Annotated in this window: 46 protein-coding genes (1 of these 46 cut by a window edge); 26 read left to right on the top strand and 20 right to left on the bottom strand. The window is 71.7% G+C overall.

Annotated elements, in window-relative coordinates; translation table 11 throughout:
- Positions 1-1,831, top strand: partial view of an efflux RND transporter permease subunit gene (locus F6X51_RS21885; protein WP_246696946.1) — the 3' portion only. The gene continues 1,163 nt to the left of window position 1, outside the view; the window shows 1,831 of its 2,994 coding nt (coding positions 1,164-2,994); its start codon lies beyond the left edge, outside the window; its stop codon occupies positions 1,829-1,831.
- Here F6X51_RS21885 and F6X51_RS21880 read toward each other — a convergent pair.
- From F6X51_RS21880 to tsaA, 3 genes are all read right to left on the bottom strand, one after another.
- Entirely contained in the window at positions 1,800-2,396 is a 597-nt protein-coding gene (locus F6X51_RS21880) for a MarR family winged helix-turn-helix transcriptional regulator (RefSeq protein WP_150965799.1), read from the bottom strand. The genes F6X51_RS21885 and F6X51_RS21880 overlap by 32 nt on opposite strands.
- A gap of 146 nt (positions 2,397-2,542) precedes the next feature.
- Positions 2,543-3,271: an SGNH/GDSL hydrolase family protein gene (locus tag F6X51_RS21875; RefSeq protein WP_246696942.1), complete on the bottom strand. Its 729-nt coding sequence runs from the start codon at positions 3,269-3,271 to the stop codon at positions 2,543-2,545.
- Positions 3,268-3,786 carry a tRNA (N6-threonylcarbamoyladenosine(37)-N6)-methyltransferase TrmO gene (gene tsaA / locus F6X51_RS21870; protein WP_150965798.1) on the bottom strand — a complete coding sequence of 173 codons (519 nt, stop codon included), beginning with the start codon at positions 3,784-3,786 and terminating at the stop codon, positions 3,268-3,270. The genes F6X51_RS21875 and tsaA overlap by 4 nt, the downstream gene beginning before the upstream one ends.
- A 170-nt stretch (positions 3,787-3,956) precedes the next feature.
- On the opposite strand from tsaA, the gene F6X51_RS21865 reads away from it, so the two are divergent.
- Positions 3,957-5,450: an AMP nucleosidase gene (locus tag F6X51_RS21865; RefSeq protein WP_150965797.1), complete on the top strand. Its 1,494-nt coding sequence runs from the start codon at positions 3,957-3,959 to the stop codon at positions 5,448-5,450.
- 210 nt (positions 5,451-5,660) lie between these two features.
- The gene (locus F6X51_RS21860; RefSeq protein ID WP_407658664.1) at positions 5,661-7,349 is read left to right on the top strand and encodes a methyl-accepting chemotaxis protein; all 1,689 of its coding nucleotides are present in this window, start codon (positions 5,661-5,663) and stop codon (positions 7,347-7,349) included.
- Here F6X51_RS21860 and F6X51_RS21855 read toward each other — a convergent pair whose 3' ends face one another.
- Both F6X51_RS21855 and F6X51_RS21850 read right to left on the bottom strand, forming a co-directional pair.
- The gene (locus F6X51_RS21855) at positions 7,350-9,824 is read right to left on the bottom strand and encodes a PBP1A family penicillin-binding protein (RefSeq protein WP_150965795.1); all 2,475 of its coding nucleotides are present in this window, start codon (positions 9,822-9,824) and stop codon (positions 7,350-7,352) included.
- 137 nt (positions 9,825-9,961) lie between these two features.
- Complete coding sequence (locus F6X51_RS21850) at positions 9,962-10,621, bottom strand: HdeD family acid-resistance protein (RefSeq protein ID WP_150965794.1); 660 nt, start codon at positions 10,619-10,621, stop codon at positions 9,962-9,964.
- Positions 10,622-10,834: 213 nt separating this feature from the next.
- On the opposite strand from F6X51_RS21850, the gene F6X51_RS21845 reads away from it, so the two are divergent.
- Positions 10,835-12,115, top strand: a complete 1,281-nt coding sequence (locus F6X51_RS21845) for an HlyD family secretion protein (RefSeq protein WP_246696941.1) — start codon at positions 10,835-10,837, stop codon at positions 12,113-12,115.
- Complete coding sequence (locus F6X51_RS21840) at positions 12,112-13,731, top strand: DHA2 family efflux MFS transporter permease subunit (RefSeq protein WP_150965793.1); 1,620 nt, start codon at positions 12,112-12,114, stop codon at positions 13,729-13,731. The genes F6X51_RS21845 and F6X51_RS21840 overlap by 4 nt, the downstream gene beginning before the upstream one ends.
- A gap of 96 nt (positions 13,732-13,827) precedes the next feature.
- Here the strand turns inward: F6X51_RS21840 and F6X51_RS21835 are convergent, their stop codons facing one another.
- The gene (locus tag F6X51_RS21835; RefSeq protein WP_150965792.1) at positions 13,828-14,979 is read right to left on the bottom strand and encodes a transglycosylase SLT domain-containing protein; all 1,152 of its coding nucleotides are present in this window, start codon (positions 14,977-14,979) and stop codon (positions 13,828-13,830) included.
- A gap of 315 nt (positions 14,980-15,294) precedes the next feature.
- On the opposite strand from F6X51_RS21835, the gene F6X51_RS21830 reads away from it, so the two are divergent.
- The 14 genes from F6X51_RS21830 to F6X51_RS21765 all read left to right on the top strand — a co-directional run bounded on the left by F6X51_RS21830 (position 15,295) and on the right by F6X51_RS21765 (position 32,585).
- Positions 15,295-16,485 carry an inositol-3-phosphate synthase gene (locus F6X51_RS21830; protein WP_150965791.1) on the top strand — a complete coding sequence of 397 codons (1,191 nt, stop codon included), beginning with the start codon at positions 15,295-15,297 and terminating at the stop codon, positions 16,483-16,485.
- Positions 16,485-17,417: an HD domain-containing protein gene (locus F6X51_RS21825; protein ID WP_150965790.1), complete on the top strand. Its 933-nt coding sequence runs from the start codon at positions 16,485-16,487 to the stop codon at positions 17,415-17,417. Before F6X51_RS21830 ends, F6X51_RS21825 begins: the two co-directional genes overlap by 1 nt.
- Positions 17,418-17,448: 31 nt before the next feature.
- Entirely contained in the window at positions 17,449-18,633 is a 1,185-nt protein-coding gene (locus tag F6X51_RS21820) for a class I SAM-dependent methyltransferase (protein WP_150965789.1), read from the top strand.
- Entirely contained in the window at positions 18,633-19,649 is a 1,017-nt protein-coding gene (locus tag F6X51_RS21815) for a Gfo/Idh/MocA family protein (RefSeq protein ID WP_150965788.1), read from the top strand. Before F6X51_RS21820 ends, F6X51_RS21815 begins: the two co-directional genes overlap by 1 nt.
- Entirely contained in the window at positions 19,627-21,264 is a 1,638-nt protein-coding gene (locus tag F6X51_RS21810; protein WP_150965787.1) for a YcaO-like family protein, read from the top strand. Before F6X51_RS21815 ends, F6X51_RS21810 begins: the two co-directional genes overlap by 23 nt.
- Positions 21,261-22,139, top strand: a complete 879-nt coding sequence (locus tag F6X51_RS21805; protein WP_150965786.1) for a sugar phosphate isomerase/epimerase family protein — start codon at positions 21,261-21,263, stop codon at positions 22,137-22,139. The genes F6X51_RS21810 and F6X51_RS21805 overlap by 4 nt, the downstream gene beginning before the upstream one ends.
- The gene (locus tag F6X51_RS21800) at positions 22,136-23,431 is read left to right on the top strand and encodes a glycosyltransferase family 4 protein (RefSeq protein WP_150965785.1); all 1,296 of its coding nucleotides are present in this window, start codon (positions 22,136-22,138) and stop codon (positions 23,429-23,431) included. The genes F6X51_RS21805 and F6X51_RS21800 overlap by 4 nt, the downstream gene beginning before the upstream one ends.
- 508 nt (positions 23,432-23,939) lie before the next feature.
- Positions 23,940-24,695, top strand: a complete 756-nt coding sequence (locus F6X51_RS21795) for a PIG-L deacetylase family protein (RefSeq protein WP_150965816.1) — start codon at positions 23,940-23,942, stop codon at positions 24,693-24,695.
- On the top strand, positions 24,685-25,347 hold the full coding sequence (locus F6X51_RS21790) for a uracil-DNA glycosylase (protein ID WP_150965784.1): 663 nt from the start codon (positions 24,685-24,687) through the stop codon (positions 25,345-25,347). Before F6X51_RS21795 ends, F6X51_RS21790 begins: the two co-directional genes overlap by 11 nt.
- Positions 25,348-25,890: 543 nt before the next feature.
- Positions 25,891-26,952, top strand: coding sequence for a lysylphosphatidylglycerol synthase domain-containing protein (locus F6X51_RS21785; RefSeq protein ID WP_150965783.1), 1,062 nt, complete (start codon positions 25,891-25,893; stop codon positions 26,950-26,952).
- A gap of 16 nt (positions 26,953-26,968) precedes the next feature.
- Positions 26,969-28,240: an ATP-binding protein gene (locus tag F6X51_RS21780; RefSeq protein WP_150965782.1), complete on the top strand. Its 1,272-nt coding sequence runs from the start codon at positions 26,969-26,971 to the stop codon at positions 28,238-28,240.
- A gap of 86 nt (positions 28,241-28,326) precedes the next feature.
- Positions 28,327-30,849, top strand: a complete 2,523-nt coding sequence (locus F6X51_RS21775; protein ID WP_150965815.1) for a heavy metal translocating P-type ATPase — start codon at positions 28,327-28,329, stop codon at positions 30,847-30,849.
- Between the two features lie 59 nt (positions 30,850-30,908).
- Positions 30,909-31,340, top strand: coding sequence for a Cu(I)-responsive transcriptional regulator (cueR, locus tag F6X51_RS21770; RefSeq protein ID WP_246696945.1), 432 nt, complete (start codon positions 30,909-30,911; stop codon positions 31,338-31,340).
- A gap of 72 nt (positions 31,341-31,412) precedes the next feature.
- Positions 31,413-32,585: a M20 aminoacylase family protein gene (locus F6X51_RS21765; protein WP_150965780.1), complete on the top strand. Its 1,173-nt coding sequence runs from the start codon at positions 31,413-31,415 to the stop codon at positions 32,583-32,585.
- 7 nt (positions 32,586-32,592) lie between these two features.
- On the opposite strand, the gene F6X51_RS21760 is transcribed toward F6X51_RS21765, so the two are convergent.
- Together F6X51_RS21760 and F6X51_RS21755 are read right to left on the bottom strand one after the other, a co-directional pair.
- Complete coding sequence (locus F6X51_RS21760) at positions 32,593-33,024, bottom strand: GNAT family acetyltransferase (RefSeq protein ID WP_150965779.1); 432 nt, start codon at positions 33,022-33,024, stop codon at positions 32,593-32,595.
- Positions 33,025-33,100: 76 nt separating this feature from the next.
- Positions 33,101-34,576 (bottom strand): leucyl aminopeptidase family protein, encoded by a 1,476-nt coding sequence (locus tag F6X51_RS21755; protein ID WP_150965778.1) that lies wholly within the window; start codon positions 34,574-34,576, stop codon positions 33,101-33,103.
- 232 nt (positions 34,577-34,808) lie between these two features.
- Here F6X51_RS21755 and F6X51_RS21750 point away from each other — a divergent pair, with 232 nt between their 5' ends.
- Positions 34,809-35,696, top strand: coding sequence for a tetratricopeptide repeat protein (locus tag F6X51_RS21750; RefSeq protein WP_150965814.1), 888 nt, complete (start codon positions 34,809-34,811; stop codon positions 35,694-35,696).
- An 82-nt stretch (positions 35,697-35,778) separates the two neighbouring features.
- Here F6X51_RS21750 and F6X51_RS21745 read toward each other — a convergent pair whose 3' ends face one another.
- The 9 genes from F6X51_RS21745 to F6X51_RS21705 form a co-directional block, all read right to left on the bottom strand.
- Positions 35,779-36,729, bottom strand: a complete 951-nt coding sequence (locus F6X51_RS21745; protein WP_150965777.1) for a type II secretion system F family protein — start codon at positions 36,727-36,729, stop codon at positions 35,779-35,781.
- Positions 36,730-36,772: 43 nt separating this feature from the next.
- Positions 36,773-37,744 carry a type II secretion system F family protein gene (locus tag F6X51_RS21740; RefSeq protein WP_150965776.1) on the bottom strand — a complete coding sequence of 324 codons (972 nt, stop codon included), beginning with the start codon at positions 37,742-37,744 and terminating at the stop codon, positions 36,773-36,775.
- Positions 37,744-39,195, bottom strand: a complete 1,452-nt coding sequence (locus F6X51_RS21735; protein WP_150965775.1) for a CpaF family protein — start codon at positions 39,193-39,195, stop codon at positions 37,744-37,746. Before F6X51_RS21735 ends, F6X51_RS21740 begins: the two co-directional genes overlap by 1 nt.
- A 46-nt stretch (positions 39,196-39,241) precedes the next feature.
- Positions 39,242-40,486 (bottom strand): AAA family ATPase, encoded by a 1,245-nt coding sequence (locus F6X51_RS21730; protein WP_150965774.1) that lies wholly within the window; start codon positions 40,484-40,486, stop codon positions 39,242-39,244.
- Between the two features lie 57 nt (positions 40,487-40,543).
- Complete coding sequence (locus F6X51_RS21725; RefSeq protein WP_150965773.1) at positions 40,544-41,281, bottom strand: CpaD family pilus assembly protein; 738 nt, start codon at positions 41,279-41,281, stop codon at positions 40,544-40,546.
- A 95-nt stretch (positions 41,282-41,376) separates the two neighbouring features.
- On the bottom strand, positions 41,377-42,885 hold the full coding sequence (locus F6X51_RS21720) for a type II and III secretion system protein family protein (RefSeq protein ID WP_150965772.1): 1,509 nt from the start codon (positions 42,883-42,885) through the stop codon (positions 41,377-41,379).
- A 38-nt stretch (positions 42,886-42,923) separates the two neighbouring features.
- Entirely contained in the window at positions 42,924-43,727 is an 804-nt protein-coding gene (cpaB, locus tag F6X51_RS21715; protein ID WP_150965771.1) for a Flp pilus assembly protein CpaB, read from the bottom strand.
- 137 nt (positions 43,728-43,864) lie between these two features.
- On the bottom strand, positions 43,865-44,371 hold the full coding sequence (locus F6X51_RS21710) for an A24 family peptidase (RefSeq protein WP_150965770.1): 507 nt from the start codon (positions 44,369-44,371) through the stop codon (positions 43,865-43,867).
- 242 nt (positions 44,372-44,613) lie between these two features.
- Positions 44,614-44,778 (bottom strand): Flp family type IVb pilin, encoded by a 165-nt coding sequence (locus F6X51_RS21705; RefSeq protein ID WP_150965769.1) that lies wholly within the window; start codon positions 44,776-44,778, stop codon positions 44,614-44,616.
- Positions 44,779-45,131: 353 nt separating this feature from the next.
- Here F6X51_RS21705 and F6X51_RS21700 point away from each other — a divergent pair, with 353 nt between their 5' ends.
- On the top strand, positions 45,132-45,620 hold the full coding sequence (locus F6X51_RS21700) for a pilus assembly protein N-terminal domain-containing protein (protein WP_150965768.1): 489 nt from the start codon (positions 45,132-45,134) through the stop codon (positions 45,618-45,620).
- A gap of 34 nt (positions 45,621-45,654) precedes the next feature.
- On the opposite strand, the gene F6X51_RS21695 is transcribed toward F6X51_RS21700, so the two are convergent.
- Both F6X51_RS21695 and F6X51_RS21690 read right to left on the bottom strand, forming a co-directional pair.
- Positions 45,655-47,157, bottom strand: a complete 1,503-nt coding sequence (locus tag F6X51_RS21695; protein ID WP_150965767.1) for a phosphomannomutase/phosphoglucomutase — start codon at positions 47,155-47,157, stop codon at positions 45,655-45,657.
- 218 nt (positions 47,158-47,375) lie between these two features.
- The gene (locus F6X51_RS21690) at positions 47,376-49,397 is read right to left on the bottom strand and encodes a methyl-accepting chemotaxis protein (protein WP_322098533.1); all 2,022 of its coding nucleotides are present in this window, start codon (positions 49,395-49,397) and stop codon (positions 47,376-47,378) included.
- Between the two features lie 360 nt (positions 49,398-49,757).
- Here F6X51_RS21690 and F6X51_RS21685 point away from each other — a divergent pair, with 360 nt between their 5' ends.
- From F6X51_RS21685 to F6X51_RS21670, 4 genes are all read left to right on the top strand, one after another.
- A complete protein-coding gene (locus F6X51_RS21685) occupies positions 49,758-50,444 on the top strand; it encodes a 50S ribosomal protein L25/general stress protein Ctc (RefSeq protein ID WP_150965766.1) in 687 nt (228 codons plus the stop codon).
- A 137-nt stretch (positions 50,445-50,581) separates the two neighbouring features.
- Positions 50,582-51,190 (top strand): aminoacyl-tRNA hydrolase, encoded by a 609-nt coding sequence (gene pth / locus F6X51_RS21680; RefSeq protein WP_150965765.1) that lies wholly within the window; start codon positions 50,582-50,584, stop codon positions 51,188-51,190.
- Between the two features lie 243 nt (positions 51,191-51,433).
- Positions 51,434-52,531, top strand: coding sequence for a redox-regulated ATPase YchF (ychF, locus tag F6X51_RS21675; protein WP_150965764.1), 1,098 nt, complete (start codon positions 51,434-51,436; stop codon positions 52,529-52,531).
- A gap of 7 nt (positions 52,532-52,538) precedes the next feature.
- Positions 52,539-53,528 carry a MaoC family dehydratase gene (locus F6X51_RS21670; protein ID WP_150965763.1) on the top strand — a complete coding sequence of 330 codons (990 nt, stop codon included), beginning with the start codon at positions 52,539-52,541 and terminating at the stop codon, positions 53,526-53,528.
- Positions 53,529-53,583: 55 nt separating this feature from the next.
- On the opposite strand, the gene mtnA is transcribed toward F6X51_RS21670, so the two are convergent.
- Complete coding sequence (gene mtnA / locus F6X51_RS21665) at positions 53,584-54,681, bottom strand: S-methyl-5-thioribose-1-phosphate isomerase (RefSeq protein ID WP_150965762.1); 1,098 nt, start codon at positions 54,679-54,681, stop codon at positions 53,584-53,586.
- Between the two features lie 176 nt (positions 54,682-54,857).
- On the opposite strand from mtnA, the gene F6X51_RS21660 reads away from it, so the two are divergent.
- On the top strand, positions 54,858-57,010 hold a 2,153-nt coding region (locus F6X51_RS21660; RefSeq protein WP_150965761.1), incomplete at its 3' end, for a DNA translocase FtsK.

Below are 57,010 nucleotides of genomic sequence, written 5' to 3'. Positions count from 1 at the left end.
CGTCGAGATGATGGTGGCGCGCCTCGAGCTCGGCGAGAACCTCAGGAAGGCCGCGACCTTCGCCTACACCTCGACCGCCTTCCCGATGCTGACCGGCACCCTCGTGACCGTGGCGGGCTTCCTGCCGATCGGCTTCAACGGCTCGTCGGCGGGCGAGTACACCTACTCGCTCTTCGTGGTGATCGCCGCCTCGCTCCTCGTCTCCTGGGTGGTGGCGGTGCTGTTCGCGCCGCTGATCGGGGTGACGCTGCTGCCGAAATCCATGAAGACGCACAGCCACGAGCCGGGCCGCCTCGGCCGGGCCTTCCTGGCGGTGCTCAAGCTCGCCATGCGGTTCCGCTGGAGCACGGTGCTGATCTGCGTCGCCCTGATGGGCGCCTCGATCTTCGGCATGACCCACGTGCAGCAGCAGTTCTTCCCGTCCTCGGACCGGAACGAGGTGCTGGTCGACTTCACCCTGCCCCAGAACGCCACCATCACGGAGACCCGGGCCCAGATGGACCGGTTCGAGGCGGGCCTGAAGGGCGATCCCGATATCGAGCGCTGGTCCTCCTATGTCGGGCAGGGCGCGGTGCGCTTCTACCTGCCCCTCGACCAGCAGCTCGCCAACGCCTTCTTCGGCCAGGTCGTCGTGGTGACGAAGTCCCTCGAGGCCCGCGACCGGGTGATGGCGCGCCTCGCCGAGCGCGGCAAGCGCGACTTCGTCGGCACGGACGTGTTCGTGAACCCGCTCTCGCTCGGCCCCCCGGTCGGGCGCCCGATCCAGTACCGCCTCAGCGGGCCCGACATGCAGGTGGTGCGCGAGCAGGCCCTGGCGCTCGCCGACATCGTGGCCTCCGACCCGCATGTGGGCGTGCCGACCCTCGACTGGAACGAGCCCGGCAAGGTTCTGCGGGTCAAGATCCTGCAGGACAAGGCCCGGCAGCTCGGGGTGACGAGCCAGGACATCGCCTCGATCCTCAACGGGGTCGTGGGCGGCAGCGCCATCACGCAGGTCCGCGACTCGATCTACCTCGTCAACGTGGTGGGCCGCGCCCGCACCGTGGAGCGGACCTCGCTCGACACCCTGCAGAGCCTGCAGGTGACCCTCGCCAACGGCAGCGTGGTGCCGCTCCTGGCCTTCGCCAAGATCGACTACGACCTCGAGCAGCCGATCGTCTGGCGCCGCGACCGGGTGGCGACGCTGACCGTGCGGGGCGCGATCATCGACGAGACCCAGCCCCCCACGGTGGTGGCGGCCCTGAAGCCCCGGATCGACGCCTTCGTGACGGCGCTGCCCGAGGGCTACGCCCTGGCGACGGGCGGCGCCGTCGAGGAAGCCGCCAAGGGCCAGGGCCCGATCGCCGCGGTAGTGCCCGTGATGCTGCTCACCATGGCGGTGTTCCTGATGATCCAGCTCCAGAGCGTGCAGAAGCTGTTCCTGGTCTTCTCCGTGGCGCCGCTGGGGCTGATCGGCGTGGTGCCGGCGCTGCTCATCCCCGACAAGCCGATGGGTTTCGTGGCGATCCTCGGCATCCTGGCGCTGGTCGGCATCATCATCCGCAACGCCGTGATCCTGGTGAGCCAGATCGAGGAATGCGAGGCGGAGGGGCTCGGGCCCTGGGACGCCGTCGTGGAGGCGACGCGCCACCGGATGCGGCCGATCCTGCTGACCGCGGCGGCGGCGAGCCTCGGCATGATCCCGATCGCCCGCGAGGTGTTCTGGGGGCCGATGGCCTACGCGATGATCGGCGGCATCATCGCCGCCACCTTCCTGACCCTGCTGTTCCTGCCGGCCCTCTACGTCGGCTGGTACCGGATCAAGGCACCGCCGCGCGCGCGCGCGCGCTGACCCGCTCCGGCGCGGGCGAGATCTCGGCGGCCGCCTTGGCCGGGGCCGGGGCCGCCGGCGGGATCGCGACGGGCTTCGAGAAGGCCCGCAGGTTGCCGATCAGCTTCGTCAGGAGCCGGACGGTCGCGGCCCGCTCCTCCTCGCTCAGGGGGGCCAGGAAGTTGCGCTCGCGCTCCAGCGCGACCTTCGTGATGCGGCCGTGCAGGTCGAGCCCGGCGGGCGAGAGGGCGACGAGGCGGCGGCGCGCATCGGTCTCGTCGCCGCGCACCAGCACCAGGCCGCGCGTCTCCATCCAGGCCAGGCTGCGGCTGACCACGCCCTTGTCGAGCTGGGCGGCGTTGCAGATGTGGTGGGCCGTGACCCAGGGCTCCGAGGAGAGGCGGTACATGATCCGCCAATCGGTGATGCCGACGCCGAAATGCCGCCGGTAGAAGGTCGAGGCGTTGCGCGTGAGGCTGTTCGACAGGGTCGTCAGGAGCGCCGGCACGTAGACCTGGGGATCGATCACGTCGGTCAGGACCGGCGCCGGCGCGCGGACCTCCGTCGACTTCGTCGCTCGCCCCATCGGTGACACTCTCGATTTCCAGGCCCGGCCGCGGACAGATCGGGCAGACGCTTTGCCGAATCCTGCTCAGAGCCAACATATTAGGGCACATTTTGTTCAGTGTGCAGCGGCATGCGGGCCACATACGCGATATCTGCGCAGGATGGTCAGTGCGGTGCCGTGCGGCACAGGGCCGGGGCGAGGGCGAGGAGGGCCGGCCGGTAGGCCGCGAGGTGCAGGCCGTCGCGCAGCGCGCCGGGGGTGGCGAGGCCCGAGCCGCCGTCGCGCAGCGCCGCGAAGGGATCGGCGAAGCGACAGCCGAGGCGCTCGCACAGGGCCCGCAGCCGCTCCGAATAGGCGCCGACCGCGCCGGGTTCGAGGACGCGCTCGAGGTCGCGCCCGACCGGCGGCAGCGCCGTCACCACGAGGGTGTCGGTGACCTGCATGAGCCGCCGCACGATGCGGGTGGCCGCGGCCTCGAACTGGGCCGCCGCCTTCGGATCGAGGGGGCTGTTCTTGCGCATCAGGTCGTTGGTGCCGATGGTCAGCATCACCGCGCGGGGCCGGCCCCGGAAGCTCAGCGTCTCGACGAGGTCGGCATAGACCGCCGCGCTCGACCCACTGACCCCGCCATTGACCAGTTCGAGCCCGCAGGGCCGCTGGGCCGGAGGCTGCAGCTCCGCCTGCGAATCGCCCGCGAGGAAGACGTAGTCCGGCGGCGCCTCGTCGAGATGGACCTGCACCGCGATGAGCCGGTTCTGGGCATAGGCCCGGGCGCTGAGCACCGGCTTGTGCAGCCCCCAGCCGAGCCCGAACCCCGCCGCGCCGGCCAGGAGCGCGGCGAGCGCGGCGAGCGCCAGGATCGCCGCGCGGCCGGCGCGAGGCGACCGCCTCACGAGGCCGCGTCCCCGCCGTCGTCCCGCGCGCCGCCCGCCCGGTCGACCCGCGCCTCGGGACGCGAATCGGTCGTGGCGTAATAGGGCTTGATGTCGAGGAGCGGCGTCCCGTCGAGGCAGTCGAGGCCGCGCACCCGCAGGGTCGCGCCCTCCCGCCCCAGGAGCTCGACCACCGACAGGGCGATCGGGTTCGGGCGGGCGGGGGAGCGCAGCGAGAACGTCCCGCGGCTGCCCTCCGCGTGCCGGGGCCGCTGGCGCACGAGGTCGCGGTCGGCCCGGTCCATCCAGTAGAGCAGGATCAGGTGGGTCGCCCCCTCGACGTTCTGGAGGCCGGCCGCGAAGCGGGGATCGACCGCGACGGTGCAGATCGCGTCGGTCTGGAGCCCGTTCTTCGGGCAGTCCGATCGCTGCAACCAGGGGGTGCGGACGCGGCCGATGAAGTAGAGGCCGGCATCGAAGCCCTGCGGCAGCGCCACGGCCTCCTCGCCGGGTCGCCGACCTGCGGAATCGTTCATGACATGTTCCATGCTTTCGGCGGGACGCCGCCCGGCCTCGCCCGGCCGGAGCGCAGCGTTTCGGCGAAGTTCGGCCCCGCCGCAACCCCGTCCCGCCCCGCGGCCCGGTCGCGCCCGGCGGGCAGCCGGTGTAGAGCCAGGGCAACCGGACGAGCAGCGGAGGCGGCGGCGTGATCGAGACCGAATTGCGGCCGATGGAAACCCTGGCCGACCCCGCCGTGGCGATCGACCGCCTCGCCGCGCTGCACGCGGGCGCGACCCATGCGCTCCAGGCCGCCCTCATCCGCGTCCTCGCCGGCGGCCCGCCCCCGGATGCCGCCGAGCGGCTCCAGTTCCGCTATCCCGAGCTGCGCGTCACCTACCGGCCGGTCGGGCCGGTGCCGCGCATCAGCCGGGCGACCGCCAAGCTTCAGGTCGGCGGCACCTACGCCACCACGGTGACGCAGCCCGACTATTTCCGCGATTACCTGCTCGACCAGCTCCGCTCCCTCGTGCGCGATTACGGGGTCGGCCTCGAAGTCGGTCTCAGCGCTCAGGAAATTCCCTATCCGTACGTGCTGGAGCCGGGCATCGATCTCAGCGCGGGTCGGGTCTCGACGGCCGAGCTCGCCACCTGGTTCCCCGTGCCGCTGCTCTCCGTCGTCGGCGACGAGATCGCGGACGGGCTCTGGCGGCAGCACGCGGACGAGCCGCGCCCCCTGGCGCTGTTCGACGCGATCCGGGTCGACTACTCCCTGCGCCGCCTCGTCCACTACACGGGCTCCGACTGGCGCCACGTCCAGCCCTGGATCCTGCTCACCAACTATCACCGCTACGTCGACCGGTTCGTGCGCCACGGCCTCGAGCGCCTCGCCTCCGGCGTCGAGGGCTTCGAGCGGATGATCCTGCCCGGCGGGATCGTCATCACCCGGGAGGAGGCGGCGAGCGCCGACCCGGCGGCCGTGATCGCGCGCTCGGACTGGCACCGCTTCCAGATGCCGGCCTACCACCTCGTCGCCCGCGGGCCGGACGGGTCGATGCAGGGCACGACCCTGGTCAATATCGGCGTCGGCCCCTCGAACGCGAAGACGATCACCGATCACCTGGCGGTGCTGCGCCCGCATTGCTGGCTGATGGTCGGCCATTGCGGCGGGCTGCGTCAGTCGCAGACGATCGGCGACTACGTCCTCGCCCACGGCTACCTGCGCCGCGACCGCATCCTCGACGAGCTGGTTCCGCCCGACGTCCCGGTCCCGGCCCTCGCCGAGGTTCAGCTCGCGCTCCAGGCCGCCGCCGCGCAGGTCACCGGCGAGCAGAGCGAGGCCCTGAAGCAGCGCCTGCGCACCGGCACCGTCGTGACCTACGACGACCGGAACTGGGAGCTGCGCTTCTCGCAGGAACGGCGGCGCATCAACCTGTCGCGCGCCATCGGCGTCGACATGGAGAGCGGCACGATCGCCGCGCAGGGCTACCGGTTGCGCGTCCCCTACGGCACGCTGCTCTGCGTCTCCGACAAGCCGCTTCACGGGGAGATCAAGCTGCCGGGCGCCGCCAACGCCTTCTACGAGCGGGCGGTCGCCGAACACCTTCTGATCGGGCTCGCCGCCCTCGACATCCTGCGCGCCGACCGGCACGGGCTGCATTCGCGCAAGCTTCGGAGCTTCGACGAGCCGCCCTTCCGGTGATCGCGGCGGGCAGTCCGCGCGACAATACTTCGGCGGAAGGCCAATAATCGCTCTTCTTGGTCGAAAAGAGCGGTTATTGTCCAGACTTTCGCGATTTTTCCTATTCACGTTTGCTTAGTCTATTTCATGTCAAAGCTTGAGGGATGCAATTGCCCTGGGCCGGCGACCGATCCGCAGGCCTCAGCGCCAATCCGGTCCGTCCTCATCATGCTGTCCCACATCGCCAATCTGAAGATTGCCGTGAAGATCGGCGCAACCCTGGTGTTCCTGATCGGCGTGGGGCTCGCGACGTCGCTGGTCTCGCTGTCGAACCTCTCGAAGATCGAGGAAACGGGACGCTGGACGGCGCACACGCACGTGGTGCTCCAACGCTTGAACGACATCGTCGGCGCGATGGTGAACCAGGAGACGGGTCTTCGCGGATATCTGATCTCGGGCAACGACGCCTTCCTCGAGCCCTACCGGCTCGGGGCCGCCACCTACGCGGAAGCACACGCGACGGCGCTGCGCCTCACCGCCGACAATCCGGTTCAGCAGAAGCACCTCGCCGATCTCGACGCGCAGGTGCGGTCCTGGCGCACGGACGTGGTCGAGCGCGAGATCGCGCTCATGCGCGAGACCTCGACCCGCGAGGCGGCGCGTGCCCTCGAAGCCTCCGGAGCGGGCAAGGCCGCGATGGATGCGCTGCGCCGGATCGCCGATCAGACCGCCGATGCGGAGAGGGCTCTGCTGCGCTCGCGGGATGAGGCTGCGAAGGAAGCCGCCGACTTCTCGCGCCTCGCCAATGGTGCCGGCCTCGCGACCATGCTGCTCGCCGCCGGCCTGTCGCTCCTTCTGCTGCATCTCGGGATCAGCCGTCCGATCCGGCGGCTCAACGCGGTGATGGGGCGCCTGGCCGCCCACGATCTCTCGGTCACCGTGACGAGCGTCGGCCGCCGGGACGAGGTCGGCGAGATGGCGGCGGCGGTGCAGGTCTTCAAGGAAAGCCTGATCCGCGCAAGCTCCCTCGAGGAGGAGGCCGCCCTGGCGCGCGCCGGCGTCGAAGCCCAGCGCAAGGCGGCGATGCGCGAACTCGCGGACGGCTTCGAGGACGCGGTCGGCGGCATCGTTCACGCCGTCTCCCTGGCGGCGACCGGCCTGCAGGACACCGCCCAGGGCCTGAATGCCAATGCGGGCCGCACGGCCGAGCAGGCGGTCACGGTGGCGGCGGCGGCGGAAGAGGCGGCGGCGAACGTCACGATGGTCGCGTCGGCCGCCGAGGAGCTCGGCAGCTCGGTCGACGAGATCGGTCGGCAGGTCCAGGGCTCCGCGACGCTCGCCTCGGCGGCGGTCCAGGAGGCCGGACAGACCGCGGCGCTGGTTCAGGCGCTCAGCGCAGGCGCGACCAAGATCGGCGACGTCGTCAGCCTGATCTCGAGCATCGCCGGCCAGACGAACCTCCTCGCCCTCAACGCCACGATCGAGGCGGCCCGGGCGGGCGATGCGGGGCGGGGTTTCGCGGTGGTCGCCGCGGAAGTGAAGGAACTCGCGAGCCAGACGGCGCGGGCCACGGACGAGATCTCGCGCCAGATCGCCGACATCCAGAATTCGACGAGCCAAGCCGTCATGGCGATCGAGAGCATCACCGGCCGGGTGAGCGAGATGCGCACCGTCACGGCCGCGATCGCGGTGTCCGTCGAGCAGCAGGGCTCGGCGACGCGGGAGATCGTGCGCAATGTCGGCCACGCCGCGTCCGGCACCGGCGAGGTCACGCGCAGCATCGCGAGCGTCGCCGGAGCCGCGGACGAGACGGGAGGAACGGCCGGCCACCTCCTCACATCGGCCTCGGACCTCTCGTCCCAGTCGACGCATCTCGGCGCCGAAGTGCGGCGGTTCCTCGACAGCGTGCGGGCGGCCTGATCAGCGCTCCCGGCGCCAGAGCCCGGCGCGCTCGGAGCGGGCCTGCTCCTCCGCCGCCAGAAGGTCCGGCGGGGCGTCGCCCGACGCCCGCGCTCCGCCCGCCGCGAGGATGAGCGAAGCGAGGTCGTCTCCGTCGATCCGGCAGCGCAGGCCCTGCGCCTCCGGGCCCTGCGCGCAGGCGACCTCCCGGCGCCGGAGATAGCGGGCGAGCTGACGCGCCAGCGTGCCGCCCTCGCCCTCGACACCGAGGAGCCGCACGACGCGGCCTCGGAAGGCGAGGGTCCCGGTATCGATGACCTCCGGCACCCCGCGCAGCTCCGGACCGGCGGTGACGGCAGGCTCCTTGGCCGGAGCCGGCTCCGCGCGGGCGGCGGAGGGGCGCTTGGCGCGCCCCTTGGCCATCTGGACGCTGGCGCGCTGCACGAAGTCCCGGAAGATCGTCGCCGGAAGATCGCCCCCGCTGACCCGGTTCATCGCGCTGTTGTCGTCATTGCCGACCCAGACGCCCACGACGAGGTCGGGCGTCAGGCCGACGAACCAGGCATCGCGGTAATCCTGGGTCGTGCCGGTCTTGCCGCCGACCGGGATGTTGGCGACCCGCGCGGCCTTTCCCGTGCCGCTCTCGACCACGGCCTGCAGGGAATCGAGCATCATGGTCCGGCTGTCGCCGGGGAGCACGGCGCTGCTCTTCGGATCTGCGTGCACGTAGAGCGGGGCCGGCACACCACCGCGGATCGCGTGAATGCCGAAGGTCTCGACCGGGATCCGGTCGGCGAGCACCCCCGCGTAGGCGCGCGTCATTTCCAGAAGGGTGATCTCGGCCGAACCAAGCGCGAGGCTCGGCACATTCGGCAGCTCGGATTGTACGCCGAGGCGGCGCGCCGTCTCGATCACGGCGGGCACGCCCACTTCATCTGCGATCTGGGCCGCGATGGTGTTGATCGAGAGTGCGAAGGCCGTCCGCAGGGGCACCGCACCGCGGAAGCGGTTGTTCGCGTTCTGCGGCTCCCAATCGCCGATCTGGATCGGCCGGTCGACCAGGACACTCTCCGGCGTGTAGCCCTTCTCGTAGGCGCTGAGGTAGACGAACAGCTTGAAGAGCGAGCCGGCCTGGCGCTTGGCCTGGGTCGCACGGTTGAACTGGCTGTCCTCGTAGTCGCGGCCGCCGACCATCGCCAGGATGGCGCCGTCCTTCGACAGGGCCACGAGAGCGGCCTGACCGGCCTTCTTCTTTGCACCCTCGGCATCGAGCCGCCGGGCGACGACGCCCTCGGCGAGGCTCTGCAGGTCGAGGTTCAGCGTGGTGCGGACGGTGAGGTCGCCGCTGGCATCCGAGAGGCGCTTGGCGTCACCGGCCACCATGTCGAGGAAATAGTTGGTCCCCGGCGGCGTCTCGGGCGGGGTGCGAAGCGTGATGGTCTGCGCGCGCGCCTTGTCGGCCGCATCCGGCGTGATGGCGCCGGTCTCGACCATCGTCTGCAGAACCACGTCGGCCCGCTCCTTGGCGCCTCCGAAATTGCGCGTCGGGGCGAGCTGCGAGGGCGCCCGCACGAGCCCCGCGAGCATCGCCGCCTCCGGCAGGGTCAGGGCCTTGGCGCCCTTGCCGAAATAGCGCCGCGCCGCCGCGTCGACGCCGTAGGCGCCGGCCCCGAAATACGCGGTGTTCAGGTAGCCGAGCAGGATCGCGTCCTTCGACATCTCACTCTCGACCCGCAGCGCCAGGAGGGCCTCCTGGATCTTGCGGCGGAGCGTCTTCTCCTGCGTCAGCGAGGTGAGACGGACATATTGCTGCGTGATGGTCGATCCGCCCTCGCGCACGCCGCCGCCGACCGCATTGCGCCAAGCCGCGCGCAGGAGGCCCCGCAGATCGACGCCCCAATGGCTGTAGAAGCGCCTGTCCTCGATGGCGATGATCGCCTGCGCGAGGTGAGGCGGGAGGTCGGCCGCCGTCAGGGGCTGCCCCCGGAAGGCGCCCCGGGTCGCGAAGACGCGCCCGTCATCGGCCTCGACCGTGAGGGCGCGCTGTCCGGGATCGACCGCGGCTCCGCCGAGGGGCGGCAGGGTCAGGAAGCTCGAGATCACAAGGCCCGCGAGCAGGATCGGCGGCAGCGCCACCACCGCGAGGGCGAGGGCCATGATGGGCCGGCTCCGCAGGCGCCCACCCCATCCGGATTGCCGCCGCGGGGGCACCAGATCGCTCCCCGGCGCCCTGGTGGCCGGTGCCGGATCCGGACTGGGCCGGCGCAGCCGCTCGGCGAAGCCCCGGAAGAGGGGAGCCGAGCCCTGCCCGGCCTGGCGGGCGCGCCGGCCGGCTCCCCGCGCTGCACCGAGCGCGAGCCGACCGAGCTGGCGCGTAAGGACGCGCGCCGCCGCAGCCGCCTCCCGGGCCGCCTCCCGCGGATCCGGATCGCGCGCGGGGGTGGAGCGCCGATCTCCGCTGCCGGCCTGCGGATGTTCCGGATCGAGAGGGGCCATCGGCTACCAAACACCCGGCGCGTGGCCGGCCTGGACGGGGGAGAGGCCGCCGTTCTAGACCGGATGCATCCGCCAAGGCTACGCCTGCCGGGCTTCGCGCCCGAAGCGGCGCGAGCCCGCGTCGCGGCGGCCAGAACTCAGGCCGTCCTGGGCGTTGGCGCCGGTCGACCCGCCTCCTCGTGCCGGCCCCGCAGGCGGAAGGCGAGGATCACCAGCATCACCCCGAACGCGAGGGCGTAGCCGCCCAGCCACCAGGTGAGCACCACGGCGGACATGCCGGGGTTGATCAGCAGCGCGAGGCCGAACAGGACCGAGATGACGCCGCCGAGCACCAGCCACCAGCGGCCGTAATGGAGATGCAGGCGGAACGCGGCGGCCAGCATCAGGCCGCCGCTGACGAGAGCCCAGAGCGCCACGAGATAGATGAAGGCCCAGACGGCCGCAGCCGGCATCAGGAAGGCCACGATGCCTACCACGATGTCGAGGAGGCCCTCGAGCAGAAGCAGTCCCCAGCGCTCCTGCCGCTGCGCTGCGCGCATTGAGGCGACCACGCCGCAGATCCCGTCGACGAGCATGTAGGCGGAGAAGAACAGCACCAGAGTCAGGATCGTGGCGAGGGGGGCCACGAAGGCGACGATGCCGAACAGGATCGCGAACACGCCCCGCAAGGCCACGAGCCACCAGTTGCGCGCGAGCACGGTGCTCATGGCATCGAGGCGCGCCGCGCCGGTCAGCGGACCGATGGACGAGTTCACGCCACCCGGCGGTGACGAAGCGGTCGGTGTGCCGATTGCCATGGGACGAAACTCCTCGCATGCGCGTCTCGGCGCCGTCGCGTCGCGCGAGACCTTGGCCGCTGAACGCCGCTCAACGGTCGGCGTTCCCTTCGAGTCAACTTCGTCTCGGCCGTACGGAACCTTGAGGCACTTCCCGTCTTTGGAGCTGCGAGGCGGGTTATCGAGCGTTCCGGGCTGTCCAGCAGCCTTGGAGCCTTCGCGGACACTTCACCGATGCTTGATGACCGACAGCCGCCGCCGTCCGATGACACGCGCCGCCACGATCTCCAGACCAGCCCCGAGACCGACACGTCGATGCAGCGTCCGCGCGATCGCATCGATGTCGGCGGCGACGGGGACCGGTCGGATCCGTCTCAGGAAGCCCGGGGCGCGCCCCCGGATGACGAAGCTCCCACGGACGCGGGCGCCAGAACCGCGCGAGACGAAGGAAGTCGCGAAGACGACGATCACGATGACGAGACCGAGCCGGGTCTGATCCGCCGGCATCCGATCTGGTTCGGCCTCGGCACCGTTGCGTTGATCCTGCTGGCGGTCGCCGGATATGTCTACTGGGCCGCCTACCTGCACCCCTATGAATCCACGGACGATGCCTTCGTGGATGCGCGGCAGTTCACCGTTGCGCCGAAGGTCTCGGGCTACGTCATCGACGTTCCGATCACCGACAACCAGCATGTCGAGACGGGGCAGACCTTGTTCCAGATCGACCGGCGCGACTACGAGGTCGCCCTGGCGCAGGGCCAGGCGCAGATCGCCTCCGCCCAAGCCTCGATCCAGAACGTGGACGCACAGATCGAGGGCCAGCGGGCGCAGATCGACGTCGCCAAGGCGCAGGTGACGCAAACCCAGGCTGCTCTCGACTTCGCCAAGGCGGATGCCGCCCGCTACAAGGATCTGGCGACACGCGGGGCCGGCACGGTCCAGCAATCCCAGCAATCGACCTCGAACCTTGAGCAGCAACAGGCCTCGCTCCAGCGGTCGCAGGCAAGCGTCATCGCGGCGCAGAAACAGATCGGGTCCCTTGAGGCCCAGAAGGCGAGCGCCGAGGCGAGCCTCGCGACCGCGCGGGCACAGGCCGCCCAGGCCGAGCTCAACCTCGGCTACACGACCGTGACGGCGGCGCAGCCGGGGCGGATGGTGCAGCTCTCCGGCGCCAAAGGGCAGTTCGCGCAGGCGGGCCAGAGCCTGGCAACCTTCGTGCCCGACGAGAAGTGGGTGACGGCGAACTACAAGGAGACGCAGATCACCGACATGCGCCCCGGTCAGCGCGCGGAGATCGAGATCGACGCCTATCCCGACCGCAAGATCACCGGCCGCGTCGATTCCGTTCAGCCGGGCTCCGGCACGGCCTTCAGCCTGCTGCCTGCCCAGAACGCCACCGGCAACTACGTGAAGGTGGTCCAGCGCATCCCGGTCAAGATCGTGGTCGACGCGTGGCCGGGGGACGTCTCGATCGGCCCCGGGATGTCGATCGTCCCGACGGTGCGGGTGCGATGAGCGCGGGCGCCGCAGCGTCGGCCGGGGGATCCTCGAAGAGCCTTCCGAAGGCCCCCGGCGGGCACAGCCCCTGGGCCATCGCCCTCGTGGTCTCGCTCGCGACCTTCATGGAGGTGCTCGACACCACCATCGCGAACGTGGCGCTGCGCTACATCTCGGGCGGCCTCGCGGTCGGTCCCGACGAGGCGGCCTGGGTGGTGACGAGCTACCTCGTGGCCAACGCGATCGTGCTGACGGCTTCGAGCTTCCTCGCCAAGCGTTTCGGGCGCAAAGCCTTCTTCATGTGGAGCATCGCGCTCTTCACCGTCGCGTCGATCCTCTGCGGCTTTGCCTGGAACCTGCAATCGCTCCTGGTCTTCCGCGTTCTGCAGGGCCTCGGCGGCGGCGGGATGGCGCCCCTGGCGCAATCGATCCTGGCCGATTCCTTCCCGCCGCAGAAGCGCGGTCAAGCCTTCGCGCTCTACGGGCTCGCCGTCGTGGTGGCGCCCGTGGTCGGACCGACCCTCGGAGGCTGGCTCTCCGACAACGTGTCCTGGCACTGGTGCTTTCTGATCAACGGCCCGATCGGCATCCTGGCCCTCGTGCTGATGTACTTCCTCCTCGAGGACCCGAAATCGGCCATTGCAGAGCGCCGCCGCCTTCGCAAGCAGGGCGTCCGTTTCGACATCGTCGGATTCATCCTGGTGGCGACGTTCCTCGGCTCCCTTGAGGTGGTGCTCGACGAAGGCCAGCGCGACGATTGGTTCGGCTCGAACCTCATCATCACCTTCGCGATGCTCAGCCTCGTCGCCTTCGTGCTGATGATCCCGTGGGAGTTGCGCCACAAGAACCCGGTGGTCGACCTGCGCCTCCTCGGCAAGCGTCAGTTCGGTGCCTGCTTCCTCGTGATGCTGGCCACCGGCGCGATCCTGATCGCCACGACGCAGTTCATCCCGCAGATCGTTCAGGATTACTTCGGCTACACGGCGACGCTCGCCGGCCTAGCGCTCGCGCCAGGCGGCGTCGTGACGGTGTTCATGATGCTGGTGATCGGGCGGGTGTCGGGCTACGTCCAGCCGAAATACCTGATCGCCGCCGGCGCGACGATCGTCGCCCTCGCGATGTACGACCTGACCCGCCTCTACGGCGACGTCACCTTCTGGTTCTTCGCGTGGTCACGCATCTATATCGGAATCGGCCTGCCGATGATCTTCATCTCGATCACCGCGGCCTCCTACGAGGGCATCGACAAGTCGCAGACCGATCAGGCCTCGGCGCTCATCAACGTCGCCCGCAATGTCGGCGGCTCGATGGGCGTCTCGCTCGCCCAGAACATCCTGGCGTACCGGCAGCAATTCCATCAGAGCCGGCTCGCGGAGCACGTTTCCCCAGCCGATCCCGCCTATCAGGAGACCATGCGGCAGGCGACGCGGTACTTCTCCCTGCACGGTGCGGCGGGCGTCGACGCACAAGGGCAGGCGACGGCTTGGATCGGACAGCAGCTCGCCCAGCAGGTCGCCTTCTGGGCCTATATCGACGTGTTCTGGGCCCTCGCCCTGGTCTCGGCCTCCGCCGTGCCGCTGGCCATGATCCTCAGCCGGGTCAAGCGCGGCGGGGATGCACCGGCCGGCCACTGAAGGCACCCGCCGCCCCCGCCTCAGGTCGCTGCGCCCTTCGGCTTCGCCTGGGGGCGAGATCAGGAGCCGTCGGGCGGCGGGTTCGCGCCGCGACGATCATTGCGCCGTCGGTAGCGAAGCGTCCGTGACTTGCAGGCGGCCCTCCGCGGATGGCACGGGCGGTGCCGGCAATTCGGCGGGAGCCGGTCCGGCAAGGGCCGTCACGCCCTCGTACTGGCTCAGCCGGCGATCGATCATGCCGTCGATCCGCTCGTAGACCTCCGCGACCGTGAGGCTGCGTCGGCCCTTGCCGGCCTTCTCGGTGAACAGGCTCCGGTTCGCGCGGGCGGCGCTGCGGAACTCCTTCTGGGCATCCTTCTCGGGCTTCTCGGCGCTGAGCGCGAGGAAGCGGCCGGCGCTGGTCGTGCCGAGGAAATGGGCGAGATAGAGTTCCGAGGTCTTCAGGTCGCGTCCGATCCGGGCCTCGATGCGGGCGCGGTCGCGCTTGATCAGTTCCGCGGCCATGAGGGCGGCCACGTAGGGATCTCGGCGCAGGCCGAGTACCCGCTCGCGCATGGCCTCGCCCGTCACAGTGATGCCGGCGCCGCGCCCGGTCACGGCCGAAGCCTCGGATTCGTAGCCGTAGCGGGCGCCGAAATCGCGGATCATCTCGAGCCAGGTGGCGCTGACGAACTGGAACAGCCCCTCGGCCGAGGACGTCGCGGCCTTCGCCCGGGTGGCGAAGCTCGATTCCTTGTCGGCGAGCGCCATCATGTAGACCGGATCGACCCCGGCCTCGGCGGAGGCCCGCAGGATCGTCTCGACGATCCTGCGGGGCACGCTCATGTCGCCGAAGCGCAGAATCTCGTCCCCCGGCCCGTTGCGCGGTTGCGGCAGGGCGGCAAGGTCGCTCTCGATCAGGGCAGCCGTCGCCGGCTCCTGCTCGAGCAGGGGAACTCCCCCCCAATCCGCGGGTTTATCGGGTCCGGTGCGCGCCGCGAGATCCTGGGCCGCGAAGGCCCGCTCGTCGATCCGGTCATGCGCTGCCGCAGCCGGCGCGAGCGCATTCTGCGGAAGGCAGAAGCCGGCCATCAGACCAGCCAGCAAAGTCGCGATGGTGCGGCGCCGAATATTGGCAAAGGTCCGGCCCTGTTTCTGGTGCTCGGCCCGCAGTAGCCACACTACGGAATTGTCCTGCAAATTGGTCTCGCTGGGCACGAGACGGCTCACGTCGTCGGCGCAAAGCGCCGGCTCCGGGAAAACCCCCATGTCTATTCCTTTGTCGTGCCGCGGCTTACTCGGGCGCAGCTTCGATCAAGTGGCCGGCTATGTCGCCGCTCGCTGTGACCACAATGGGACCGCTCCGTGATCCAAGCGTGGCACCCTTAAGAGACCGTTAAGCCTCTCTTTTCACGGATTTTTAACCGCGCGTTCGGGTCCGGTTCAGGGGAATGGGGGCAGGATTTTGTCGCAGTCGGGCTTGGAACGAAGCTCGGCAGAGCCAGTTACCATGGGCCACGCGGGGCAGGCCCTTTCAGCCCGTCCGACGCCCCCGCGTATCCACTGTAGGGAAGTCCTTCTCCAATGAGCATGCAGACCGGTCGCCGCGTCGGCGTTGCGTTCGTTGGCATGGGTGGCGCAGTCGCCACCACAGCCATCGCCGGCATCGAGATGATCAAATCCGGATCGAATCGCCTCGACGGCCTGCCCCTTGCGGGCGTTCCCGTCGCCGGCATGGCGGATTACAAGGATCTCGTTTTCGGCGGCTGGGACCTCAACGCCGACGATCTTGCCGCAGCCGCGACCGGCCACGGCGTACTGACCGCACAGGACATCGAGAACGGCGCGCAGGTTCTGAAGGGCATCACACCCTGGCCGGCGGTGGGCAGCGCGAAGTTCTGCAAGAACATCGACGGGGCGAACCGCATCGTCGCGAAGGATCACCGCGAGACGGTCTCGATCATCGCGAACGACCTGAAGCGCTTCCGCCAGGAGAGCAACCTCGACGAGGTGGTGGTCGTCAACCTCGCCTCGACGGAGCGCTGGCCCGACCTGACCGATCCGGTCCTGAACTCCTCCGCCGCCTTCGAGAAGGGGCTCGACGCCAGCGACGAGTCGATCAGCCCGGCGATGCTCTACGCCTACGCGGCGATCAAGAGCGGCATCCCCTACGCGAACTTCACGCCGAGCATCGCGGCCGACGTGCCGGCGCTGCTCGACCTCGCCAAGGAGCTCAACGTTCCGGTGGCGGGCAAGGACGGCAAGACTGGCCAGACCATGATGAAGACCGTGCTGGCGCCGGCCCTGAAGGCGCGCGCGCTTCACGTCGATGGCTGGTTCTCGACGAACATCCTGGGCAACCGCGACGGCCTCGCCCTCAACGATCCGAGCTCACTGCAGTCGAAGCTCAACACCAAGGGCACGGTGCTCGACTCGATCCTCGGATACCCGGTCGAGGACCACCTCGTGCACATCCACTATTACCGGCCCCGCGGCGACGACAAGGAAGCCTGGGATAACATCGACGTCACCGGCTTCCTCGGTCAGCGCATGCAGATCAAGGTCAACTTCCTCTGCAAGGACTCGATCCTGGCGGCCCCCCTCGTGATCGAGATCGCCCGCGTCCTCGACCTCGCCAAGAAGCGCGGCGACGGCGGCGTGCAAGAGCAGCTCTCGACCTTCTTCAAGGCGCCGATGGTTAAGAATGGCCACGGCCCCGAGCATGCCTTCGGCAAGCAGGAGAAGATGCTTCTCGATTGGCTCGGCGTGCATTGATGTCGTCTCAGGATGCGGTCGCCGGGAGCCACGGCTCGGCTGCGCCCGTGGCCCTGCGCGACCTGCTCGTTGAGCTCAACGACCTGAAGCGAGTCCGTTCGGCGGGGCGCCTCGGCTCCATCGCCGAGCGCCTGTTCGCGCAAGGCTGGGGGGCCCTCACGGGCGGTGCCGCTCCGGAGGATGTCGCCCTCGAGGTGACGGCCACCACCCTCGCGGCTTGCCGCCTGTGCGATCTCGACTCCGCGTTCCTGTCCGCGGCCGGCCTCGATGACGAGGCCGTCACTGACGTTCTCCGCGCGGGCTTCGACGCTGTCGCGACACAGGTCGCGGAGCCTCTGCGGTCGCGGCTGCGCGATCGTCTGGGGCAGCGCGCAGGCCTGCCCGTTGGTCCCCTGCCTGGCTTCGTCGCCGCGCTGGCGCATCAGCCGCGGGCGGGCGTGACCTGCCCCGGCAAGCCACGCATCCTGCTGGAGCCTCCGGAGAACCATGCCGAGCATTGTCTGATGGTGGCGGTGTACGGGGTCGTCCTGAGCCCGTTCTATCGCGCTGACCCCACCACCGTGTTCCTCGCCGCGATGGCGCATCACTTCCACAACGCCGCGATGCCCGATGCCGGCTTCACGGGCGAGATGCTGCTCGGAGATCATCTCGCCCCGATCATGGCGCGGACCACGCAATGGGCCCTCGACGAGTTGCAGCCGGGCCTGCGCGAGGCCGTCGAGCGCGCCCGCGCGGCGCTTCCCGACGACGCGACCGCTGAGGGGCGGGCCTTCCATGCCGCGGACGCCATCGACCGGGTTCTGCAGATCGCCCAGCATCTGAGGGCGGCCTCCCTGACGATGGGAACGGTCCTCGACGAGATGGAACTCGTCCATGCGGGTCCCGTGAAGGGGTTCCATGATCGGGTGCTGGAGGCTATGCGCATCCCGTGATCGCACATGCGACGGGGGCGGGTAACGCAACATGATCCCCTTCGGCCTGAACTCGCCCGAAACCGGCAATGCCCTGAAGTCCGACACGCCGCATTCCCTGCGGGATGCGGAAACCGGCGCGCGTTGGCCGGTGATCGACGGCATCCCCTACCTGCGCACGAACCGCCGCGACCTCGTCGTCCGCACACTGGCCCATCTCGATGCGGGTGAAGCCGAAGTGGCCCTGATCGGCCTCCTCGCCGACCAGGACGATTGGTGGAACGGGCCGCCGGCAAACCCGGACGACTTGCGGCAGATCGTGCGCGAGCGCGATACGGCGACCTTGCGCGATGCCGTGCGGCTCCTCGGCTGGGGCCGCGTCGGCGACTACTTCCTGAACCGCTGGACCGACCCGACCTTCCTGGCGGGACTCGCGCTCCTCGAGGCTCATTGGAACGATCCGTCCTGCGTGTTCGAATTCGCCTGCGGCATCGGGCATTACCTGCGCGAGTTCCAGTCCCGTGGGGCCAAGGTCGCGGGCGCCGACGTGGTGTTCGCCAAGCTCTGGGTCGCGCGGCACTGGGTCGTGCCCGGAAAGGCCCAATTGGTCTGCTTCGATGCCGGCTCGCTGCAGTGGCCGGTCTCCGGCGCACCGGTCGACCTCGTCGTCTGCAACGACGCCTTCTACTTCCTCGACGACAAGGCGACACTCCTCGAGTCCTTGCGCCAGAACGCGGGCGACGACGGCTGGCTCGCCCTGAGCCATATCCACAACAGCGACCGGCCGGGCTTCTCGGCCGGCCGCGCGGTCTCGGCCGAGGAAATCGAGGAGCTGTTCCCGGATGCCCTCGTGTATGACGATGCCGAGCTGACGACGGCCCTGGTCGAGGTCCGCGCCCCGGCACCGCGCAAGCCATCGGACCTGAAGAGCTGCGAGGCGTTCTCGGTGGTTGCCGGGCCCGGCATGCGGCCGGCTCCACGCTCCGTGATCGATGGGCTCACCCTGCCACGCGAGGGGACGCAGCTCACGCTGAACCCGCTCTACGCGCAGGACGCACCCGGATCCTACGTCATCCGCTGGCCGTCCGAGCGCTACGAGGCGGAATATGCCGGCCGGGTGACCTACCCGCTGCAATCGTCCGGTCCGGAAATCCTCGACTGGGTCGGAAAGGCGACTTCGCCCGATGCCGACCGGGTGCGGCGGCGCGAATTCGTCGATCTCCCGGAGCGCTGGTGATGGCGGATCGCGTCGGCTGGGGCATCGTCGGCTACGGCTGGGTCGCGCGCGACTACATGGCCCCGGGGATCCGGGCAGCAGGCCACCGCCTCATCGCGGTCTGCGATCCGGGCGAAGCCTCTCGCCGCGCGGCCGAAGCCGAGGGCGCGCGGGGCCACGCCGAACTCGCGGGCCTCCTCGCGGAGCCCGAGGTCGAGGCGGTCTACGTCGCGACCCCGAACCACCTGCATCGCGGGGCTGTCGAGGCGTTGGCCGCCGCCGGCAAGGCCGTGCTCTGCGAGAAGCCGATGGCGGCCTCCCTCGCGGATGCCGAGGCGATGGCCTCCGCCGTTCGGGGCAGCGGGATCTTCTACGGCACGGCCTTCGACCAGCGCCATCACCCGGGCCATCGCGCCATGCGGGCCGCCATTGAGGCCGGGCGCCTCGGCACGGTGACGGCCGTGCGCATCGTCTACGCCTGCTGGCTCGACCGGGCCTGGGCGTCGTTCCAGGGCCAGGACAACTGGCGGATCGACCCGGCGCAGGCCGGGGGCGGCGCCCTGATCGACCTCGCCCCGCACGGGCTCGATCTCGTCGATTTCTTGGTCGGCGATTGCGTGACCCACATCGCGGCCCTGACCCAGGCCAAGGCCCAGGATTACGCGGTCGACGACGGGGCCCTCCTGATCGGCCAGACGGGCTCCGGGGTGCTCGCGAGCCTGCACGTCGCCTACAATTGTCCAGACAGGCTGCCGCGGCGGCGGCTGGAAGTGCTCGGCACCCGCGGTCAGCTCACCGCCACCGACACGATGGGTCAGGTGGCCGGCGGCAGCGTAACCTTCACGGACGGCAGCACCGGCGCGGTCGAGGCGCTGACCTTCGACACGCAGGCCTCGCCCTTCCTTGAGCAGGTGCGCGCCTTCGGCTCGGCGCTGCGGCGCCCCGAGGAGCGCGCGGCCTACTCGGCGGAGCGCGACCTCCACACCATGCGGCTGATCGCCCGCGCCTACGGCCATGCCGGCGCGCGGGTCGCCTGAGACGACGGAAAGGGACCCCGACGTGACCGACCACGATCAGGATGCCCGGGCACGCCACGCCCGCATCAAGACACCGCGCCGTTACAGCCACGGAGCGCCGCGCCGGATCGAGGGGTTGCCGTCGAGCTTGCCCGAGCCGGTGCGTGCCTATCTGGATATCCTGCCGGAGGGCCGCATCGTCGGATTTCCCCTCGCGCCCCTCGACCGCACGGGGATCCCGGTCTGGTTCGTGTCGCTGTTCCTCGACGATCCCTTCTTCGTCGGCGCGATGCCGAGCGGCATCGGGTACGGGGCCACGGACGACGAGGCCATCATCGGGGCGGTGGCGGAGATCGCCGAGAACCTGATGCCGTCGCTCGCGGTGATGCCGCGCAACAAGGAGCGCGCCTGCTACGACGACCTCGTCAGGGTCTTCGGGGTGGGCGCCGTGGCCGACCCGCTCACCCTCTGCCTGCCCGCGGGCTCGCCGGTGGGGCGCGGCACGGTGCTCGAGTGGACGCCCGCGATCCGGCACCGGACCGGCGAGACCGTGCTGATGCCCCTCGACGTCGCGGCGACGGATTACTTCGAATTGAGCGAGGGTTACGTCCCGTTCACCAACCTGATCACCAACGGCCTCGGTGCCGGGCCGGACGTGCCGTTCGCGCTCGGGCACGGGGTGCTCGAACTGCTGCAGCGGGACGGGAACGGGCTCCTGTTCCGCGCCCTCGATCAGGGCGTCGTGCTCGACGTCTCGGAGGGGCTCGGGCCGGAGACGGCCGCGATGCTGGCGCGGTTGTCGGATCTCGGCATCAGGGCGCTGCCGAAATTCGCCACCGACCAGTTCGGACTGACCAACCTCTACGTCGTGGGGTATGACAAGAACCCGGCCGAAGCCCCTGTTCCGATTGCGCTTTCGGCGTGCGGCGAGGCGTGCGACCCGGACCGGGAGCGGGCGCTCCGCAAGGCGTTGCTGGAGTTCCAGGCGGCGCGGGTGCGCAAGGCGTTCGGGCACGGCCCCCTGGCCTTCGCCGAGCGGGTGACGCCGCCGGGCTACGTGAAAGCCTTCATCCAGAAGGCTTTACCGAGCCTCGACCTCGAGGAGACCCGGGCCCTCAAGGCCATGCTGGAGTGGATCGTGCTGCCGCCGGAGGACCTGCACGCGGTCCTGGCAAAGACGGTCTATTCGGAACAAATCATGAAAGCCTTTCACACATGTCCGACGACGCCGGCCGCCGACGGGCATGAACGGGGCGCCATCGCCTGCGACCGGCTGACCGAGGCCGGGTTCGACATCCTGTACGTCGATTGCTCGCCCCCCGGCGGCGGGGTCGGGGTGGTCAAGGCCATCGTGCCGGGGCTCGAAGTCGAGACCATGAGCTATTACCGGATCGGCGAGCGCAACGCCCGCAAGCTCCTGGAGCGCGACCACCCCCTGATCCGCTTCGGCACGGCGACCGACACGCTCCTGCCCGTGCGCCTGACGCCGGAGGCCCTGGAGCGCTTCGGCGGGCGCCAGCCCCTGTTCGACACCGCCCTGGCGGAACGAATCGTCGGGAGCCATTATCCCCTCTACCGCGAGCCGGAATCGCACCACGCGCCGTTCCGGTTGCAGGAGAGGGGGCAGGCCGCATGACGCTCCGCTTCGCCTACAACACCAACGGCGCCGCCAACCACCGGCTGGACGACGCCCTCGAGCTGATCGCCGAGGCCGGCTACGACGGCGTCGCCCTCACCCTCGACATCCACCACCTCGATCCCTTCGCGGAGGAATGGGCGCGGGAGGCCGAGCGGGTGGCGAGCCGCCTCGAGCGCCTCGGCCTCGGCTCCGTCATCGAGACCGGCGCCCGCTTCCTCCTCGATCCGAAGCACAAGCACGAGCCGACCCTGGTGACGGCCGACGCCACCGCCCGCGCCCGCCGGGTCGGCTTCCTCAAGCGGGCGATCGACATCGGCGGCATCCTGAAATCCGAGGCGGTCTCGTTCTGGGCCGGGGTGCCCAGGCCCGGGATCGAGCCGGACGCGGCCCGGGCCTGGCTGCAGGAGGGCCTCGCCGAGGTCGTCGCCTACGCGGCCGGGCAGGGCGTCGTGCCCTGCCTCGAGCCCGAGCCCGGCATGCTGATCGAGACCCTCGACGATTACGCCGACCTCGCCGTCCCGGGCCTGAAGCTCGCCCTCGACACCGGCCACTGCCTCGTCACCGGCGAGCGCGAGCCGGCCGCGGCGGTGGCCGAGTTCGCCGACCGGATCGGCACCGTGGCGATCGAGGACATGGCGCGGGGCGTCCATGTCCACCTGCCCTTCGGCGCGGGCGACATGGACGTTCCGGGCGTGCTCGCGGCCCTCGAGGCCATCCGGTTCGACAAGCTGATCTGCGTCGAGCTCTCCCGCGAGAGCCACCGGGCCGACACGATGATCCCGCAGGCGCTCGCCTATCTGCGCGATTGCCGCCGCGGCGGCCCCGACCTGCCCCCGCTCGACACGACGCTCCGGGAAACGCCCGTCCGATGAGGATCTGCTTCGTCAGCCGACGCTACTTCCCGGCGATTTCCGGCATGAGCGTCTACGCGCAGAACCTCCTGCGCGAGCTCGTCGGCGCCGGCCACGACGTCACGATGATCAGCCAGTACCGGGGCGACGCCTTCGGCACCCGGGTCTACGGCGGCGGCCCGCCGCCGCCGGTGCCCGGCGTCCGGGTGATCGGCCTGGAGCAGGTCGGCGAGCAGACCGAGGGCGATTTCGAGCGCGACATCGACACGATGGTGGAGACCATCGCGGCCGAGCACGCCCGCCGGCCCTTCGACGTCCTGCACGCGCAGTACGGCTATCCCACGGGCTGGGCCGTGCTCCTCGCATCGCGCCGCCTCGGCGTGCCGAACGTGGTCTCGATCCAGGGCGGCGACGGGCACTGGGTCGGCTCCTGCTGCGAGACCCACCGGGTCGCCATGTGCACGGTGCTGGCCCGGGCCAACGCCCTGCTGATCGGCGGCCGCTCCTTCGTGGCCGAGGTCTGCGACCGGCTCGGCTCCGATCCCGCCCGCTTCACCATCGTGCCGGGCGCCGTCGACACCGTCCGCTTCGCGCGAGGGGATGGGCAAGGGAGCGGGCAAGGGGGCGCGCAGGAGGGTGAGCAAACCGGCGGGAAGGCGGGCGGCGGGCTGCCGGCGCCGCACAGGGGGCCGGTGCGCCTGCTCTACCACGGCCGGGTCGACCGCCGGAAAGGCGTCCTCGACTTCATCGACGCCCTGGCGCTGATGCGCGAGCAGGGAACGGGCTTCGGCGCCACGATCTCGGGGATCGGCCCGGACGTCGAGCCCGCCAGGGCGCGGGCGGCCGAGCACGGCTTCCCCGAATCCGAGATCCGCTTCACCGGCTACGCCGATTACGACAGGGTCCCGGACCTCTACCGGCAGGCGGACGTGTTCGTCTCCCCGACCTACGCGGAGGGCTTCTCCAACACCATCCTGGAGGCGATGGCGGCCGGCCTCGCGGTGGTCTCGACCCACTCGGTCGGGGTCTCGGATTGCCTGCGCGACGACGAGAACGGCCTCCTCGTCGAGCCCGGCGACGTGCCGGCCCTCGCCCGGGCCCTGACCCGGGTGATCGAGGACGAGCCCCTGCGCCGCCGCCTCGCCCGCGACGGCCTCGCGGAATGCCGCCGGGTCTATTCCTGGGCCACGGTCGGCCGCCAGATCATGGAGGTCTACGCCCGCGTCGCCCGCGAGCGCCCGGCCACCGGCTTCTCGCCCGAGCTGCCCGCCGACCCGGCCTGCCGCTTCCGGGCGGAGCCGCACCTCCTGTGAGGGTCTCCACGCCCGGTCCGGCGCCCGTCGTCGCCGCGCCGGAGCGACCGGATGACGCCCGGCCTGCGCCCGCCTCTCCCGGACAAGTCGCGTCCCGCACCCCGACCCTCTCCCGCCCGGGAGCGGGGGCCCGTCGCGGCACCCGCGCCCGCCGACCGGTCCCCCCGGAGCGGCGCACCCCACCGCTCCCGTCCGGGAGAGGTCGAGTCGGCGCCAGCCGACCGGGTGAGGGGTGCGACGCATCCGGACAGCGCGCCTCCCTCACCCCGGCCCGCTTCCGCGGGCAAACCTCTCCCGGCCGGGAGAGGGGGCCCGTCGCGCCACCCGCGCCACCACGGGACCGCGACTCACTCCGGACGGAGGCCCGCCCCACCTCTCCCGTCCGGGAGAGGTCGAGTGCGCGGCACGCGCACCGGGTGAGGGGTGCGACCTCTCCGGAGACATCGCACCCCAACCCTCTCCCGCCGGGGAGAGGGGGCCCGTCGAGCCCTGCATGAGGCCCCGAAAGATGCCCGTCGCCCTGGCGCTCTCCCCCCATCTCGACGATGCCGCCTTCTCCTGCGGCGGCACCCTGGCGGTGCTGGCCGAGGCCGGCTGGTCGGTGGTGATGGCCACAATCTTCACCAGCAGCGTGCGCGCCCCGACCGGGTTCGCGCTCGCCTGCCAGCTCGACAAGGACCTGCCCCCCGAGGCCGATTACATGGCCCTGCGCCGGGCCGAGGACGCGCAGGCCGCGCGGGTCCTCGGCATCGCGGCGCCCCGGCACCTGCCGTTCCGGGAGGCGCCGCATCGCGGCTACGGCGCCGCCCCCGCATTGTTTGCCGCGACGCGCCCCGACGACGGCGTCGTGGCCGACCTGATCCCGGCCTTCGCCGACCTCCTCGGCGAGACCCGGCCCGACCTCGTCCTGGCGCCGCAGGCGGTGGGCGGCCATGTCGACCACGTGCAGGTGGTGCGGGCCCTGCGGGCGCTGGCCCCGGCCCAGCCGGTCCTGTGGTGGCGCGACTTCCCCTACACGGTGCGCAGCCCCGACCCCCGGGAGCCCCTGCGCGACCTCGTGGCGGACCTGCCGGGCTGGACGGTGCGGTTCGGCGCCGGGGCCCGGGCGCGCAAGGAGGCGGCCTGCGCGGCCTACGCCACGCAGATCGGCTTCCAGTTCGGCGGGCGCGACGGGCTGGCGCGCCGCCTCGCGGAGGAGGGCGGGGTCGAGTGCTTCCGCCGGGCGGGCCCGCTGCCCGCGGGCTGTCCGGGCGATGGCGCCTGAGCCGTCAGCCCCGAAGAGCCTCGCCGACCCGGCCGTCCTGGCGGCCCGGCGGGCCGCGGTCGAGGCCCCGCACCTCGCGCCCCTGCGGGCTCTCGCCCGCGCCATCGCGGCGGAGCGGGGGGCCCCGGTCCCCGACCCCGACCCCCTCGACGGCGGCGTCGGCGCCCGGATGCTGCTCCTCCTCGAGACCCCGGGCCCGGCGATCGTCAAGACCGGCTTCGTCTCCCGCGACAACGCCACCGGCACCGCCGCGAACCTGTTCCGCTTCCTCGCCGAGGCGGAGATCGCCCGCCGGGATACGCTGATCTGGAACACGATCCCGTGGGTGATCCACCCCGAGGGCGCCCTCAACCGGGCGCCCCGCCGCTCCGAGATGACGGCGGCGGGCCCCTATCTCGCACCGCTCCTCGCCTGCCTGCCCGCCCTCGCGGTGGCGGTCCTGTCCGGCCGCTTCGCCGCCGGCGCCCGCCCGGCGCTCGCGGCCCTGCGCCCCGGCCTCCCCATCGTCGAGATCCCGCATCCGAGCCCGACCTACGTCTGCACCTCCCCCCAGGTCGGCACCCGCATCCGCACCGGCCTCGCCGAGGCGTCGGCTCTCCTGCGGGGGGCGCCGGGTGGGGCGCGTGCGTCCGAGGCGGAACCCAGTGCGTGACGCCGACGGGCGGCGTGCGTCGCCGCACCTGTCCGGGAGGGGGTCCGACGCGCTCCCCGCGCCGGCCCCGAGATCCACCGCCTTGTCCCTGGCTCGCAGCCGGCGCGTCTGAACGACGATGTGGCGCGGACGGCGGTGCGCCCCACCTCTCCCGTCCGGGAGAGGTCGAGTCGGCGCCAGCCGACCGGGTGAGGGGTGCGACCTTTCCGGACAACGCGCATCCCTCACCCCGGCCCGCTCCGCGGGCAAACCTCTCCCGCACGGGAGAGGGGGCGCGACGACGGGACCGCCGCGGCGAGCCGCACGCGAGCCCGAGCAGGGGGGGCAGATCGTCGCCCCGGGGCAGCAGGCTGGTGCCGGACAGCTTTGCGCGAGGCCGGCTGACCCGCACCATCCTCTGGTATCCCAAGGGCATCGCTGGCCTTATGCGGCGTAAGTCCCTAAATGCCTCGCCGACGGGCCGCGATCCGGCATGGGCTCGGAATCAGTCGCGCCGCCCTTCGGGCCGAGCGCGACAACCGGCGGAGGCGGACGCCGATCGATATGAATTTTGCGGGACATGAGCAGAAGGCGCTCGATGCGGCCGAGGCCCTGGAGGCCGATCGGACGGCCGAGGCCGCCGGCGTGCCCGAGGTTGCGCGCAAGCACAGCTTCAAGGGCCGCTATGCCTGGATCGGCACGGCGGCCAGCATCGTGCTGTTCGCGGTCTCCCTCGGCGTCCTGTGGAAGCTCGTCCAGACCGTCACCTGGGCCGAGCTCCACGCCGCCTTCACGGACGCGGCCGGAACCCAGCTCGGCCTCGCCTTCCTGTTCGTCCTCGTCAGCTACCTGTTCCTGACCGGGTACGATGCCCTGGCGCTGCGCCAGCTCAAGCTGAAGGTGCCCTACCGGACCACCGCGCTCGCCTCCTTCACGAGCTACGCGGTGAGCTTCACCCTCGGCTTCCCGCTCCTGACGGCGGGCACGATCCGGTACTGGATCTACTCGGACAAGGGCCTGTCGCCGGCCAAGATCGCGGCCCTGACGGTGATCGCCGGCTTCACCTTCTGGCTCGGCATGGGGGTGGTGCTCGGGCTGAGCCTGATCGTGGAGGCGGGGCAGCTCGCGGGGCTGACCTTCACGTCGATCCGCCTGAACCAGGGGGCGGGGCTCGCCGCGCTGCTCGCGGTGCTCGGCTACCTCGCCTGGGTCTCCCTGAAGCGGCGCAGCGTGAAGGTGAAGGGCTGGCGCCTCGAGCTGCCCGGCGCCTCCGTCTCCTTCAGCCAGATGATCGTCGGCATCGGGGACGTCTGCGCGGCGGCGGCCGTGCTCTACGTGCTGCTGCCGCAGGGGCTGACCATCGGCTTCACCACCTTCCTGGCCGTCTACGTGCTGGCGGCGATGCTGGGCATCGCCTCGAACGCGCCCGGCGGCCTCGGGGTGTTCGAGGCGACGATCCTGCTGGCGCTCTCCAGCCTGCCGCGGGACCAGGTGCTCGGCTCGCTGCTGCTGTTCCGGGTCTGCTACTACCTCGTGCCCTTCGTGGCGGCGCTGGCGATGCTCGGCGCCTACGAGATCGCCAAGCGCGCGCGCCTCGCGCGCGCCGCACCGCCCGACGGGGCCTGACCGAAGGCCCGACGCGATGCTGCCGGATGCCCGCCGATCGGCCCTGGCCGGGGCGGCCCTCGCGGCCGCGACCCTGGCCCTCCTGGCGCTGATCCGCACCGGGTTCGACCTCGTCTTCCTCGCCGTCGCGCTCCTGACGATCCCGGTGGCCGGGCTCCTCGGGCGCGGCGGCGCCGGGCCCCCGCGGCCGAAGGCGGGCGTCGCCGGGCCCGACCGCCACGCGGTCGCGGAGGCGCTGCTGGCCAACATCCCCGACCCGGTCATCCTGATCGACCGGCGGGCCGTGGTGATCGAGGCCAACGCCGCCGCCCGGGCGCTGCTGCCGAGCCTGAAGCTGCGCCACCCGCTCTCCTTCGCCCTGCGGGCCCCCGATGTCCTCGACGGCATCGAGGAGGTGCTGCGCAGCGGCCAGCCCCTCAAGACCGCCTACGCCACCCGGGTCCCGACCGAGCGCGTCTTCGAGGTGCAGATCGGCGCCCTGCCGATGCCGGTGCCGGACGGGGGCCCGGCCCCGCCCGGAACCGGGCAGCCGAACGTCGTCCTGTACCTGCGCGACCTGACCTCGGCCCGGCGCCTCGAGACCATGCGGGTCGATTTCGTCGCCAATGCGAGCCACGAGCTGCGCACGCCGCTGGCCTCCCTCCTCGGCTTCATCGAGACCCTGCAGGGACCGGCCCGCAACGACGCCCCCGCCCGCGAGCGCTTCCTCGCGATCATGCTGAGCCAGGCCCAGCGCATGACCCGGCTCATCGACGATCTGCTCTCGCTCTCGCGGATCGAGCTGCGCGAGCACGTGGTGCCGACCCAGGTGGTCGATCTCGGCCAGATCGCCCGCCAGATGGTGGACACCCAGGCCGCGCTCGCCACCGAGCGCGGCGTCGCGATCGGGCTCGAGGCGCAGGACGGCGCCTTCCCGGTCCTCGGCGAGCGGGACGAGCTGATGCGCGTCGTCGAGAACCTCGTGGAGAACGCCGTGAAGTACGGCGGCGGCACCGTCCGGGTCGGGCTCGCCCGCATCGCCGAGGGCCCGCGCGGGGCGGCGCAGATCGAGCTCACCGTGCAGGATGACGGGCGGGGCATCGCGCCCGAGCACATCCCGCGCCTGACCGAGCGCTTCTACCGGGTCGACGTGGCCTCGAGCCGCCAGCAGGGCGGCACCGGCCTCGGCCTCGCCATCGTCAAGCACACCCTCAACCGCCACCGCGGGCGGCTCGCGATCGAGAGCGTCGTCGACGGGGGCACGACCGTGCGGGTGACTCTGCCGGCGCACGAGGGCGCTTCGCGCTAGGGCCGGCCGGCGCGATCCCCGATCCCCGATCCCCGATCCTTCGGGGTCTTGACCTTCCCATCATGGGAAGCCCCACATGGGTGGGCATGGATACCGCCGCCGACCCGTCCCGCCCCGCCGCGCCCGCCGGCGCCCCTCCCGGCCGCCGCCTGAGCGTCCCCGTCACCGGCCTGTCCTGCGTCTCCTGCGTCGGGCGCGTCGAGCGGGCCCTCGCGGCCGTGCCGGGCGCCCGCGACGTCTCCGTCAACCTCGCCACCGGCCGGGCCGGGCTCAGCCTGTCCGGGACCGGCCCGGCCGCGATCCGCGCGGCGGTGGAGGAGGCCGGCTACGCGATCCCCGAGACCACCACGCGGCTGCGCCTCGAGGGCCTGTCCTGCGCCGCCTGCGTCGCCCGGGTGGAGCGGGCGCTCGCCGCCGTGCCGGGGGTGGGGGGCGCCGTCGTGAACCTCGCGGCCGGCACCGCGCAGGTGCGCCACCCCGAGGGGCTCGTCGCGCCGGACGACCTCTCCGCGGCGGTGCGGGCGGCGGGCTACGCGGCCCGGGTCGAGGCCGAGGCGAGCCCGGCCGACGCCGAGGCCCGGCAGGCCGCCGAGGCGGGGGATCTCCGGCGCGACGTCCTGACGGCCGCGCTCCTGTCCCTGCCGATCGTCGTCCTCGACATGGGCGGCCACCTCGTCCCCGCCCTGCACCACGGGGTGCCGGGGGGTGCCGCGATCGAGGCCGCGCTCGCGAGCCTCGTCCTCGCCGGCCCGGGGCGGCGCTTCTTCGCGCGCGGGATCCCGGGCCTGCTGCGGGGCCATCCGGACATGAACGCCCTCGTGGCGCTCGGCGCCGGGGCGGCCTACCTCTACTCCCTCGCGGCGGCCTTCGCCCCCGGCCTGCTGCCGGCGGGCAGCGCGCATCTCTACTTCGAGGCGAGCGTCCTCATCGTCACCCTGATCCTGCTCGGCCGGACCCTGGAGGCCCGGGCCAGGGGCCGGACCGGCGCGGCCATCGCCCGCCTCCTCGACCTCGCCCCGAAGATGGCCCGGGTGGTGCGGGACGGGGCCGAGCGCGCGGTGCCGGTGGCCGCCCTCGCGGTCGGCGACGTGGTGCGGGTGCGCCCCGGCGAGCGGATCGCGGCGGACGGCACCGTGGTGGCGGGTGGAAGTTACGTCGACGAGAGCATGGTCACGGGCGAGCCCGCCCCGGTCGCGAAGCGCCCGGGCGACGCCACCGTGGGCGGCACCCTGAACGGGCAGGGCAGCCTGGACCTGCGGGTCGGCTCGGTCGGCCCCGACACGGTGCTGTCCCAGATCGTCCGCATGGTCGAGGCGGCGCAGGGCGCCAAGCTCCCGATCCAGGCGCTGGTCGACCGGGTCACCGGCCGCTTCGTGCCCGCCGTGATCGGGCTCGCCCTCGCGACCTTCCTGGCCTGGCTCGCCCTCGCGCCCGCCCCCGCCCTCGGCCACGCCCTCGTCAACGCCATCGCGGTGCTGATCATCGCCTGCCCCTGCGCCATGGGCCTCGCCACGCCGACCTCGATCATGGTCGGCACCGGCCGGGCGGCCGAGCGCGGCGTGCTGTTCCGCGACGGCGCCGCCCTGCAGGCGCTGCGGGACGTGCGGGTCGTCGCCCTCGACAAGACCGGCACCCTGACGGAGGGCCGGCCCGCCCTGACCGACCTCGTCGCGGCGCCGGGCTTCGCGGAGGCGGAGGTTCTCGCCGCCGTCGCCGCCCTGGAGAGCCGGTCCGAGCACCCGGTCGCGGGGGCCGTCGTGGCGGCGGCGCGGGCGCGCGGCCTCGCGCTGTCCGAGCCGGAGGGCTTCGCGGCCCTCACGGGCCACGGCGTCGAGGGCCGCGTCGCCGGCCGCAGCGTCGCGGTCGGTTCGCGGCGCCACATGGAGCGCCTCGGCATCGCCACCGACAGCCTCGCGGCGGAGGCGGGGCGCCTGGGCGGGGCCGGCCGCAGCCCCCTCTACGCCGTCCTCGACGGGCGCCTCGCCGCGCTCCTGGCGGTGGCGGACCCGGTCAAGCCCGGCGCCGCCGCGGCGGTGGCGGCCCTGCGGGCGCAGGGCCTCGTCGTCGCGATGGTGACGGGGGACGACCGCCGCACCGCCGAGGGGGTGGCGCGGGCCCTCGGCATCGCGGAGGTCGCGGCGGAACTCCTGCCCGGCGGCAAGGTCGAGGCGGTGCGGCGCCTGCGCGCCGCCCACGGCCCGGTGGCCTTCGTGGGCGATGGCATCAACGACGCGCCGGCGCTCGCCGAGGCGGAGGTCGGCCTCGCCATCGGCACCGGCACCGACATCGCGGTCGAGAGCGCCGACGTGGTGCTGATGTCGGGCGATCCCGGCGCCCTCGTCACGGCCTTCGCCCTGTCCCGGGCGGTGATGCGCAACATCCGCCAGAACCTGTTCTGGGCCTTCGCCTACAACGTCGCGCTGATCCCGGTGGCGGCGGGCGTGCTGACGCTCTTCGGCGGCCCGCCGCTCTCGCCGGTCCTCGCCGCCGGCGCCATGGCCTTGTCGAGCGTCTTCGTGGTCGGCAACGCCCTCCGGCTGCGCCGGGCGGGGGCGCCGCGCGCGGCCCGGCCGGCCCCCGGCCCCGCCCTCGTGGGGAGGCCCGCGTGAGCGCCGGCCTCCCGGTCACGATCGGCGAGGCGGCGCGCCTGACCGGCGTCTCGGCCAAGATGATCCGATACTACGAGGAGATCGGCCTGCTGCCCCCGGCCGCGCGGACCGGGGCCGGCTACCGGCATTACGCCGAATCCGACCTGCACAGCCTGCGCTTCATCCGCCGCGCCCGCGACCTCGGCTTCCCCGTGGAGGCGATCGGCGAGCTCCTGGCCCTCTGGCGCGACCGCGACCGGGCGAGCGCGGGGGTCAAGGCGATCGCCCTCGACCACGTCGCCGCCCTCGAGCGCCGCATCGCCGAATTGCAGGGCATGACCCGCACGCTCCGCAATCTCGCGGAGCATTGCTGCGGCGATGCCCGTCCCGATTGCCCGATCCTCGACGACCTCGCCACCGCCGCCCCGCGGGCGGGCGGGGGAGCGCCGCCGGGCAGCGACCAGGCCATGCGCGCCATGCAGGGGAGCGGGCGCGATAAGCGCGGCCGTTGACCCCGCTCCTGGCCTCCTGTTTGCTCGGCCGGGGCCGAGCCTGCCGTTCCGCCCCTGCCGCGAGCCCGATCCATGCCCGTCATCGACCGCATCGCCGCCGCCGCGGATGAGATCGCCGCGTGGCGGCACGATCTCCATGCCCACCCGGAACTGCTCTACGACGTTGAGCGCACGGCGGGGTTCGTGGCGGACAAGCTCCGGGATTTCGGCTGCGACGAGGTCGCCACCGGCATCGGCCGGACCGGCGTGGTCGGGCTGATCCGCGGGCGCGGGCACGCCTCCAACCGGGCGATCGGCCTGCGCGCCGACATGGACGCGCTGCCGATCCAGGAGGTGCGGGACCTGCCCTACCGCTCGACGGTGCCGGGGAAGATGCACGCCTGCGGGCATGACGGGCACACCGCGATGCTGCTCGGCGCCGCCAAGTATCTCGCCGAGACCCGCAACTTCGACGGCACCGCCGTGATGATCTTCCAGCCCGCGGAGGAGGGCGGCGGCGGCGGCGAGGCGATGGTCAAGGACGGGCTGATGGAGCGCTTCGGCGTCGAGAGCGTCTACGGCCTGCACAACATCCCGGGGATGCCGCTGGGCCGCTTCGCGATCCGCCCCGGCCCGATCATGGCCTCGACCGACCGCTTCACCATCACGATCCGGGGCCGGGGCGGCCACGCGGCGATCCCCCAGCTGGCGGTGGACAGCGTGCTGGTGGCGAGCCACGTCATCGTGGCGCTCCAGACGATCGTCGCCCGCTCGGTCGATCCGCTGCAATCGGCGGTGGTCTCGGTCTGCGCCCTGGAGGCCGGCGAGGCCTTCAACGTCCTGCCCGACAGCGTCACCCTGCGGGGCACGATGCGGGCCCTGTCGCAGGCGGTGCGGGACGCCATGCGGACGCGCATCGACGCCATCGTGGGCCACGTCGCCGCCGGCTTCGGGGCGAGCGGCACGATCGATTACAGCGGCAGCTACCCGGTGACCGAGAACCATCCGGCGGAGGCCGCCTTCATGGCCGACGTGGCGGCGGGCATCGTCGGGGAGACGCAGGTCGACCGGGACGTCGCGCCCCTGATGGCGGCGGAGGATTTCTCCTACATGCTGGCCCACCGGCCGGGCGCCTACATCTTCATGGGCAACGGCGACAGCGCCGGCCTGCACCACCCGGACTACGATTTCAACGACGCGGCCGCTCCCTACGGCGCCTCGCTCTGGGCCCGCCTGATCGAGGCCGGACTTCCCGTCGGCGGCTAGCGGCGCCTCAGGCGCCGGCCTCGCCGATGATCTTCTGGAAGCAGACCGTGCGGGTGTCGCGGTAGCCCCGGTGCTCGTAGAAGTGCCGGACCGCCGCGTTGTCCGCGCGCACGAGGAGCTGGACCTTCCAGACGCCGCGGCCCCGCAGCCAGGTCTCCGCGGCCTCCATCATGGCCCCGCCGAGCCCGCCGCCCTGGCATTCCGGGTCGACGGCCAGGTAGTAGACCCAGCCCCGGTGCCCGTCCTCCCCCACCATGGCGGTGGCGACGATCCGGTCGCCCCGTGCGGCGACGAGCACACGGGCGTGCGGGCTCCGCCGCGCGAAGGCGAGGTCCGTCTCCGGGTCGTTCCAGGGCCGCGACACCCCGGCCGCGTGCCAGAGCGCCACCACCGCGGCGGCCTCCCCGTCGCGCATCGGGCGGATCACCGCATCGTCCATCGGGGGCCGTCCAGGTCCGTGCGAGGGGAGGGGCCCGGCCCGCGGGCGGAGGCGCCGGGGCCGTTTCGTCCGAACCTCATCCGCCGGCCGGGGGCTCGCGCCGCCCGCCGCCGTAGCGGTCCTTCAGGAGGGCGTAGACGAGGCGCGCGGTCTGGACCTCGCCGCCCTCGGGGCGGCCGGGCTTCGCCGAGGGGTTCCAGCCGTAGAGGTCGAAATGGACATGCGCCCGGGTCTGCGGCGCGAAGCGGCGCAGGAACAGGGCCGCCGTGATGGCCCCCGCGAAGGGGCCGCCCGCGACGTTGTTGAGATCCGCGACCCGGGACTCGAGGAGGCTCGCGTAGGGGGCGTGGAGCGGCATGCGCCAGACCGGATCGATGGCGGAGCGCCCGGCCGCCGCGACCTCGCCCGCCAGCGCCTCGTCCTCGGTGAAGAAGGCCGGCAGATCCGGCCCGAGCGCGACCCGGGCGGCGCCCGTGAGCGTCGCGAAGTCGATGAGCAGGTCGGGCCTGGCGGCATCCGCGAGCGCCAGGGCGTCGGCCAGGATCAGGCGGCCCTCCGCGTCGGTGTTGCCGATCTCGACGCTGAGGCCGGCGCGGCTCGCCAGCACGTCGCCGGGGCGGAAGGCGTTGCCCGAGACCGCGTTCTCGACGGCCGGGATCAGGACCCGCAGCCGCAGCCGCAGCCCGGCGCCCATCACCATCTCGGCGGCGGCGAGGGCCGCGGCGGCGCCGCCCATGTCCTTCTTCATCAGCAGCATGCCGGCGGACGGCTTGATGTCGAGGCCGCCCGTGTCGAAGGCGACGCCCTTGCCGACGAGGATCACGGTCGGCACGCCGTCCTCGGTCGCGTTCCCTGAAGCCGACGGCTCACGAGCCGCTTCCCTCGGGGCCCAGGTCAGATCGATCAGGCGCGGGGCCCGGGGCGAGGCGGCGCCGACCGCGTGGACCAGCGGAAAGTCGCGGGCGAGCGCCTCGCCCGAGACCACCGCGACGGCGGCGCCGTGACGCTCCGCGAGGGCACGGGCGGCGTCCTCGATCTCGGCGGGGCCGAGGTCGTTGGCCGGGGTGTTGACGAGGTCGCGGCCGAGGCCGACCGCGGCGGCGATCCGGCCGATCTCGGCGGCGTCGACGCCCTCCGGCGCCACGAGGCGCGGCCGATCCGGGCCGGCGGCCCGGTAGCGCCCGAAGCGGTAGCTGCCGAGAAGCCAGGCCAGGGCCGCCTCGGCGGGGTCGAGCCCCGCGCCCGCGAGCCGATAGCGACCCGGCGGCAGCAGGCCCGGGAGCTTGCCCGGCAGGAGCCGGTCGTAGGCGGCGCCCGCCGTGTCGCCGAGGCCGAACAGGACGGCCGCGAGGCGGCCGTCCTCGGCCGGGACGAGGGCGAGGCTCCCGGCCTTCGGGGAGAAGTCGACGGCCCCGCAATAGGCCGCCTGCGCCGCGGTGAGGGCGGCCTGCGCCCCCGGCCAGTCGGCGGTCCCGAGGCCGTGGACCGGGATGGCGTCGGTGCCGGCGGGCAGGAGGCCCGGATGCGACGGGGCGAGGGGAGAAGCGGTCATGCGCGGGATGCCGGATACGGAGGAGGCGAGGGTCACGATCCGTCCGCCCGCCGCCCCGGCCGTCTCGCGAGCGGCCCGTGCGGCGCAGGGCCGGGCGAGGCTGGGACGGGCGGCGTCGGGGCGGGCGAGCGGGTTCTTAACCCTGGGTTAGGGTTAACGCTCTATCACCGCCGGGTCGGACCCGTGAAGCGTGGGTCCACCTCCGGAGCGGAACATGATCACGGCGCGAGCGATGGCCACCGCGGGATCGGCGCGAGCCTCGGCCGGCGGATCCCGTGCCCTGCGACGCTCCCGGATCGGAGCCGCCACGCTCCTCGTCCTCGTCGCCGCGGGCTGCCAATCGCGCTCCCCCGAGACGACGGGCTCGATCGGCTCCAGCCCCTCGTCCGGCTCCTCCTCCGGGCTGACCTCCGGCCTGTCCTCGATGTTCGGCCTCGGCTCGGGCGGCGGCGACGCCCGCCGGATCAGCCGGCGCGACGTCGATGCGCTCGGGACGAAATACGCGGAATCGCCGAACGACCTCGGCATCGCGATGCGCTACGCGCAGGGCCTGCGGGCCACCGGGCAGCTCACCCAGGCCGTGGCGGTGCTGCAGCAGGCCGCCCTGCGCAACGCCCGCAACTCCGCGGTACTGGCCGCCTACGGCAAGGCGCTGGCGGAGGTCGGGCGGCTGCAGGAGGCCGCGGAGGTTCTGCAGAACGCCCACACCCCGGCCCAGCCGGATTGGCGCGTGCTCTCGGCGCAGGGGTCGGTCGCCGACCAGCTCGGCGACCACGCCCGGGCCCAGGGCTTCTACGACGCGGCCTTGAAGATCCGGCCGAACGAGCCGGCCGTGCTGTCCAATCTCGGCCTCTCCTACGCGCTCGCCCGCCAGCTCGATCCGGCCGAGGCCACCCTGCGGCTCGCCGCCGGGCAGCCCGGCGCCGATGCCCGGGTGCACCAGAACCTTGCCCTCGTGCTCGGCCTCAAGGGCAACTTCGCCGAGGCCGAGGCGATCCTGCGCCGGGTGCTTCCGCCCGAAGAGGCCAGCGCCAACGCGGCCGCCCTGCGGGCCTTCGTCGCCCAGAAGGCCGGACAGAGCGCCGACAGGTCGCCCCGCAGGCCGGCTCCGCGGGGCTGAGCACGGGGCCGATCGCGGGGGCGCGAGGCGGCCCGCGCCGGGAACCGTCCGGCCCGCCCCGGCGCTTCCGCCTCGCCGCGTCTCAGCGGGCGATCTGGATGATGGCCGGGGTCAGGATCGCGACGAACAGCACCGGCAGGAAGAACAGGATCATCGGGACGGTGAGCTTCGGGGGCAGGGCCGCGGCCTTCTTCTCGGCCTCGTTCATGCGCTGGTCGCGGCTCTCCTGCGACAGCACCCGCAGGGCGGAGCCCACCGGCGTGCCGTAGCGCTCCGCCTGGATCAGCGCCGTCGTCACGGCCTTCACGGAATCGAGCCCGATCCGGTTAGCGAGGTTCTCGTAGGCCGACCGGCGGTCGGGCAGGTAGGACAGCTCCGCCGTCATCAGGGCGAGCTCCTCGGCGAGCACCACGGATTGCGCCGCGACCTCGGTGGAGACCCGCCGGAAGGCGTTCTCGACGGCCATCCCGGATTCGACGCAGATCAGGGTCAGGTCGAGGGCGTCGGGCCAGGCGAGGCGCACCTCGGCCTGGCGCTTCTTCGACTTGTTGATGAGGTAGAGCTCGGGCGCCTTGATGCCGAGATAGGTCGCCAGGATCACGAGGCCGAGGCGGATCATCACCGACTGGTCGAGGACCTCGAGCACGAAGAGGTAGAACACGGCGCCGACGGTCAGCGCCACCGGCATGATCAGGCGGAAGAACAGGAAGCCGGTCTCGGCGCCGGCGCCGCGGTAGCCCGCCATCATCAGCTGCTGCTTGGCGGCCTCGGTGCCGAGCCAGCGGGTGAGGTCGAACTGCTCGACGACCCGCTTCATGTAGGCCTTGGGCTCGACGCGCAGGCTCACTTTCTTGGCGAGGCGGTCGCGCTCGCGCCGGCGCATCGCCTCGCGCTCGTCGCTGACGAGCTTCATCCGCTGGGCGAGGCGGTCCGGCTCCATCAGTGGCTGCAGCACCGCGAAGGCCGTCGCCGCCACCGCGACGCCCGTGAGCGCCACGCCGAGGAAGCGGGGATCTATCAGCTTCTCGATCATCGTTCCGCACCAGGCTCCCGAATTCCGCCGTCCGCCTCGGCCGTCAGATGTCGAAGTTGATCATCTTCTTCATGGTGAAGACCCCGATCATCATCCAGATCGCGGAGCCGGCCAGCGCCATCCTGCCGATGTCGGTGGTCCAGAGCAGCGAGATGTAGTCGGGGCTCGACAGGTAGGTGATCGCCGTCACCACGAAGGGGAGGGCCGCGATGATGCCGCCCGAGGCCTTCGCCTCCATGCTCATCGCCTGGACCTTGCCGGCCATCTTCCGGCGCTCGCGCAGGATCCGCGACAGGTTGCCGAGCGCCTCCGACAGGTTGCCGCCCGACTGCGCCTGGATGTTGATGACGATGACGAAGAAGTTCACCTCCGGCACCGGCACCCGCTCGAACAGGCGCCCGACCGCCTCGTTGAGGGAGAGGCCCAGCGCCTGGGCCTCGACCACGTTCCTGAACTCGCTGCGCACCGGCTCCTCGGCCTCGCGCGAGACGATGCGGAAGCAATCGCCCACCGGGATGCCGGAGCGGATGCCGCGCACGATGACGTCGACGGCGTTCGGCAGCTCCTTGATGAACTTGGCGATGCGGCGCTTGCGCAGCCGGCCGAGGAGGTAGAGCGGCAGGCCGATCCCGCCCGAGAACAGCGCGCCGACGCCGGCCACCGGGTTCTCGGTGAGCGCGAAGATCACGAATCCCAGGGCCGCGCCGAGGAGTGCCGAGACCGCGTAGTAGGTCCGCGTCGACCAGTTCAGGCCCGCGCGGGTGATCTTCAGGTCGAGGGAGACCTTCTTGCCCTTGGCCTTGGCCTCGATCTCGTTGAGGGTCTTGGCCACCTGCTCGCGCCGGTTCACCGTGACGCCGCGGGCGGCGGAGGCCGAGACCGAGGCGCTCACCGCCTTGAGGCGCTGGGCGGCCCGGCGCTCGCCCGAGAGCAGCGGCAGCAGGACCGCGTAGGCCACGGCGCCCGCGGCCACGGCCGCGAGGCCGGCGGCGAGCGGAACGTTGAGGGCGCCCATCAGGCCTCGGCCCCGGTGAGGACGGCCGCAGCGTCGAGGGCGGCCGCGAGGGCGTTTTCCTCGCCGTAGTAGCGGGCGCGCTCCCAGAACCGCGGGCGGCCCACCCCCGTCGAGCGGTGGCGCCCGATGAGCTTGCCGTGCGCGTCCTCGCCGAGCACGTCGTAGAGCAGCAGGTCCTGCGTGGTGATGACGTCGCCCTCCATCCCGAGCACCTCGGTGACGTGGGTGATGCGGCGCGAGCCGTCGCGCAGGCGCGTCGCCTGGATGATGACGTCGATCGAGCCGCAGATCATCTCGCGCAGCGTCTTCGAGGGCAGCGTGAAGCCGCCCATCGTGATCATCGATTCGATCCGCGACAGGCACTCGCGCGGGGAGTTCGCGTGCAGCGTGCCCATCGAGCCGTCGTGGCCCGTGTTCATGGCCTGGAGCAGGTCGAAGGCCTCCGGGCCGCGCACCTCGCCGACGATGATGCGCTCGGGCCGCATGCGCAGGCAGTTCTTGACGAGGTCGCGCATGGTGACCTGGCCCTGGCCCTCCATGTTGGGCGGCCGCGTCTCCAGGCGGACCACGTGGGGCTGCTGCAGTTGCAGCTCCGCCGCGTCCTCGCAGGTGATGATGCGCTCGTCGTGCTCGATGAAGGCCGTGAGGCAGTTCAGCAGGGTGGTCTTGCCCGAGCCCGTGCCGCCCGAGATCACCACGTTGCAGCGGACCTTGCCGATGATCTTGAGGATCTCGGCGCCTTCCGGCGAGATCGCGCCGAAGCGCACGAGCTGGTCGAGGGTGAGCTTGTCCTTCTTGAACTTGCGGATCGTCAGCGCCGGGCCGTCGATGGCGAGCGGCGGCGCGATCACGTTGACGCGGGAGCCGTCGGGCAGGCGCGCGTCGCAGATCGGCGAGGCCTCGTCCACCCGCCGGCCGACCTGGCTGACGATGCGCTGGCAGATGTTCATCAATTGCTGGTTGTCGCGGAACCGCACATTGGTGAGCTGGATCTTGCCGTTCACCTCGATGAAGGCGCGGTTGGCGCCGTTCACCATCACGTCCGCGATGTCGTCGCGGGCGAGGAGGGGCTCGAGGGGGCCGTAGCCGAGGACGTCGTTGCAGATGTCGTCGAGGAGTTCCTCCTGCTCGGCGATCGACAGGACGATGTTCTTGAGGCCGATGATCTCCGAGACGATGTCGCGGATCTCCTCGCGCGCGGTGTCGCCGTCGAGGCGGGCGAGCTGCGCGAGGTCGATGGCCTCGATCAGGGCCCCGAAGATCATGCTCTTCGTGCGGTAGTAATCCTCGGAGCGCTGGGTCTCCTGGGCGATCGCTACGGGCTCGATCCGCCGCGGGGCGGCGCTCTCCTGCATCAGGACCGGAGCGGCTTTCGCCTGCGCCGCCGGCGCGGGGGCCGGGAGCGGCGAGGGGGCGGAGGCGGCCGACGCGCCGTGCCGTCTACCGAACATGGGGCTCATCCTCGGCTCTGCGGGCGGGGGCGGTCAGCGGCATGCCTCAGGAGGCCTTCCGGCGCGCCAGCTTGGCGAGCCAGGGCTCCAGCAGGCTGGCGCGACCCTTGCGGATCTCGGCCCGGCCGAGCAGGGCGGCCGCGAGGCCGCCGAAGATCTCGGCGGATTTCGCGCCGGGCTGCAGCTCGGCGATCATCTGGCCGTTATTCGCCGCCGCCCCGAACAGGGCGGGCTCGAACGGGATGCTGGCGAAGAGCGGCGCCTCGAGGGCCTTGGCGAATTCCGCCGCGCCGATCTCCGGACGCTTGGGCATGCCGACGCCGTTGAGGACGATGCGGGGGCGCTGGTCGTTCGGCCGGCTCGCCTGGAGCGCCGAGAACAGGTTCTTGGCATTGCGCAGCGACGCGAGGTCGGGCCCCGCCACGATCACGATCTCGTCGGCGGCCACGAGGACGCGCTTCGTCCAGGCCGACCATTGGTGCGGCATGTCGAGGACGATGCAGGGGACCGCGGCGCGCAGGTGGTCGATCAGGCCGTCGAAGGCGGATTCGGAGAGGTCGATGGTGCGGTCGAGGCTCGCCGGCGCCGAGAGGAGGGACAGGTTCTCGCTGCATTTCGAGAGCAGGCGCTCGACGAGGGCCGCGTCGAGGCGCTCGGGGGCGAAGACCGCCTCGGCGATGCCCTGGGGCGGGTCCTGGTTGAAGTTCAGGCTCGCGGTGCCGTGGGCGATGTCGAGATCGGCGATCACCGTGGAGGTGCCCTGGCCGCGGGCGATCGACCAGGCGAGGTTGTGCGCCACCGTCGAGGCGCCGATGCCGCCCTTGGCGCCGAACACCGCGACGGTGCGCCCGACCGGCTTGACGCCGGGCGCGGTGAACAGGTCCGAGATCGCCACGATGAGGCCGAGCGAATCGACCGGCGCCATCAGGTAGTCGCTGACGCCGCGCTGGATGAACTGGCGATAGAGCGCCACGTCGTTGACGTGGCCGATCACGATCACCTTGGTGCCGGGGTCGCAGACCTCCGCGAGGGCATCGAGGCACTCGAGGGGCTTGGCCTTGGCGCCCTGCGTCTCGATGATGATCACGTTCGGCGTCGGGGCGTGGCGGTAGGCCTCCACCGCCGCGGGGGCACCGCCCATCTGCACCTTGATGTGGGTCTTCTGCATCCGCCGGTCCTGGCCGGCGACCTCGATCGTCCCGGCCGTGTCCGCGGTCTCGCAGAACGCCTGGATCGTGATCCGCGGCACCGGGGCGATGATGCGCTCTGGCGTCTCGGGGTGGTCCGACATGGCGGGCTTTCCGGCTCTAGGCCTGTGGAATCGGCGGTGGCGAGGGTTTCGAACGGCTCAGCCGCCGACCTGGCTCTTGACGTTCGTCTGTCCATCCTGCCGCCATGAGGTTGACGGATCCTTGCCTTCCCGCAGCTTGCCGATGTCCTGGGTGCGCCGCACCGTGTCGATGCGCCCCTCGGGGCGGCCGCGGAGGAGGTCGACCGGGTCGGCGACCTGGGCGGCGACGTTCGCCTGCGTCGAGCAGCCGAGGTTCCAGGCGGGCTCGTTGCTGAGGGTGTAGGCCGGGTCGCTGACGCCGAGGTCGCGCGGCCAGAGCCCGCACTGGCTCGTCACCTTCGCCTCCATCCGCTGGAAGCTGAGCCGGATCGGCGCGGCGAGCGCGGGATTGGCCACCGCGTAGCCGGTCAGGATCATGTCGCGGGCCGAGACGCCGCTGTCCGCGCCCATGCGGCGGATCGCGACGGCGGTGCGCTCGACGGCGGCGCCCACCGCCGGCGAGACCCCGCGCGGCAGGTCGACCACGAGGACGCCCCGGCCGTAGCGGCGGAACTCGAGCAGGAAGGCGTCGAGGTCGGCGGCCTGGCGCGGGTCGAGATGGCCGCGGCCGGTCGCGAACACGTCGAGGCTGCGGGTGCCGTCCTGCAGCACGATCGGGTGGCGCGCCCGGTAATCGACCGGCGCGATCGAGCCGGTGGTGGCGACCCGGCTGGTGTTGCAGGCCCCCAGCAGGGCGGCCAGCACCGACACGGCGGCGAGCGCCAGCGGCGCACGGGGGGAGGCGGACAGGGTCATCGTTCGGGGCGTCCTGTGGCGGATCTTGCTGGGCAGCGGCCGTTGGGGAGCAGCGGGGCGCCGATGGGCTCTCGGGGGCCCTCCGGCGCCCGGCCCTAATCGGTGATGAAGCCGACCTTGCCGCGATAGGCGGAGCCGAGGGGGGCGGTGCCGGCAATGCCGTAGATGCGGTTGATGCGGCCGAGCAGGACGGCCTGCCCGTCCTGCGCGTCGACGAAGCCGTCGTCGGGCCGGGTGACCTGTCGCGCCTCCATCGCCTTGGCGATGTAGGGGGTGACCATGATCATCAGCTCCGTCTCCTGGCGCTGGTAGTCGCGCGAGCGGAACAGGGCACCGAGGATCGGCAGGTTGAGGAGACCGGGCAGGCCGCTGATGGCCGCCTTGCTCTTCTGCTGGATCAGCCCCGCCGTCATCATGGTGGCGCCGGAGGCGAGTTCTACCGTGGTCTCGGAGCGGCGCACGGTCAGGCCCGGGACGGAGGTGCTCTGGCCGCCGCCGCCGACGAAGTTGAAGGCGTTCTGCGGGTCGATCTCGCTGACCTCGGTGCCGACCCGGACCGAGATCCGGTTCTCGGCCAGGACGACCGGGGTGAAGTTGAGGCTGACGCCGTAGGACTTGAACGAGATGCCGACGACGCAGACGGGCTGGGCCGCGCCGGAGGCCTGCGAGCAGCTCTGGCTCGACGGAACCGGGATCTCGCCGCCGGCCGTGAACTTCGCCGATTCCCCCGAGATCGCCGTCAGGGTCGGCTCGGCGAGCACGCGCGACACGCCGGCCTGCTCGAAGGCCCGCAGGGTCGCGGTCAGGCTGGCGCCGCCGCTCCCGGTCACGGTTCCGGAGATCAGGTTGCCGCTCGGGAACTGGCCGCCGGAGAGGGAAAGGGGGGCGGTGTTGACGAGATTCAGGTTCGACCAGCTGCCGCTGAGATTGACTCCGAACTGCTTGAGCACCGTGCGGGCCACCTCCACGACGGTGACGCGCAGCATCACCTGGTCCTTGTCGCGGATCGTCAGGTTGTTGATCACGGTGCCGCGGGTCGTGCCGCCCGCGCCGGTCAGGCCCACGAAGGCGTTGGCGATGTCCACGGCCTGGGCCGCTTCCGAGGCGGAGTTCACGGTTCCCGAGAGGAGCACCGAATCGCCGTTCGAGCGGATGTCGAAGCGGCCGTTCGGGATGGTCTGCAGCAGGGTCTGGCGCAGGATGTTGAGGTTGAGGTCGCGGGCGACCGTGACGTCGAGGGCGGCGATCTGGTTGCCCGACGCGTCGAGGATGAAGATCGACGTGGTGCCGTTCTCCATGCCGATGACGAAGACCTTGCGGGTGGAGCGCACCACCGCGTTGGCCACCTTCGGGTTGGCGACGAAGACCTCCTTGGCGTCCGTCGGCAGGTCGACGATGACCGAACGGCCGGCCGTCAGCTCGAGCTTGCGCGAGGCGGAAGCCTCGGCCGGGCCGACGGTGAGCACGGGCGCGGCCGCGAGCGCCGGGTCGCCGCCGCGCCGCGCCGGGGCGGCGAGCGCGCTCGGCGCGGCGGCCAGGAAGGCGCCGGAGACGGCGGCCGTCAGGGCGAGAGCCGCCGCGGCATGACGCTGGATCTGAATCATCGCGGGAGCCTTTTGGGGGCCGGCTGGGTGGGGGCGCATCACCGCGTCTGCTGCTTGGAGACGCCGAAGCGCACGATGGTGAGGCCGGCATCGGCCGGTCGCGCGGTCTCCTCCGCCTGGGGTTCCTTGCCGGAATCCGCGAGGCTGCGCAGGGCGAGGGAGAGGGCGCCGACCTTCTGGGCCAGGGTGATCGTCTCGGCCTGGGCGGAGCTGAGGGCGAGCGTCGCCGTCTCGCCCGTGACGACGTTGGCGCCGTTCTTCTCCTGGATGAGCTGGCCGACGGCCAGCACCCGCACGTCGCGCAGGATGGTCTGCGAGACCTGGACGTCGGTGCCCGAGGTGCGGGACGCGTCCTCGTCGCGGTAGGTCCGGATCACGTCCACGTGGTCGTTGGGGAGGATGAAGCCGCCCGCCGAGTTGGTTCCGCGGCTGTCGGTGACGATGGCGACGGCGCGCTGCCCCGACGGCAGGATCGAGGACATGAAGCCGGAGCCGGCCCGGGCGAGCTTCTGCACCCGGATCGGCTCGCCGGGGAGGAACGCGGCGCGGATCACGGATCCGGTCGTCTCCTCGATCCCCTTCGGTGCGGTAGTTCGGGTGATGTAGCCGGCGCTGACCGCGTCCGCGGGCCATTTCTGCCAGCGCAGGTCCGCGGCCTGCAGCGTCTGCCCCATGGGCAGTTCGGCGGCGGCGACCAGCACCTCGGTGACCGGCACGGGCGGCGGAGGCGGCTCCGCCTTGACGACGGGCGCGGGCGGCGGGTCATCCCCGCTCATCAGGAACGCGGCCCCGCCGCCCGCGACGAGGGCGATGGCGAGGACGGCAAGACGCGCTGGTTTCATCGTCGGGCCGGGAAAGGCGACGGCACGAGCGCCGTCTGTCCGGTCAGACTTGCGGGAAATTCGTCAAATTACGGTTAAGAAGAGATGACCGCCGCGCCGCACGCGATCGGCCAGCAACGATACAACCTCTACGTGCCTCAGGCAGTGAGCGCCCGCGCCCACAGGAGGGTGTCGGGCAGCACGATCAGGGCGCCGGCGGCGAGCGCGATCCCGTAGGGAACGCCGGTCTTCCGGTCGTGGAGGTGCAGCGCGAAGGGCAGGCGCGCCATCGCGAAGGGCAGGGGATGGGAGCGCGCGGCGAGGAGCGCCAGGGTCAGGCCGCCGCCGAGCATCGCCGACACGACCGCGTAGTCGAGGAGATGGTCGAAGCCGAGCCAGAGGGCGGTGGCGGCCGCGAGCTTGGCGTCCCCGCCGCCGATGATGCCGCAGGCGAACAGCGCGAAGGTGATCGCGAGGACGAGGGCGCCGGCGCCGAGATGCAGGCCGATCTCGACGGGGCTGAGGATGCCGGTGGCGGCGAGCGCGGCGAAACCCGCCGTCAGCGCGAGGGTGATCCGGTTGGGGATCAGCATCGTCAGCAGGTCGTTGGCCGCCGCGTAGGCCATCAGGAAGGGGAAGACGATCAGGAGACCGAGGGGAGCCATGACGTCCTGCCAGATGTCGTGATCGGAAAGGAGCCGCCCCGTGAGCGGTTCCCGGGGCGCATCTCCCCGGCGATCGGTTCCGCCTGCGGCGCATTGCCGGCCCGCATCAAGCGCGCGCCTCGGTCAGGTCCGCGCTCGCGGGCTCGCGGCCGCGCCCGGGACGAGGGCGGTCATCGAGACGGTCATGTGCGAGGCGCAGGATCCTGTCGCATCCAGCGCCTCGCACAGGGATCACGATCTGATTACTGCAGTCCGGTCGAGATCGCGGCGAACTTCGTGTTCAGTCGGGACCCGAGGGTCGTCAGGGTGGTGATGACCACCACGGCGATCAGGGCGGCGATCAGGCCGTACTCGATGGCAGTGGCGCCGGACTCGTCGGAGGCGAAACGCTTGAACACGCTCTTCATGGTGGTGATCCTTGATCTGACGACTTGAGCAGTGGCCGTCGAAGATCTGTTGGTTCGATCGGCGACCCACCGGACATTGACCCGATCCGCCTTGCCATTGCGTTAAATCCATTCCGGAAATCCCATCCCCCGCCTCGGGATCGAATCGTGGTGAAGGAAGGGTAAGAGCGGATACGAAGCACGGCGAAGGCGGGCGGATCTGCTTTAGCCCGATCGATTTAGCGGTTCCTTCACCAATCCGGGGTCTATTGACCGGACAGGCGTGGCGCGAAGCGGCGCGCCCCCGTCCCGGAGCGCGGACCCGCTGAGGCGGCGTCCGCGGGGGCGCCCTCAAGCGTCCGAGTCACCGCCCGATGCGCCGCACGCCCCGTCTCTCGCTCACCGCGGCCGTCCTCGCCGCCAGCCTCGGCCTTGCCGGCACAAGCGGAGCCCAGGCCCAGCCCGAAACCGCCATCGTGACGGTGCTGGTCGACAACGCCAAGGTGATGCGGCTGCCCGAGCGCACCCAGACGGTGATCGTCGGCAACCCGATGATCGCCGACGTCACCCTGCAGAAGAACGGCGTCCTCGTCCTCACGGGCAAGAGCTTCGGCTCCACGAACCTCATCGCCCTCGACGGCGGCGGCACGATGCTGGCCGAATCGATGATCCGGGTCGAGGCGCCCCAGGCCGCGGTGATCACGGTCCAGCGCGGCCTCGACCGGGAATCTTATTCCTGCACGCCGAACTGCCAGCCCTCGGCCCAGCTCGGCGACGCCTCGAAGTATTTCGGCGAGGTCAGCAACCAGGCCGATTCGCGCCGCAAGCTCGCCATCGGCGGCTCCGCCGGTCCCGAGCGCTGAGCGCGGGACCCCGGAGGGCCGGGTTGCCGGCCGCCTAGATGGTCTGGTTGTAGGCGCCGACTTCCGGGTTCTCGCGCAGCACGCCGTCCACCGCCTTGAACATCGCGTGCAGGCGCTCCTCCGAGACCGGGCTCTCGATCACCACGACGAGCTCGGGCTTGTTCGACGAGGCCCTGACCAGCCCCCAGGTGCCGTCCGCGGTCGAGATGCGGACGCCGTTGACCGTGACGAGGTCGGTGATCGGGGCCCCCGCCACCGGCTCGCCCGCCTCCCGCATGGCCCGGAAGCGCTCCGTGACCGTCTCCACCACGCCGTACTTCACCTCGTCGGCGCAATGGGGCGACATGGTCGGGGAGCCCCAGGTCTTGGGGAGCGCCCGGTAGAGGTCGGCCATCGAGCGGTCCGGGTTGCGGTCCAGCATCTCGATCACCGCGATCGCGGTGAGCAGCCCGTCGTCGTAGCCGCGCCCGATCGGCTCGTTGAAGAAGAAGTGCCCGGACTTCTCGAAGCCCGCCAGCGCCCCGAGCTCGTTGACGCGGCGCTTGATGTAGGAATGGCCGGTCTTCCAGTAATCGGTCTTGATCGCCTGCGCCTGCAGCTCCGGGTCGGTGTGGTAGAGGCCGGTCGACTTCACGTCGACCACGAAGGTCGATCCGGGATGCAGCTTGCCGAGGTCGCGCGCCAGCATGACCCCGATCTTGTCGGCGAAGATCTCCTCGCCCTCGTTGTCGACCACGCCGCAGCGGTCGCCGTCCCCGTCGAAGCCGAGCCCCACATCGGCGCCGGTCTCCTTCACCGCGGCGGCGATGGCATGGAGCATCTCCATGTCCTCGGGGTTCGGGTTGTAGCGCGGGAAGGTGTAGTCGGGCGACACGTCGAGGGGGATCACCTCGACCCCGAGGCTCTCGAGGAGCTTCGGCGCGAAGGCGCCGGCGGTGCCGTTGCCGCAGGCGGCCACGACCTTGAGCTTGCGGGTGACGGGCTTGGCGCGCGCCTTCAGGTCGGCGAGGTAGGTCTGGGCGAAGCCCTCGACGAACTCGTAATTGCCGCCGTCCCGGTACTGGTAGGTGCCGCCGAGCACGATCTCGCGCAGGCGGCCCATCTCCTCGGGGCCGAAGGTCATCGGGCGGTTCGCGCCCATCTTCACCCCGGTCCAGCCGTTGTCGTTGTGCGAGGCCGTGACCATGGCGACGCAGGGACAATCGAGGGCGAACTGGCCGAAATAGGCCATCGGCGAGAGCGCCAGCCCGACATCCTTCACGCGCAGGCCGCCCGCCATCATGCCGGCGATCAGCGCAAGCTTGATCGAGGAGGAATAGGCGCGGAAATCGTGACCCGTGACGAGGTCGGGCCGCACCCCGATCTCGTGCACCAGGGTGGCGATGCCGAGGCCCAGCGCCTGCACCCCCATCAGGTTGATCTCCTGCGGGAACAGCCAGCGGGCGTCGTACTCGCGGAAGCCCGTAGGCTTGACCAGCGGCAGCTCCTCGAACGCGAAGGTGTTCGGCGTCAGCGAAGCGTGCGGCTTGGGAAACATCGCGGGTCCTTCGGTTTGCGAGCGGCGGGCAGGACGCCGATCGCCCCGGCCCATCGCGGGCTTAGCCGATGGGCCGCCGGAGGAAAAGTTCGGCGCCCGATCGCGCCGGGACCCGGTCCGGGACCGGACGTCCCGGAGGGTCCTGCGAGGCGAGGACCGCCCCGTCTCGAGGGGCAGCCGGGCGGACCGGCCCGCCGCCGCCCTCTCGGGGCGGCAATTCAGGCGGCGCGGATCTCGGCCAGGAAGCCGTCGACCTGCTCCTTCACCGAGAGCGACTGCACCGAGAGCTCGCGCGCCGCGCGCAGCACCTGGCTCGCGGCGGCGCCGGTCTCGCCGGCGGAGGCCGAGACCTGCGCGATGTTGTGCGAGACGTCCTGGGTCCCGCGGGCGGCCTCGGAGACGTTGCGGGCGATCTCGTTGGTGGTCGCGGTCTGCTCGACCACCGTGGCGGCGATCACGCCCGAGATCTCGTTCACCGACACGATGGTCCGGCCGATCTGGAGGATCGCCGCGGCGGCGCTCTCGGAAGCCGATTGCATCGCTCCGATCTTCGCCGCGATCTCGCCCGTCGCGCGGCTGGTCTGGTTCGCCAGTTCCTTCACCTCGGTGGCGACGACCGCGAAGCCGCGGCCGGCCTCACCGGCCCGCGCCGCCTCGATGGTGGCGTTGAGCGCCAGCAGGTTCGTCTGGGCCGCGATGGCGGAGATCATCGTCACGGCGGTGCCGATCTCCCCGGCCGCCTGGTTCAGCCGCTCCATCGAGCAGCTGGTGGCCTCCGCCTCGCGGAGCGCCGCGCCCGCGACCTCGTTCGACCGCGACACGTTGCGCTCGATCTCGCAGAGGGAGGCGACCATCTCCTCCGTGGCTGAGGCCACGGTCTGCACGTTCGACGAGGTCTGCTCCGCCGCGGCGCTCGAGGCGAGGGCCCGCCGGTTGGTGTCCTGGGCGACGCCCGTCATGTCGTGGGCGGTGGTGTCGAGCTCGTTGGCGGCGTCCGTGACGATCCGGAGGGACTCGGTGACCGTCCCCTCGAAGCCGCAGATCAGCGCGTCGACCCGAGCGACGCGGCGCTCGCGGGCCGATTGGTCGGCGAGCTGGCGGGCCTCCATCTCGGCCCGGGCCAGGGCGTTCTGGCGGAAGACGTCCACCGCCAGCGCCATCGCGCCGATCTCGTCGACGGCGTCGCGCGAGGGGATCTCCACCGCGAGATCGCCCTCGGCGAGCCGGGTCATGGCCGCGGTCATGCCCCGGATCGGCCGGATGATGCTGCGGGCGATGAGCGCCGCCGCCAGGACGCCGAGGCCGAGGACGAGGGTGCTGAGGCCGATGAGGGCGAGGCGGGACGAGGCGACGCTGCCATCCGTCTCGGCCTGGATCTCCGCGACCGAGCGCTCGATCGAGACCTGCGCCTGGGTGCCGGCCTCGGCGATCGCCCGGAGCTTCGGCACGAAGCTCGACTGGAACAGGTCGAGGCTCGACGTCATGGCGTTCGCGGTCACCAGGAAGCTGTCTCGGTAGGCTGCGAGCGATTCGCGGACGAGGCCGAGGGACTTGGCGAAGCGGCCCTTGCCGTCGCCCTGCGCGAAGGCCGCGAGGACTGCCTCGGCCTTGGTCACCTGGGCCGCGAAGGTCGCCGGCCCCTTCGGATCGTGGGTGGCGAGGAAGCGCCAGTTGGCGACCCGCACGAGGAGGACGGCGCTCTCCACCGCGCCGGCCCGCTGGGTCAGGTCGTCCGCGCGGGCCCCGTCATGGTCCGACGCGGCGCCCTGCACCTCCGCCACCAGGGTGTTCGTCGCCTTGGTGAGCGCGTCGCCGCCGGTGAAGAGCTTGGCGCGGGTCTCGCGGATGCTCTCGCCGAGCGTCCCGAAGCGGCCGAGCTCCGCCTTGATCGCGTCGGCGGTCCGGCCGATCGTCGTGTAGAGGGCCCGGCGCTCCTCCGATCTGGTGACGGTACTCAGCATGGCGCTGATCGACACGATCTGGCCGATCTCCTCGGTCATCGCGGGCAGCAGCTCCGGCTTCTGCGCCGTCCGGTACTCCTCGGCATGGCTCGAGAGACGCTCGGCAAAGCGATTGATCGTCACGAGGTCGCGGGCATTCGATTCGATTCGGATGCGCTCCCCGTACTGACCGACGAGGCCGCCGACCTGGCCGTAGCTCAGCACCCCGAGCGTCCCGGCCAGCACGACGAGCGCCGCGAAGCCGCCGTATAACCGCGTCTGAATTCCCGTCCTCATCATGACCCAGGCTCCCGCAGGTGCAAGGACGCGGGGGCCTCCCCACAGATCCCACCGCAACACAACCGCTATGATCCCGATTGTCTTAGAAATAAGTTAATGTAGACTGAAATCCTCAAATGTGCGCAAGTATTCGCGGCAGTATATTCTATTTTTAGTTGTATTTTTCCTCGAAACAACTTGAACTCGCAGTCCCGCCGCGCTCCGGGCGCCGTTTGCATCCGCGCGTCCGAACGGGTATGGAGCCTCCGCGCCCGCCAGACACCCTTGGAGGCACGGGCGCGTGGGGATCGGTTCGAGGCCGTCCGTTTCGGGCGGCCTTCGGCGTTTCCCGCATCACTCAGACTGAATAAGGATCACGCCATGAGCGCCGTAAAGCCGCTTGAGGCCGTGGCACGCGACCGGGTCGGCAAGGGGGCCGCCCGGGCCGTTCGTCGCCAGGGCCAGATTCCCGCCGTCATCTACGGCGGCGGCCAGGCCCCGCAGGCCATCGCCATCGACCTCATCCGCACCCGCACCCTGATCTACGCCGGCGGTTTCAAGACCACCGTGTTCGAGGTCGATGCCGGCGGCCGCAAGACCCGCGTCATCCCGCGCGACTTCCAGCTCGACCCGGTGAACGGCACGCCCCTGCATGTCGACTTCCTGCGCGTCGTGGCCGGGCAGACGGTCACCGTCGAGGTTCCGGTGCACTTCCTGCACGAGGAGGCGGCGCCCGGCATCAAGCAGAAGGGCGGCACGCTCAACATCGTGCTCCACACGCTCGCCCTCGACGTCGCCCCCGACCAGATCCCCGATGCGATCGAGATCGATCTCACGGGCCGCGAGATCGGCGACGCGATCCACGTCTCCGAGGTCAAGCTGCCCGCCGGCGTGACCTATACGGGCGAGGCGACCGACACGGTGGCCAACATCGTGCCGCCGACGGTGCTCGGTGCCGAGGTCGAGGCCGAGGAGGCCGCGATCGCCGCCGCGCAATCGGCCGAAGCCGCCGAGGAGAAGGCCGAGGACGTGGCCGAAGAGGCCGGCGAGACCAAGACCGAGGAGTGAGGGCAGGGCGTTTGCCCGCTCCCGCGTTCCCGTACGGATGCCCCGGCCGCAAGGCCGGGGCATCCGCGTTTCAGCAGCCAGCGGGGCGATGCCCGGGCCGCGCGCCCGGCGCAGCCGCCGCCTAGAGCAACCAAGCGATGCGCCTGTTCGTCGGCCTTGGAAATCCCGGTTCGCGCTACGCGCGGAACCGACACAATATCGGCTTCCTCGCCATCGACGAGATCGCCCGCGTGCATCGGGCGGGCCCCTTCCGGCGCCGGTTCCAGGGCGAGGCCGCCGAGGTTCTGATCGGCTCCGAGCGCGCGATCCTGCTCAAGCCCCAGACCTTCATGAACGAGTCCGGCCGCTCGGTCGCGGAGGCGCAGCGCTTCTACAAGATCCCGCTCCCCGACGTGATCGTGCTCCACGACGAGCTCGACCTCGCGCCCGCCAAGCTCCGGGTGAAGCTCGGGGGCGGCAATGCCGGCCATAACGGCCTGCGCTCGATCACGGCCCAATGCGGCAACGATTACCGGCGCGTGCGCCTCGGCATCGGGCATCCGGGCGACAAGGCCCTGGTCCACGCCTACGTGCTCAACGATTTCGGCAAGCAGGAGGAGCCCTGGGTCGAGGATCTCTGCCGGGCTCTGGCCGACCACGCCGAACTCCTGGCGAAGGCCGAGGATGCCGGGTTCCAGAACAAGGTCCACCTCGCCATGGCGGGCCGGGGCTGGGACGAGGTGAAGAGCCTCGGGGCGCGGAATTGACACCGAATCGCCGGACCCCGATATCGGCGCGGGTCGGGGAGATCCGTGTCGACGTCCCGGACGGCGCCCCCGATCGGCGCGCCGTCCTGTCCGTGCCCCCGCCGCCCCGAGACGGTCCGTCGGCGCGTCGGCCGGCCGATTCCCACCGAGGAGACCGCCCCGGGGACCCGCCGGTCCGGAGCCTCGCCCTCATCCACCCCTTCCGGGCCTCCCCGGACGACCTGCTTCAGCGGAACTGATCCCATGGGCTTCAAATGCGGCATCGTCGGCCTGCCGAATGTCGGCAAGTCGACCCTCTTCAACGCGCTGACGCAGACGGCGGCGGCGCAGGCGGCGAACTACCCGTTCTGCACCATCGAGCCGAATGTCGGCGAGGTGGCGGTGCCGGACCCGCGCCTCGACGACCTCGCGCGCATCGCGGCATCGAAGGAGATCATCCCGACGCGGCTCACCTTCGTGGACATCGCCGGCCTGGTGCGCGGCGCCTCGAAGGGCGAGGGGCTCGGCAACCAGTTCCTGGCCAATATCCGCGAGGTCGACGCGATCGCGCACGTGGTGCGCTGCTTCGAGGACGGCGACGTCACCCATGTCGAGGGCAAGGTCGACCCCATCGCCGATATCGAGACGATCGAGACCGAGCTGATGCTCGCCGACCTCGACAGCCTCGAGAAGCGCGTGGTGGCGCTGGAGAAGAAGGCCAGGGGCGCCGACAAGGAGGCGCGCGAGGTCCTCGACCTCGTCAACCGGGCGCTGCCGCTGCTGCGCGAGGGCAAGCCCGCCCGCCTCGTCGCTCGCAAGCCCGAGGAGGAGCGCCTGTTCCAGCAGCTCGGCCTGATGACGGCCAAGCCCGTGCTCTACGTCTGCAACGTCGACGAGGGCGATGCCGACAAGGGCAACGCCCATTCGGACGCCGTGATGGGCCGCGCCAAGGAGGAGGGCGCCGTCGCGGTGGTGGTCTCGGCCAAGATCGAGAGCGAGATCGCGGTGATGCCGCAGGGCGACCAGGCCGAGTTCCTGGAGGCGGTCGGCCTCGCGGAGCCCGGCCTCAACCGGGTGATCCGGGCGGGCTACGAGCTGCTCGGCCTGATCACCTACTTCACGGTCGGCCCCAAGGAGGCGCGCGCCTGGACGATCACCAAGGGCACCCGCGCCCCCGCCGCCGCCGGGGTGATCCACACGGATTTCGAGAAGGGCTTCATCCGGGCCGAGACCATCGCCTTCGCGGACTATACGAGCCTCAAGGGCGAGGCCGGCGCGCGGGATGCCGGCAAGCTGCGGCTCGAGGGCAAGGAGTACCTCGTGCAGGACGGCGACGTGCTGCATTTCCGCTTCGCGAATTGAGGGCGCGATGACGATCGTCTGCTTCGAGGACTTCGCCAGGGGCCAGGTGATCGAGAGCCCGCGGCTCACGCTCACCCGCGAGGCCATCGTGACCTTCGCGCGGGAGTTCGACGCGCAGCCCTTCCACACCGACGAGGTCGCCGCGAAGGAGACCTTCGTGGGCACCCTCATCGCCTCGGGCTGGCACACGGCCGCCCTCGGGATGCGGCTTCTGCAGCGGAGCGTGTTCCGCGGCGGCTCCTCGATGGGCTCGCCCGGGATCACGGAACTGCGCTGGCTCAAGCCCGTCCTCCCCGGCGACGCGATCCGCCTCGTCGTCACGGTCGAGGATTGCCGCGGCTCCACCTCGAAGCCCGACCGCGGCTTCGTGCGCTTCGCCCTCGCCGTCCTGAACCAGCGCGACGAGACCGCGATGAGTCAGACCTTCACGGTGATGCTGCCGCGGCGCGGGGCCGCGCCGCTGCCGCCGCGGGCGGTGGACCTCGCCGAGGGCGCCCCCGTCGCCGAGCCGACGGATGCCGAGATCCTGCCGTTCCTCGAGCAGGCCGAGATCGGTGCCACGCGGGACCTTGGGCCGCACCTGTTCACCGCGGAGGCGATCACGGCCTTCGCCCGCGCCTATGACCCGCAGGAATTCCACCTCGATCCGGAGGCGGCGCGCCGCAGTCATTTCGGCGGCCTCTGCGCCTCGGGCTGGCACACGGCCGCGATCTGGATGACTCGCGTGATCACGACGCGCGCGCGGGACGCCGCCCTCACGGCGCGCTCCGGCCCGGTGCCGATGCTCGGCTCCTCGCCGGGCTTCCGCGACATGCGCTGGCTCGCGCCGGTCTATGCCGGCGACACCATCCGGTACGCCAGCACGCTGACCGACAAGCGCGCCTCCGGCTCCCGGCCCGGCTGGGGCCTCGCCACGAGCCGCAACACCGGCACCAACCAGCGCGGCGAGCCCGTCTTCGCCTTCACGGGCTCGGTGTTCTGGCAATGGGCCCCCTGAGGGGCAGTCCCTCGAGGAGCGCGCGCGCCTGGCGGAACTGGCGGGGCCCGATCGCTCACGCGGCCCTGCGGCGCTCCGGGTAGAGGGCGAGCAGGCCCTCGCGGCTCGGGGCGGCGACGCCGCGCTCGGTGATGATGCCGGTCACGAGGCGCGAGGGCGTCACGTCGAAGGCGGGGTTCGCCACGGGGCTGCCGGGGGACACCACCTCGATCGTGGCGACGCCGCCATCGGGCAGGCGGCCGGTGAGGTGGCTGACCTCGCGCCCGTCCCGCTCCTCGATCGGGATCTCGGCGACCCCGTCGTCGAGGGTCCAGTCGATCGTCGAGAACGGCAGGGCGGCGTAGAAGGGCACGCCGTTGTCGTGGGCGGCGAGCGCCTTCAGGTAGGTGCCGATCTTGTTGCAGACGTCGCCCGACGCCGTGGTCCGGTCCGAGCCGACGATGCAGACATCGACGCGGCCGTGCTGCATCAGGTGGCCGCCCGCATTGTCCGCGATGACCGTGTGGGGCACGCCGTGGGCGTTGAGCTCGAAGGCGGTGAGCGCCGCGCCCTGGTTGCGGGGCCGGGTCTCGTCCACGAAGACGTGGACCGGCACGCCGGCATTGTGGGCCACGTAGATCGGCGCAAGCGCCGTGCCCCAATCGACGGTGGCGAGCCAGCCGGCATTGCAATGGGTGAGCACGTGGATCGGGCGGCCCTTGTCGCGGGCCAGGTCGGCCAGGATGCGCCCGCCATGCTCGCCGATGGCGCGGCAGCTCGCGACGTCCTCCTCGGCGATGCGGCCGGCCTCCGCGAAGGCCTGGGCGAAGCGCTCGCGGTTCTGCACCTGCCGCAGGTTCGCCGCCACCCGGTCGAGGGCCCAGCGCAGGTTGATCGCGGTGGGCCGCGTGGCCGCGAGGGTCTCGACCGCGCGATCGAGGCCGGCATTGCTGGCGTCCTCCCGCATCGCGAGGGCGAGGCCGTAGGCGGCGGTGACGCCGATCAGCGGCGCGCCGCGCACGATCATGGTGCGGATCGCCTCGGCGGCCTCCGCCAGGGTGGCGAGGCGGCGCAGCTCGAAGGCGAAGGGGAGGCGGGTCTGGTCGATCACCGCGACGCTGATGCCGTCGGCGGCGGGCCAGATGGTGCGATAGGGGGTTGCGTCGATCTTCATGGCCCGAGGATTTCGCATATCCCGGATGGATTTGCACCACCCGGAGGCCTGGTCCGGACGCCCGGTCGCGTTAAGTCCTTGACCCCGCACGCGGTGAGGGTTCTTCAACCTTAAATGGCCGTTAACGGAATAGCCGTAGCCTGGGGCTCGCTGTCCCCTTTCGCGTCCGGTCCCGCATGCGCTCGCTTCGCCGCTCCGCATCGCCCTACGACACCTTCGTCGACACGCTGCGGCCGTTCCTGGCGCGGCGCCTGACGGAGCTCGGCGGGCTCCTGCTGTTCGCGGGCGCCGTCGCCCTGACGGTGGCCCTGGCCACCTGGTCGATCGATGACCCGAGCCTGAACCACGCCACCGACCACGGCGCCCACAACGTCCTCGGTGCGCCGGGCGCGGTGGTGTCCGACCTTGCCATGCAGCTCCTCGGCCTCGGCTCCCTCGCCTTCGCGCTGCCGCCGGCCCTCTGGGGCATCCGCCTGATGCGTGCCCGCGACCTGCCGCGCGGCGGCATGCGGATCGCCCTCTGGATCATCGGCTTCTGCGCCGCGAGCGCGGTGGCGAGCGCCCTACCGCCGACCGCCCGCTGGCCCCTGCCGACGGGCCTCGGGGGCGTCGCGGGCGATGCGCTGATGTCGGCCGCGCGCACCATCGTGGGCGCCATCTCGGGCCCGGCGGCGGCGCTCGTCGGCTTCGTCTTCGCCGGGATCGCGATCCTCAGCCTGACCGGCGCCTGCCGGGTCGGCGTCGGCCTCGACGACGGCGAGGAGGACGACGCGCCCTACATGTCGCCCCGCGAGCCGGCGCGCCGCGCTCTGCCGGGCCGGGTCGATGCCCGCTACGACGGGCGCCACGATGCGGACGAGCCGGGCCTCGGCGTCGTCTCCCTCGGCGCCGTGGCGCAGGCGGTGATGAACGGCCGCGCCGCGCTCGGCGCCCGGGTCGAGTCCTGGCGGGCGAACCGCGCGGAGGCCGCGGGCGGCCTCGCCTACGCGGGCGCCTCGCCGGCCATCGCGGCCCGGCGCGCCTTCGAGGCCGACGACGTGCCCTGGGCCACGCATCTTCCATCGACCCCGGACGCCCGCCGCGAGCCCGTCTTCGACGGCCCCGATGCCGGGGACGCGCCCCGGCCGCGCCGGCCCGCGCCCGCGCCGGTCCTGCACGACGACGAGGGCGACGATCGGGACGACGGTCCCGGCTTCGTCGCCGACGAGGCTCCCGTCGAGGCGCCGCGCTCGCGCGTCTCCGCGCCCGTGCCGCCGCCGATGCCGGTGCGCCGCGCCCCGCCGCCCCCGGTGCAGGATCCCGAGGATTACGAGCACCCCGCCCTCGACCTCCTCGCCGAGCCGCGCGGCCCCTCGACCGCGAGCCTCGTCTCGGCCGACGCCCTGGAGCAGAACGCCACGCTGCTCGAGGCGACCCTGAGCGATTTCGGCGTGCGCGGCGACATCCTGGCGGTGCGTCCCGGCCCCGTCGTCACCCTCTACGAGCTCGAGCCCGCCCCCGGCACCAAGTCGAGCCGCGTCATCTCCCTCGCCGACGACATCGCCCGCTCGATGTCCGCCGTCTCGGCCCGCGTCGCGGTCGTGCCCGGCCGCAACGCGATCGGCATCGAGCTGCCGAATGCCAGGCGCGAGACCGTGTATCTGCGCGAGCTGCTGGCATCCGTCGACTTCGTCGAGACGAAGCATCGCCTCGCGCTCTGCCTCGGCAAGAACATCGGCGGCGAGCCGATCATCGCGGACCTCGCCCGCATGCCGCACCTGCTGGTGGCCGGCACCACCGGCTCCGGCAAGTCGGTGGCCATCAACACCATGATCCTGAGCCTGCTCTACCGGATGCGCCCGGAGGAGTGCCGGCTGATCATGGTCGACCCGAAGATGCTGGAATTGTCCGTCTACGACGGCATCCCGCACCTGCTCTCCCCCGTCGTGACCGACCCCAAGAAGGCGGTGATCGCCCTCAAATGGGCGGTGCGAGAGATGGAGGAGCGCTACAAGAAGATGTCCAAGGTCGGCGTGCGCAACATCGACGGGTTCAATGCCCGCCTCGAGGAGGCGCGCGCGCGCGGCGAGATCCTGACCCGCACCGTGCAGACCGGCTTCGACCGCGAGACCGGCGAGGCGGTCTACGAGAACGAGGAGATGGACCTGTCGGCGCTGCCCTACATCGTGATCGTGGTCGACGAGATGGCCGACCTGATGATGGTGGCGGGCAAGGAGATCGAGGGGGCGATCCAGCGTCTGGCCCAGATGGCGCGGGCGGCAGGCATCCACCTGATCATGGCCACGCAGCGCCCGTCGGTGGACGTGATCACCGGCACGATCAAGGCCAA

The organism is Methylobacterium planeticum (assembly GCF_008806345.1).
In the GTDB taxonomy this organism is placed as follows: Bacteria; Pseudomonadota; Alphaproteobacteria; order Rhizobiales; family Beijerinckiaceae; genus Methylobacterium; species Methylobacterium planeticum.
This window is presented reverse-complemented; position numbering and strand designations above follow the sequence as displayed.

What these genes read in the sequence shown, in the direction of transcription:
- F6X51_RS21780 (WP_150965782.1), top strand. Translation starts at nt 26,969, where the DNA reads ATGCTGCCGGATGCCCGCCGATCGGCCCTGGCCGGGGCGGCCCTCGCG.
- F6X51_RS21785 (WP_150965783.1), top strand. Translation starts at nt 25,891, where the DNA reads ATGAATTTTGCGGGACATGAGCAGAAGGCGCTCGATGCGGCCGAGGCC.
- F6X51_RS21775 (WP_150965815.1), top strand. Translation starts at nt 28,327, where the DNA reads ATGGATACCGCCGCCGACCCGTCCCGCCCCGCCGCGCCCGCCGGCGCC.
- F6X51_RS21795 (WP_150965816.1), top strand. Translation starts at nt 23,940, where the DNA reads ATGCCCGTCGCCCTGGCGCTCTCCCCCCATCTCGACGATGCCGCCTTC.
- F6X51_RS21750 (WP_150965814.1), top strand. Translation starts at nt 34,809, where the DNA reads ATGGCCACCGCGGGATCGGCGCGAGCCTCGGCCGGCGGATCCCGTGCC.
- F6X51_RS21840 (WP_150965793.1), top strand. Translation starts at nt 12,112, where the DNA reads ATGAGCGCGGGCGCCGCAGCGTCGGCCGGGGGATCCTCGAAGAGCCTT.
- F6X51_RS21760 (WP_150965779.1), bottom strand. Translation starts at nt 33,024, where the DNA reads ATGGACGATGCGGTGATCCGCCCGATGCGCGACGGGGAGGCCGCCGCG.
- F6X51_RS21670 (WP_150965763.1), top strand. Translation starts at nt 52,539, where the DNA reads ATGACGATCGTCTGCTTCGAGGACTTCGCCAGGGGCCAGGTGATCGAG.
- F6X51_RS21830 (WP_150965791.1), top strand. Translation starts at nt 15,295, where the DNA reads ATGAGCATGCAGACCGGTCGCCGCGTCGGCGTTGCGTTCGTTGGCATG.
- F6X51_RS21815 (WP_150965788.1), top strand. Translation starts at nt 18,633, where the DNA reads ATGGCGGATCGCGTCGGCTGGGGCATCGTCGGCTACGGCTGGGTCGCG.
- mtnA (WP_150965762.1), bottom strand. Translation starts at nt 54,681, where the DNA reads ATGAAGATCGACGCAACCCCCTATCGCACCATCTGGCCCGCCGCCGAC.
- F6X51_RS21730 (WP_150965774.1), bottom strand. Translation starts at nt 40,486, where the DNA reads ATGTCGGACCACCCCGAGACGCCAGAGCGCATCATCGCCCCGGTGCCG.
- F6X51_RS21720 (WP_150965772.1), bottom strand. Translation starts at nt 42,885, where the DNA reads ATGATTCAGATCCAGCGTCATGCCGCGGCGGCTCTCGCCCTGACGGCC.
- F6X51_RS21765 (WP_150965780.1), top strand. Translation starts at nt 31,413, where the DNA reads ATGCCCGTCATCGACCGCATCGCCGCCGCCGCGGATGAGATCGCCGCG.
- cpaB (WP_150965771.1), bottom strand. Translation starts at nt 43,727, where the DNA reads ATGAAACCAGCGCGTCTTGCCGTCCTCGCCATCGCCCTCGTCGCGGGC.
- F6X51_RS21745 (WP_150965777.1), bottom strand. Translation starts at nt 36,729, where the DNA reads ATGATCGAGAAGCTGATAGATCCCCGCTTCCTCGGCGTGGCGCTCACG.
- F6X51_RS21825 (WP_150965790.1), top strand. Translation starts at nt 16,485, where the DNA reads ATGTCGTCTCAGGATGCGGTCGCCGGGAGCCACGGCTCGGCTGCGCCC.
- F6X51_RS21850 (WP_150965794.1), bottom strand. Translation starts at nt 10,621, where the DNA reads ATGGCAATCGGCACACCGACCGCTTCGTCACCGCCGGGTGGCGTGAAC.
- F6X51_RS21755 (WP_150965778.1), bottom strand. Translation starts at nt 34,576, where the DNA reads ATGACCGCTTCTCCCCTCGCCCCGTCGCATCCGGGCCTCCTGCCCGCC.
- F6X51_RS21735 (WP_150965775.1), bottom strand. Translation starts at nt 39,195, where the DNA reads ATGTTCGGTAGACGGCACGGCGCGTCGGCCGCCTCCGCCCCCTCGCCG.
- F6X51_RS21845 (WP_246696941.1), top strand. Translation starts at nt 10,835, where the DNA reads ATGCTTGATGACCGACAGCCGCCGCCGTCCGATGACACGCGCCGCCAC.
- F6X51_RS21695 (WP_150965767.1), bottom strand. Translation starts at nt 47,157, where the DNA reads ATGTTTCCCAAGCCGCACGCTTCGCTGACGCCGAACACCTTCGCGTTC.
- F6X51_RS21835 (WP_150965792.1), bottom strand. Translation starts at nt 14,979, where the DNA reads ATGGGGGTTTTCCCGGAGCCGGCGCTTTGCGCCGACGACGTGAGCCGT.
- F6X51_RS21690 (WP_322098533.1), bottom strand. Translation starts at nt 49,397, where the DNA reads ATGATGAGGACGGGAATTCAGACGCGGTTATACGGCGGCTTCGCGGCG.
- F6X51_RS21880 (WP_150965799.1), bottom strand. Translation starts at nt 2,396, where the DNA reads ATGGGGCGAGCGACGAAGTCGACGGAGGTCCGCGCGCCGGCGCCGGTC.
- F6X51_RS21685 (WP_150965766.1), top strand. Translation starts at nt 49,758, where the DNA reads ATGAGCGCCGTAAAGCCGCTTGAGGCCGTGGCACGCGACCGGGTCGGC.
- F6X51_RS21800 (WP_150965785.1), top strand. Translation starts at nt 22,136, where the DNA reads ATGAGGATCTGCTTCGTCAGCCGACGCTACTTCCCGGCGATTTCCGGC.
- F6X51_RS21855 (WP_150965795.1), bottom strand. Translation starts at nt 9,824, where the DNA reads ATGGCCCCTCTCGATCCGGAACATCCGCAGGCCGGCAGCGGAGATCGG.
- F6X51_RS21725 (WP_150965773.1), bottom strand. Translation starts at nt 41,281, where the DNA reads ATGACCCTGTCCGCCTCCCCCCGTGCGCCGCTGGCGCTCGCCGCCGTG.
- F6X51_RS21810 (WP_150965787.1), top strand. Translation starts at nt 19,627, where the DNA reads ATGCCGGCGCGCGGGTCGCCTGAGACGACGGAAAGGGACCCCGACGTG.
- F6X51_RS21790 (WP_150965784.1), top strand. Translation starts at nt 24,685, where the DNA reads ATGGCGCCTGAGCCGTCAGCCCCGAAGAGCCTCGCCGACCCGGCCGTC.
- ychF (WP_150965764.1), top strand. Translation starts at nt 51,434, where the DNA reads ATGGGCTTCAAATGCGGCATCGTCGGCCTGCCGAATGTCGGCAAGTCG.
- pth (WP_150965765.1), top strand. Translation starts at nt 50,582, where the DNA reads ATGCGCCTGTTCGTCGGCCTTGGAAATCCCGGTTCGCGCTACGCGCGG.
- F6X51_RS21805 (WP_150965786.1), top strand. Translation starts at nt 21,261, where the DNA reads ATGACGCTCCGCTTCGCCTACAACACCAACGGCGCCGCCAACCACCGG.
- F6X51_RS21710 (WP_150965770.1), bottom strand. Translation starts at nt 44,371, where the DNA reads ATGGCTCCCCTCGGTCTCCTGATCGTCTTCCCCTTCCTGATGGCCTAC.
- cueR (WP_246696945.1), top strand. Translation starts at nt 30,909, where the DNA reads ATGATCCGATACTACGAGGAGATCGGCCTGCTGCCCCCGGCCGCGCGG.
- tsaA (WP_150965798.1), bottom strand. Translation starts at nt 3,786, where the DNA reads ATGAACGATTCCGCAGGTCGGCGACCCGGCGAGGAGGCCGTGGCGCTG.
- F6X51_RS21820 (WP_150965789.1), top strand. Translation starts at nt 17,449, where the DNA reads ATGATCCCCTTCGGCCTGAACTCGCCCGAAACCGGCAATGCCCTGAAG.
- F6X51_RS21740 (WP_150965776.1), bottom strand. Translation starts at nt 37,744, where the DNA reads ATGGGCGCCCTCAACGTTCCGCTCGCCGCCGGCCTCGCGGCCGTGGCC.
- F6X51_RS21705 (WP_150965769.1), bottom strand. Translation starts at nt 44,778, where the DNA reads ATGAAGAGCGTGTTCAAGCGTTTCGCCTCCGACGAGTCCGGCGCCACT.
- F6X51_RS21700 (WP_150965768.1), top strand. Translation starts at nt 45,132, where the DNA reads ATGCGCCGCACGCCCCGTCTCTCGCTCACCGCGGCCGTCCTCGCCGCC.